The following is a 57,671-nucleotide window of genomic DNA, read 5'->3' on the forward strand; positions in this document are numbered from 1 at the left end:
GTGCCATTGATTGGCACGGGAATTCATTAGGAAGTTCCATCAGCGAACTAGGAATCACATTTGGCGCTGCGTTTGGCTCTGAAGGAATGGGCTCACTATTCAGTGATTCTGCCAAAATCCCTCAAGTAATCATGACGATTTTAGCATTTAGCTTATCAGATGTCTTCGATACGATCGGTACCTTTATCGGGACTGGACGTCGTACAGGGATCTTTTCGAAAAAAGATGAAGAAGCGGTTGAAAATAGTAACGGGTTGAATACGAAAATGGATAAGGCTCTTTTTGCAGATGCCGTAGCCACGTCTGTAGGGGCCATCGTAGGGACCTCAAATACAACGACTTATGTGGAATCAGCAGCTGGCATCGGTGCTGGTGGACGCACGGGCTTGACTTCCGTTGTGGTGGCAGCACTCTTTGCGATCAGCAGTATCTTTTCTCCACTGATCTCAATCGTTCCCGCACAAGCGACAGCACCGGCGTTGATCTTAGTTGGGGTAATGATGATGGCTTCTTTTGCAGACATCAAGTGGACTGATCTAGAAGAAGCAGTTCCCGCTTTCTTTGCATCTATTTTTATGGGCTTGTCTTACAGTATTTCCAACGGGATCGCTGTTGGTTTCATTTTCTATGCATTAGTGAAAGTAGTGAAAGGAAAAGCCAACGAAGTGTCTCCGATCATCTGGGTCGTCAATGCGTTGTTTATCCTAAACTTTGTCATTTTGGCTTTGATCAGTTAAGTTTAATGAAGAAAATCTTTCTGTATTTTAAATGCAGAAAGATTTTTTATTTGATTATTACTCACGATACGGTATAGTATTTGTGAAAGAAGGTTTGTAAATGAAGATTGATTGGAAACGAAATCTACTGATTTCATGGGTAGGTTGTTTTTTTACGGGTGCCAGTTTTAGTCTTGTCATGCCATTCATTCCCTTATATATAGAAGAGTTAGGCGCTCCAGAGAGTCAAATTGAGTTGTTTTCTGGATTAGCAATCTCAGTAACAGCGTTTGCGGCGGCTATCATTGCTCCAGTTTGGGGAAATCTAGCAGATCAAAAAGGTCGTCGTTTAATGATGATTCGCGCGGCTGCGGGGATGACAGTGACGATGGGTTCTTTGGCTTTTGTACCGAATGTCTATTGGTTATTGATCATGCGTTTCTTTACCGGAATTTTATCGGGGTATATTCCAAATGCGACTGCGTTGATCGCTTCGCAGGCGCCTCGAGAAAAAAGCGGTTGGGCGCTTGGGACATTGGCTACAGGAGCCATCGCAGGGAATTTGATTGGTCCTTCCATGGGTGGGGCGTTGGCGCAATGGTTCGGCATGAAAAATGTTTTTATCATTACCGGTGTCGTGCTGCTAATTACGCTCTTGCTCACGATTTTTCTCGTTCAAGAAGATTTTGAGCCGGTTGAAAAGGGCGATCTGCTGTCCATCAAAGAAATTTTTGGTCAAATCAAAAATATGCAGTTGCTTGTTGGCTTGTTTATTACGTCACTGATTTTACAGCTAGGTGTAACCAGCATCAGCCCAATCCTCACATTGTATATTCGTGATTTAAGCGGGGATACGGGCAATATTTTGTTCGTCAGCGGATTGATCGTCTCTGTTGCCGGTGTTTCAGCGATTATCTCCTCGCCGTTTTTAGGCAAAATCGGTGATCGTTATGGCAATCACAAAGTACTATTGGGGGGCTTAGTGCTATCATTTTTCTGTTTCATTCCGATGGGCTTTGTTTCTACTCCGTTTCAATTAGGCGTGTTACGCTTCTTGCTTGGTTTTTCTACCGGTGCCTTGATGCCGTCCATCAATACACTGATCAGCAAGATCACCCCGATGGAAGGGGTCAGCCGCATCTACAGCTACAACCAAATGTTTTCTAACTTTGGGCAAGTGTTAGGTCCGATGGTCGGTTCAACGGTGGCAGCTGGTTTTGGTTATCCCGCTGTCTTTTGGGTAACTAGTGGGTTTGTACTGATCAATATTTTTATCTCAGGATTTAATTTCCGTAAAAGCTTACGTAAAACGGACATCAGTGAATAGTTGAAAAGAAAAAAAAACCAGTTACAATAAAGGTAACTGGTTTTTTTTTAATGGCTTGTCTTTTCAGGCGCTGGTGCGATAATACCAACAAGAATGATCACCACACCTGTGACCAAAGAGATGATTGAAGTTAATTGAAAATCATAAGTTGCTCCAGCAAGTGAGCTGCCTAGATAGCCAACGACTTGACCTAATACAAAAGTCCAAAATAAAGTGACTAGGTAACGCATGACGACACCTCTTTTCTGCGTATCTTCCATTTCGACTTTAGTTTATCACAAAAATATTTATTGTAAAGATTTTCACTTTTTCATTTTGTTTTTCAAATCTATTTACTAGCAGAAAGAAAGAGAATTTTCATTTTTGGAGGGATTTCAATGTATTCACAGCTCACCACCTTAAGCGCCTATTCGTTGCTGCAAAGTACGATCAAAATTCCTCACTATATAGAGCAAGCCAAAAAGATGGGCTATCAGACATTGGGGCTGACCGATCATAATGTTCTCTATGGCGCGGTCGAGTTTTATCAACAATGCCTAGCACAGGGCATCAAGCCGATTTTTGGCGCTTTGTTCGACTGTACCTTCGGAGAGGGATCAATGTCCTTTCCATTGTACGTATTTGCCAAAAACCTCAAGGGCTATCAAACCTTGATGCGTTTATCAAGTGAAAAAATGATCACCGAGCAGTTGAATTTAGCTGCTTGTGATTCTTTGCAGGATCTCTTTGGTTTGCTGCCTGAAGGCGAGGGGTTTCTGCCTTCTCAGCACGATGATCTAGAAGCCAATCAAGAAGCACTGCGAGCAATCAGCCATAAATTTGATTCTGAGAGCTTGTTTTTAGGGATTACTAGCAAAGGGCTAGATCCAGAAACGATCGCTTGGTTTAACGAGCAAAACATTGCCCCATGTGCGTATCAACCAATCGCGGCTTTAGCACAAGAAGAAGCCTTTGCAGTCAAAGTGATGACCCATATAAAAGAGGGCTCGCAAATTGAAGACTTTCGTCAGGCAAAAGAGCAAGCGACTACGCAGCTTTTTTTACAACCGGCAGACCAATTGACTGCGTCATTTGGCGAAGCGTCGCAGGCATTGATGAATAATCAGCGGATTGCAGCTGAATGCGCCGTCGAGCTGCCGCTGCATCAGCGGCTGTTGCCTCATTACCCGCTACCAGCCGAAGAAAGTGCTGCGGACTATTTGCGGAAAATTTGTTTTGAGCGTCTGCCTCAGCGTGTTGCCCACGTTACATCGGCGTACGAACAGCGTTTGGATTATGAGTTGTCCGTTATCCATAAGATGGGCTTTGATGACTATTTCTTGATTATTTGGGACGTCATGGACTTTGCCCACCAACAAGAGATCGTTACCGGCGCTGGACGGGGATCGGCTGCTGGAGCACTGGTGGCATATGTTTTATCGATCACCGACGTAGATCCAATCAAATACGATCTTTTGTTTGAACGATTCTTGAATCCAGAACGTTACACGATGCCTGATATTGATTTAGATATTCCTGACAATCGCAGAGACGAGATTTTACAGTATGTGCGCCAAAAATATGGGCAAGAATATATGGCACAGATTGCCACGTTTGGTACCATGGCGGCCAAAATGGTTTTGCGAGATGTTTCTCGGGTCTTTGGTCTCTCGCAAAGTGAAGCTAATCGCTGGTCAAAAGCCATCCCCAATGCCTTGAAAATGACCTTAGATCTTGCTTATGAACAATCCAATCAGCTGCGAGAGCTGGTTTCGTTCAATGAGCGGAATCAAGTAATGTTTCAAGTCGCCAAAATCTTAGAAGGACTGCCCCGTCACGTATCGACCCATGCCGCCGGTGTGGTGATCAGTGACAAGAATCTGCTTGATTTGGTGCCTTTGCAAGAAGGCAGCGATGGGATTTGGCTGACCCAGTTTACCATGAATGACGTGGAAGCCATTGGCCTATTGAAGATGGATTTTTTAGGTTTGAGAAACTTGTCGATCATTGATAATACCTTGAAAGGTATCAAACGAATCAGCCAACAAATCGTAACCCAAAAAGAGATTCCTCTTGATGATCCAGCAACATTGCGTTTGTTTCAAAAAGGGGAGACGGCAGGGATCTTCCAATTTGAATCAGCGGGAATACGCAATGTCTTGCGCAAGCTAGGGCCAGAAAGTATCGAAGACATTGCTGCAGTCAATGCCTTGTATCGCCCGGGACCGATGCAAAATATTGATACTTTTATCAAGCGGAAAAAAGGACAAGAGCGGGTCTCTTATCCGGATGACAGCTTGATTCCAATCTTGCAAAACACTTACGGAATCATTGTTTATCAAGAACAGATCATGCAAGTAGCTTCCAAAATGGCTGGTTTTAGCCTAGGACAGGCAGATATTTTGCGGCGAGCAATCAGTAAAAAGAAAAAAGACGTGTTGGATGAAGAACGTCGCCATTTTGTGCAAGGTGCGTTGGCCAATCATTATGACGAGAAGACCGCCAATTTGGTCTATGACTATATTGAGCGCTTCGCCAACTATGGGTTTAACCGTTCCCATGCGTTTGCCTATTCCTTTATCGGCTTTCAAATGGCGTACTTGAAAGTGCACTATCCGGCACCTTTTTTTGCTTCGATCTTGCACTCGGTACGCAATACTGCAAGCAAAATGAAAGAATACTTAAATGAAGCCGCACGTTATGGCGTAGAAGTATTGCCACCATCGATCAATACCAGTGGGTTTAGTTTTCAACTGCAAAATGAGAAACAAATCCGCTTTGGGTTCAGCAGTATCAAAGGGATTCGGCGCGACATGATCCAAGACATTTTGACAGAACGAAAAGAGCATGGCAATTTCACGTCCATGGATCAATTTTTACTTCGCTTGAATCAGCGGAACAGCAAGTGGTTAAAGTTGGACTATTTATTGCCGCTTTTGAGCATCGGTGTATTCGATGTGATTGCGCCTAATCGAAAACAAGCATTGATCCAACTAGAAGGGAAAATCCAAAATATTACTTATAGTGGCGGCAGTTTGGATCTCTTAGAAACCATGGCTTTAAAAGAAGAAGCCGTTGCCGATTACAAACTGGAAGAGAAACTGGCTTTGGAAGAAGAATACTTAGGTGTTTATTTGTCTGGCCATCCCGTAGAACAGTTTCAAAAATTGCATCAATTAAAACAAATCACCGATATTGCCGATCTGGTTCCGAATGAACGGGTCCGCATCCTTTTGTATGTCCGCAAGATTCGGGAGATACGTACAAAAAAAGGCGAACAGATGGCATTTGTTGAAGGAACGGATGCTAGCAAAGAAGTTTCAGTAACGATTTTTCCCATCGTTTATCGACAAGTGCGTTCCTTGATCGAAGAAAATGCTGTTCTCTATATTGAAGGAAAGGTCGAGGTAAGTCGTTACAATGGTGAAATCCAACTCATTGCTGATAAAATAGACTTAGCAGAAAACGTTCAAAATAAAATTGCGCCACAAACTTGCTACTTAAAGATTTCTGCTGAAGCCGAAACGTCGCACCTGCAAGCATTGTCGAAGGAAATGAAGCAGCATCAAGGAAATATTCCAGTGGTGATGTTTTATGAAAGTAGTGGCAAAAAAGTGTTATTAGCAGAAGAAAACTGGGTAACGGATGAGCCGAACTTTGTCACACAACTGAAGGCATTATTAGGAAATGGAAATGTAATTTTCAAGTAATTTTCCGAAAACGATAATTCAACTTACACTTTTTTCAACTTTTTCCCACTATTTCAAGACATTTTCATGGAATAATGGTAGAATATGTCTCGTGGTTATTACTTGAAAACTAGCAAACAGGGGCTTCCCTAAACAAAATCTTTTGATGAGGTGAAAGAATAATGAAACGCATTGGAATTCTAACCAGTGGCGGCGATGCACCAGGAATGAACGCAGCGATTCGCGCAGTTGTCAGAAAGGGTATTTTTGACGGACTTGAAGTATACGGAATCAACTATGGCTATGCCGGACTAGTCGCAGGCGACATTCGTCGCTTAGATGTTGCTGATGTTGGTGACAAAATTCAACGTGGTGGAACATTCTTATATTCAGCACGTTATCCAGAATTTGCGACACAAGAAGGGCAATTAAAAGGAATCGAGCAATTAAAGAAATTTGGCATCGAAGGGCTAGTCGTGATTGGTGGAGATGGATCTTATCATGGTGCGATGGCACTTACTCGCCACGGTTTCCCAGCAATCGGGATTCCAGGAACGATCGATAACGACATTCCAGGAACAGATTTCACGATTGGTTTTGATACAGCAATCAATACTGTCTTAGAATCGATTGACCGTATCCGTGATACAGCGACATCACATGTCCGCACATTTGTGATCGAAGTAATGGGACGTGGTGCTGGCGATATCGCTTTATGGTCAGGTGTGGCCGGTGGTGCAGATGAAATCATCATCCCAGAACATGATTTTGACATGCAAGTTGTTGCTGATCGTATCCGTGAAGGACGCGACCGCGGGAAAAAACATTGCTTGATCGTTTTAGCCGAAGGCGTGATGGGCGGAAATGATTTTGCTGACAAACTTTCTGAATACGGCGATTTCCATACCCGTGTATCAATTCTAGGACACGTTGTCCGTGGTGGTTCACCAAGCGCTCGTGACCGTGTGTTAGCAAGTAAATTTGGTTCATATGCCGTTGAATTATTGCAACAAGGCAAAGGCGGTCTATGTATCGGTATCGAAAACAATGAAATGATTGCTTCTGATATTATCGAAACCCTTGAAAACAATCGTCACAAACCAGATCTTAGCTTGTATAACTTGAACAAAGAAATCTCATTCTAAAGAGATTTTTTAGAGCAACGCAACAGTAATTTTGTAAAAAAAGCTTATTAGCTATTTTAAATAAATGAATAGGAGCGTTTAGTAATGAAAAAAACAAAGATCGTAAGTACATTAGGACCAGCAAGTAACAGTGTGGAAATTATTTCTCAACTGATTGAAGCCGGTGCGAATGTCTTCCGCTTTAACTTCTCTCATGGAGATCATGAAGAACAATTAGCGCGTATGACAATGGTTCGTGAAGCCGTGAAGAAAACTGGTAAAGATGTCGGTATCCTTTTAGATACAAAAGGTGCTGAAATCCGTACAACTGTACAAAATACGACAGAAGCTGACTTTGGTCGTGCTGGATACATCCAATTTAACGTTGGCGATGAAACACGCATTTCAATGGATCCAGAACACAAAGGAACAAAAGAAAAAATTGCTGTAACTTATCCTGGTTTATTTGAAGATGTTCATGTGGGCGGACACATCTTGTTTGATGATGGTTTGATCGACATGGAAATCAAAGAAAAAGACGAAGCAACCCGCGAATTAGTGGTTGTTGTTAAAAATGCTGGAATGTTAGGATCACGTAAAGGGGTCAACGCTCCTGGTGTATCAATCAGCTTACCTGGTATTACTGAAAAAGATGCAGAAGATATCCGTTTTGGTCTTGATAACGATATCGACTTCATTGCCGCTTCATTTGTACGTAAAGCGCAAGACGTTTTAGAGATTCGTGAAATTTTAGAAGAAAAAGACATGACTCATGTGCAAATTTTCTCTAAAATCGAATCACAAGAGGGTATCGATAATATCGATGAAATCATCAAAGTTTCTGATGGTATCATGGTTGCCCGTGGTGACATGGGTGTTGAGATCCCTGCTGAAGAAGTACCAATGGTTCAAAAGAGCATCATTAAAAAATGTAACGCTGCTGGTAAATCAGTTATCACAGCAACACAAATGTTAGAGTCAATGCAACAAAACCCACGTCCAACCCGTGCAGAAGCTTCTGACGTTGCCAATGCTGTCTTTGATGGTACCGATGCAACAATGCTTTCTGGTGAATCAGCAAACGGTGACTACCCTGTTGAGGCAGTAGCAACAATGGCACGGATCGACATTGAAGCTGAAAAAGCTTTATCAGAAAACAGCACATTCCAAATCAACCAATTCGATAAAACAGATGTAACAGAAACAATCGGTTTATCTGTTGCTCGTGCGGCGAAAAACCTAGGGGTTAAAACAATCGTTGCAGCGACTGAATCTGGCTACACTGCGAAAATGATCTCTAAATATCGTCCAGATGCTGACATTTTAGCTGTCACATTTGACGAACGCACAAAACGCGGCTTGATGCTTAACTGGGGTGTGTACCCAACCGTTGCTGAAAAACCATCAACAACTGATGAAATGTTTGAATTAGCAGCAAAACAAGCAGTGGATTTAGGCTTTGCTAAAGAAGGCGATCTAATCTTGATCACAGCCGGTGTTCCTGTTGGTGAACGCGGAACAACCAACGTAATGAAGATCCAATTGATCGGATCAAAATTGCTTGAAGCGCAAGGAATTGGTGAAAAATCAGTTGTTGCCAATGCCGTGATCGCTCACAGTGCCGAAGAAGCAATTGCGAAAGCAAAAGATGGCATGATTTTAGTTGTACCAACAACAGATAAAGAATATATGCCAGCAATCGAAAAAGCAGCAGCTTTAGTTGTTGAAGATGGCGGCTTGACTTCTCATGCAGCAGTTGTCGGAATTGCGAAAGATCTACCAGTGATTGTTGGTGCCAAAGACGCAACAACAACCATCAAAGATGGCGAATTGGTTACTCTTGATTCTCGTCGCGGTATCGTTTATCGTGGAGAAACAACAGCGATCTAATGATTTTTAACGATTGATCAAGCAACAGGCAAGTGCACGTTGTGCGCTTCCTGTTGTTTTTTTGAGAGTGTCGAAATCCCTTGAGAAAAGGCATTAAAATGACACGATCAAAAATGAAAAAGGTGTCAAGAAAATTTCATTGACAAAGCCTCAGAAGCCCTGTATAATTGCTTTTGTTGCTTAGGGGTGATAAAAATGAAATGGTCTTTATTGGAATTAAAAAAATACCAAGAGACACCGCTGATGTTTGAAGAAACACTTGACCTAAAAAGTCAACTGATAAAACGCGATGGACAGATCATTGATTTGTCTCCTGTAAAAGTAAAAGGGCTGATGAGTGTTGATAAGCAAGGATACTTGCTGCACTATCAAGTGGAAACGACGATGACATTGCCATCTACTCGTTCTTTGACACCTGTAGCGATTCCTTTTGATTTTTCAGTGGATGAACAATTCATGACACCAGAGCAATTTCAGCGTCGCGATGAAACGATCGTCGAAGAAGAAGTTTTGATCATTGAAGGTCAAACCATCAGTTTAGATGAATCAGTCGCTGATAACCTATTACTTGCGATTCCTTTGCAAGTCCTGACAGAAGAAGAAAAACAAGGTTCAGCAATGCCATCTGGCAACGATTGGGCTGTTTTGTCAGAAGAAGACTTTGCAAATCAAAAAGAAGCGCAAGCTCAACAAGTTGATCCTCGTCTTGCAAAATTATCCGAATTATTCAATGAATCAGATGACGATAACGCGTAGGATTGGAATAAATTGCAGCCTCAAGGTTGCGTTCATTAACAAGGAGGTGTAGCAAAATGGCAGTACCAGCTAGAAAAACTTCGAAAGCGAAGAAAGCAAAACGTCGTACACATTACAAATTGACAATCAACGGTTTGAACGAATGTGCAAACTGTGGTGAAATGAAAAAAAGCCACCATGTCTGCTCAAACTGTGGTCATTACGATGGCAAAGACGTAGCAACAAAAGAAGCATAATTCCTTTTTTTCAGAAAGAGGATTCTAAAACCTTAGGCTAACCATGGAGCCTGAGGTTTTTTTGTTTTTTTGACTAATATGGAACTTTTCAGAAATATTTTTGTCCAGCGAAAGAGAATAGTTCAAAAGCAGGTACATTTGCGCTATAATGAAAAAGATAATTGAATCTTAGGAGGATGAAAGATGACAAAACAACAAATCGGCGTTGTCGGTATGGCTGTTATGGGCAAAAACTTAGCGTTGAACATCGAAAGCCGCGGTTATTCAGTTGCCTTATTTAACCGTACTGGTTCAAAGACAGAAGAAGTAGTAAAAGAACATCCAGATAAAAATTTTAAAGCAACCTATACGATAGAAGAATTTGTTCAATCTATTGAAAAACCACGTCGTATTTTATTAATGGTAAAAGCAGGATTTGCGACAGATGCAACGATCCAAGAATTATTGCCTCATCTAGACAAAGGCGATATTTTGATCGATGGCGGAAATACCTTCTTTAAAGATACGGTTCGTCGTAACGAAGAGTTGGCAAACTCAGGAATCAACTTTATCGGTACAGGTGTATCTGGTGGGGAAGAGGGCGCCTTGAAAGGTCCTTCGATCATGCCAGGAGGACAAAAAGAAGCGTATGAATTGGTTGCGCCAATCTTGGAACAAATTTCTGCAAAAGCCGAAGATGGAACACCTTGTGTGACTTATATTGGACCAAACGGTGCAGGCCATTACGTAAAAATGGTTCATAACGGGATCGAATATGGAGACATGCAGCTGATTGCTGAGTCTTATGACTTGATGCAAAACATATTAGGTCTATCTGTTGATGAAATGGCTGATATTTTTGCTGAATGGAACAAAGGCGAATTAGACAGCTATCTAATTGAGATCACAGCGGATATTTTGACTCGCAAAGACGATCAAGGTACAGGCAAACCAATCGTTGATGTGATTTTAGATGCTGCTGGTAATAAAGGAACTGGGAAATGGACAAGCCAAAGTGCCTTAGACCTAGGCGTACCACTACCAATGATCACTGAATCTGTTTTTGCCCGTTATATCTCGGCTTACAAAGAAGAACGGGTCAATGCCAGCAAAGTCTTACCAAAACCAGAAGCAGTTGCTTATGAAGGAAACAAAGAAGAGTTTATCAATAAGATCCGCGAAGCATTATACTTCAGTAAGATCATGAGCTATGCACAAGGATTCGCGCAATTACGTACAGCATCAAAAGAGTATGATTGGGATCTTCCTTTTGGTGAAATTGCCAAAATTTGGCGTGCAGGCTGTATCATCCGGGCTCAATTTTTACAAAAAATCACGGATGCTTATGACAAGAATGCCGACATTGAAAACTTACTATTAGATGACTACTTCAAAGATATTACGAAACGTTATCAATCTTCTGTACGTGAAGTAGTTGCACTAGCTGTCCAAGCCGGTGTACCTGTGCCGACGTTCTCATCTGCGATCGCGTACTTCGATTCTTATCGTTCTGATCGTTTGCCAGCGAACTTGATCCAAGCACAACGGGATTACTTCGGAGCGCATACGTATGAACGGACAGATAAAGAGGGAATTTTCCATTATTCATGGTATGACGAAGCGTAAGCTTTAAGAGAATCCAAAAGAGAAAGGCCGAAAGTGAGAACTTTCGGTCAATCTCTTTTTTATTTTTTAGATACATGATAAAATAAGACAGATAATGTCTAATTTAAAGGCAGAATAATCAATAAAGGGGCTATCAATAATGAGTAATATTCTAATCATTGAAGATGAAAAGAACTTAGCTCGATTTGTGGAATTAGAATTGAAGCATGAAGGGTATAATACTGAAGTTCATTACAACGGACGGACGGGACTGGATGCGGCGCTGAATAATGAATGGGATGCGATCTTATTGGATCTGATGCTTCCTGAGTTAAATGGGTTAGAAGTTTGCCGCCGCGTGCGTCAATCGAAGAACACCCCGATCATCATGATGACCGCACGAGATTCCGTGATTGATCGAGTATCAGGTTTGGATCATGGTGCTGATGATTATATTGTGAAGCCTTTTGCAATTGAAGAATTGCTGGCACGCTTACGTGCGTTGCTTCGCCGTATCGATATCGAAGGGGACAAAAACGTCGCAAAACAAACTACGATCACTTACCGCGATCTAACGATTGAAAAAGAAAACCGTGTCGTTCGTCGTGGAACAGATGTCATTGAACTAACGAAACGCGAATACGAGCTGTTGTTGACTTTAATGGAAAACGTCAATGTCGTTTTAGCCAGAGATGTTTTATTAAACAAAGTCTGGGGCTATGAGACAGAAGTGGAAACCAACGTTGTCGATGTTTACATCCGCTATTTACGTAATAAAATTGATGTACCAGGGGAGGAAAGCTACATCCAAACCGTTCGTGGTACAGGATATGTGATGCGGTCGTGAACCTTAAAAAAAGAATGAAAAAATTAAAAGAACTGAAGGGGCCTTCTTTAACTGTAAAGTGGGCCTTCGCAAGTTCTTTCTTTATATTTGTCGTATTTACGATCTTTGCGGTGATCACCTATAAGACCTCCGTAAATTTGATTGTCGCTAAAGAAGAAAACAATGTTGAGCGGACGATGTCAGAGGTTGCTTCTCGTTTAGCCAATTCGGATCAAGAACTAACATTGGTCCGAACGTATCGTAATTTAACCAAAAATGATGCGGGAACGACGAGCATTTATGATCGCACTTCAACAATCGATGGCAACTTAATGAAAATCGACTCCTTTATTTCGGAATTAGGCCAAGCACCATTGAGCCTGTTTGTTTATAATTTGAATGAGGACCTTGTGTTTAAAACCCATGAAAATGATTTAGCACTGATCGACACGCAGCGCAAAGCGCCAACTATCGTAACGCTGGATGGTATCACAGGCTTTCTCTCGATCCAACCCATTTATTCAAAAGGCACCAGAGAGCGGATTGGCTATGCACAAACCTTTTATGAGTTGACTTCTTTTTATGAAATACGCAGCAAACTGCTGCTGACTTTGATTATCTTAGAAGTCGTCTCTCTGATTCTCAGCAGTGTACTCGGGTTCTTTTTATCAGCATATTTCCTTCAGCCGTTAAAGGTACTACGGGATACGATGGAAACTGTTCGGAAAAACCCGCAGTCAACCGTGCATATGCCAGAATTAAATACGAATGATGAACTGTCTGATTTAGCAGATATATTTAATGAGATGTTGGATCGCATGCGCCTGTACATTGAGCAGCAAGAGCGATTCGTTGAAGATGTTTCTCATGAGTTACGGACACCCGTAGCAATCATTGAAGGACACATGAATTTGTTGCAACGTTGGGGGAAAGATGATCCAGAGATCTTGGATGAGTCCCTCGCAGCCAGTATGCAAGAGATCAGTCGAATGAAGACGCTAGTACAGGAAATGTTGGATCTCTCAAGAGCGGAACAAGTGGATGTTCATTATGCAAATGAAACAACTAATGCAAAAGAAGTTGTCTATCAAGTGTTCAATAACTTTAAAATACTGTATCCGGATTTTGTCTTTACATTGGATGATGATTTGTATCATGAGTTGAAGCTGAAAATCTATCGCAATCATTTTGAACAGATCATTATTATTGTCTTGGATAACGCAGTAAAGTATTCCACTGATCGAAAAGAAGTTCATCTATCCATTTCATTGGATCGTCAATCTTTTGAAATTGCCATCCAAGATTTCGGGGAAGGCATCTCCAAAGAAGACCTCGATAAGATCTTCAATCGTTTCTATCGGGTAGATAAAGCTCGTGCTAGAACCAAAGGTGGCAATGGTTTGGGGTTATCTATAGCAAAACAACTATTGGAAAGCTATAAAGGAAAAATCACGGCGGAGAGTGTCATTGGCCAAGGAACAATCTTTCGAATTTATATACCGATTCTTCAAACGGAAGATCGGGCGAAAAGAGAACGTTGAGCAAAAAAGCTTAAGTTCTCTTTTTTCATTCTTAAATGATAGATTTAGTGCCGAAACACTGCTTATAAACGAACGTTCGAATCGTTTGGTAATGAATAATTCGCCTATGAAAATAGTTGTCAAAAAGCCTATTTTTTTAGTTGATTTTTCCTTTAAGAATTGCTATATTATTACTTGTCCTTGTTAAGACATTTGTAACAAACACTGATTGATCTTTTTTGAAATTAGTTGTTGACGAAACATTTTACAAGTGTTATTATAACAAAGTCGAAAAAATATCGTCTCTGAAAAAACCTGATAAATCAAAAAAACTTTTCAAAAAAGTGTTTGACATATAACGGTTGAGATGGTAAGATAAAAAAGTCGCTGAGGTTAAGAGAGAAGTTAAATAACAACTTCTTGAAAAAAACTTTTAAAAAAGAGTTGACAATCAAACGTCGCTCTGATATGATATAAAAGTTGCTAACGCAGCACGGTAGACCTTTGAAAACTGAACAAAGCAAGCAAACGAACCAATGTGTAGGACGTTTCAATTTATTGAAACAAATACATGCAAGCAATAGCTAGCAAAGTTAATTTTTATGAGCTTAATGACCGTATGGTCATCCAAACAAATCATTATGAGAGTTTGATCCTGGCTCAGGACGAACGCTGGCGGCGTGCCTAATACATGCAAGTCGAACGCTTTTTCTTTCACCGGAGCTTGCTCCACCGAAAGAAAAAGAGTGGCGAACGGGTGAGTAACACGTGGGTAACCTGCCCATCAGAAGGGGATAACACTTGGAAACAGGTGCTAATACCGTATAACACTATTTTCCGCATGGAAGAAAGTTGAAAGGCGCTTTTGCGTCACTGATGGATGGACCCGCGGTGCATTAGCTAGTTGGTGAGGTAACGGCTCACCAAGGCAACGATGCATAGCCGACCTGAGAGGGTGATCGGCCACACTGGGACTGAGACACGGCCCAGACTCCTACGGGAGGCAGCAGTAGGGAATCTTCGGCAATGGACGAAAGTCTGACCGAGCAACGCCGCGTGAGTGAAGAAGGTTTTCGGATCGTAAAACTCTGTTGTTAGAGAAGAACAAGGATGAGAGTAAAACGTTCATCCCTTGACGGTATCTAACCAGAAAGCCACGGCTAACTACGTGCCAGCAGCCGCGGTAATACGTAGGTGGCAAGCGTTGTCCGGATTTATTGGGCGTAAAGCGAGCGCAGGCGGTTTCTTAAGTCTGATGTGAAAGCCCCCGGCTCAACCGGGGAGGGTCATTGGAAACTGGGAGACTTGAGTGCAGAAGAGGAGAGTGGAATTCCATGTGTAGCGGTGAAATGCGTAGATATATGGAGGAACACCAGTGGCGAAGGCGGCTCTCTGGTCTGTAACTGACGCTGAGGCTCGAAAGCGTGGGGAGCGAACAGGATTAGATACCCTGGTAGTCCACGCCGTAAACGATGAGTGCTAAGTGTTGGAGGGTTTCCGCCCTTCAGTGCTGCAGCAAACGCATTAAGCACTCCGCCTGGGGAGTACGACCGCAAGGTTGAAACTCAAAGGAATTGACGGGGGCCCGCACAAGCGGTGGAGCATGTGGTTTAATTCGAAGCAACGCGAAGAACCTTACCAGGTCTTGACATCCTTTGACCACTCTAGAGATAGAGCTTCCCCTTCGGGGGCAAAGTGACAGGTGGTGCATGGTTGTCGTCAGCTCGTGTCGTGAGATGTTGGGTTAAGTCCCGCAACGAGCGCAACCCTTATTGTTAGTTGCCATCATTTAGTTGGGCACTCTAGCGAGACTGCCGGTGACAAACCGGAGGAAGGTGGGGATGACGTCAAATCATCATGCCCCTTATGACCTGGGCTACACACGTGCTACAATGGGAAGTACAACGAGTTGCGAAGTCGCGAGGCTAAGCTAATCTCTTAAAGCTTCTCTCAGTTCGGATTGTAGGCTGCAACTCGCCTACATGAAGCCGGAATCGCTAGTAATCGCGGATCAGCACGCCGCGGTGAATACGTTCCCGGGCCTTGTACACACCGCCCGTCACACCACGAGAGTTTGTAACACCCGAAGTCGGTGAGGTAACCTTTTTGGAGCCAGCCGCCTAAGGTGGGATAGATGATTGGGGTGAAGTCGTAACAAGGTAGCCGTATCGGAAGGTGCGGCTGGATCACCTCCTTTCTAAGGAATATTTCGGAAGACTACACATCGTTTGCCTTTGTTCAGTTTTGAGAGGTCTACTCTCAAGTAAATACCCGGGGCCTTAGCTCAGCTGGGAGAGCGCCTGCTTTGCACGCAGGAGGTCAGCGGTTCGATCCCGCTAGGCTCCATTAACGACAATGGTCGTTATGCTTTGTTCATTGAAAACTGGATATCGAAGAAAAAATCAAAACAAGTAACACACACCGAGTTGAAATGTTAAAAGAGTTTTTTAATAAGTTCAACGCTTATTTTCTTGAGCAACCTTCTATCGCTAGAAGAAGTACTCAAAACCGACCGTAAGGTCAAAGGTTAAGTGAATAAGGGCGCACGGTGGATGCCTTGGCACTAGGAGCCGATGAAGGACGGGACTAACACCGATATGCTTTGGGGAGCTGTAAGTAAGCTATGATCCAGAGATTTCCGAATGGGGAAACCCAGCATCTTTTATAGGATGTTACGTCTGCGTGAATACATAGCGCAGTCGAGGTAGACGCAGAGAACTGAAACATCTAAGTACCTGCAGGAAGAGAAAGAAAATTCGATTCCCTGAGTAGCGGCGAGCGAAACGGGAAAAGCCCAAACCAACAAGCTTGCTTGTTGGGGTTGTAGGACTCCGATATGGTAGTCTATTCAGATAGTCGAAATACTTGGAAAAGTATGTCAAAGAGGGTAAAAACCCCGTAGGCGAAATTTGGATAACACCTAGGAGGATCCTGAGTACGGCGGAACACGAGGAATTCCGTCGGAATCCGGGAGGACCATCTCCCAAGGCTAAATACTCCCTAGTGACCGATAGTGAACCAGTACCGTGAGGGAAAGGTGAAAAGCACCCCGGAAGGGGAGTGAAATAGATCCTGAAACCGTGTGCCTACAACAAGTTAGAGCCCGTTAATGGGTGATAGCGTGCCTTTTGTAGAATGAACCGGCGAGTTACGATAGCATGCGAGGTTAAGTTGAAGAGACGGAGCCGCAGCGAAAGCGAGTCTGAATAGGGCGAATGAGTATGTTGTCGTAGACCCGAAACCATGTGATCTACCCATGTCCAGGTTGAAGGTGCGGTAAAACGCACTGGAGGACCGAACCCACGTACGTTGAAAAGTGCGGGGATGAGGTGTGGGTAGCGGAGAAATTCCAAACGAACTTGGAGATAGCTGGTTCTCTCCGAAATAGCTTTAGGGCTAGCCTCGGAATTGAGAATGATGGAGGTAGAGCACTGTTTGGACTAGGGGCCCATCTCGGGTTACCGAATTCAGATAAACTCCGAATGCCATTCATTCATATCCGGGAGTCAGACTGTGAGTGATAAGATCCATAGTCGAAAGGGAAACAGCCCAGACCACCAGCTAAGGTCCCCAAATAACTATTAAGTGGAAAAGGATGTGGGGTTGCACAGACAACTAGGATGTTGGCTTAGAAGCAGCCACCATTTAAAGAGTGCGTAATAGCTCACTAGTCGAGTGACCCTGCGCCGAAAATGTACCGGGGCTAAATAGTTTACCGAAGCTGTGGAGTGCACCATAAGGTGCATTGGTAGGAGAGCGTTCTAAGGGCGTTGAAGGCAGATCGTGAGGACTGCTGGAGCGCTTAGAAGTGAGAATGCCGGTATGAGTAGCGAAAGACAGGTGAGAATCCTGTCCACCGAATGACTAAGGTTTCCTGGGAAAGGCTCGTCCGCCCAGGGTTAGTCGGGACCTAAGCCGAGGCCGACAGGCGTAGGCGATGGACAACAGGTTGATATTCCTGTACCCGTTGTTTTTGTTTGAGCAATGGAGGGACGCAGGAGGCTAAGAAGTGCAGACTGATGGATATGTCTGTTCAAGCAGTAAGTCTTGGTAGGAGTCAAATGCTTCTACCTATACGGACAAGCTGTGATGAGGAGGGAAATAATAGTACCGAAGCTTCTGATGTCACACTGCCAAGAAAAGCTTCTAGTGAGAAAACAACGGCCCGTACCGCAAACCGACACAGGTAGTCGAGGAGAGAATCCTAAGGTGAGCGAGAGAACTCTCGTTAAGGAACTCGGCAAAATGCCCCCGTAACTTCGGGAGAAGGGGTGCTGCTCTAACGAGCAGCCGCAGTGAATAGGCCCAAGCGACTGTTTATCAAAAACACAGGTCTCTGCAAAATCGAAAGATGACGTATAGGGGCTGACGCCTGCCCGGTGCTGGAAGGTTAAGAGGAGTGCTTAGCGTAAGCGAAGGTACGAATTGAAGCCCCAGTAAACGGCGGCCGTAACTATAACGGTCCTAAGGTAGCGAAATTCCTTGTCGGGTAAGTTCCGACCCGCACGAAAGGCGTAACGATTTGGGCACTGTCTCAACGAGAGACTCGGTGAAATTTTAGTACCTGTGAAGATGCAGGTTACCCGCGACAGGACGGAAAGACCCCATGGAGCTTTACTGTAGTTTGATATTGAGTGTCTGTACCGCATGTACAGGATAGGTAGGAGCCGTAGAGATCGGGACGCCAGTTTCGATGGAGGCAATGGTGGGATACTACCCTTGCGTTATGGCCACTCTAACCCGCAGCCCTTATCGGGCTGGGAGACAGTGTCAGATGGGCAGTTTGACTGGGGCGGTCGCCTCCTAAAAGGTAACGGAGGCGCCCAAAGGTTCCCTCAGAATGGTTGGAAATCATTCGAAGAGTGTAAAGGCAGAAGGGAGCTTGACTGCGAGAGCTACAACTCGAGCAGGGACGAAAGTCGGGCTTAGTGATCCGGTGGTTCCGCATGGAAGGGCCATCGCTCAACGGATAAAAGCTACCCTGGGGATAACAGGCTTATCTCCCCCAAGAGTCCACATCGACGGGGAGGTTTGGCACCTCGATGTCGGCTCGTCGCATCCTGGGGCTGTAGTCGGTCCCAAGGGTTGGGCTGTTCGCCCATTAAAGCGGCACGCGAGCTGGGTTCAGAACGTCGTGAGACAGTTCGGTCCCTATCCGTCGCGGGCGTTGGAAATTTGAGAGGAGCTGTCCTTAGTACGAGAGGACCGGGATGGACTTACCGCTGGTGTACCAGTTGTCTCGCCAGAGGCATCGCTGGGTAGCTATGTAGGGAAGGGATAAACGCTGAAAGCATCTAAGTGTGAAGCCCACCTCAAGATGAGATTTCCCATTTCTTTAAGAAAGTAAGATCCCTGAGAGATGATCAGGTAGATAGGTCAGAAGTGGAAGGCCAGTGATGGTTGGAGCGGACTGATACTAATCGATCGAGGACTTAACCAAAAAGAAAAAAGCACGTAAACTCGTAGCGTTTTGATTTCTTCGATCCAGTTTTGAGTGAGCAAGACTTACTCAATTGAATAGTGTGGTGGCGATAGCAAGAAGGATACACCTGTAACCATGCCGAACACAGAAGTTAAGCTTCTTAGCGCCGATTGTAGTGAAGGGTTTCCCTTTGTGAGAGTAGGACGTCGCCACGCATTTCAATTTTTCCGGCATAGCTCAGTTGGTAGTAGCGCATGACTGTTAATCATGATGTCGTAGGTTCGAGTCCTACTGCCGGAGTTCTCTAATAAGAGAAAACAAGCAAGAGTAATGAGCTTCTTTTAGGCTGGAGAGTTGTCCGAGTGGCCGAAGGAGCATGATTGGAAATCATGTAGATGGCTATCGCTGTCTCAAGGGTTCGAATCCCTTACTCTCCGTTTTAAACTTGGGTCCGTTGGTCAAGTGGTTAAGACACCGCCCTTTCACGGCGGTAACACGGGTTCGAATCCCGTACGGATCATTACAATTTAATGAACAACCTTCGGGGGTTTAGCTCAGCTGGGAGAGCATCTGCCTTACAAGCAGAGGGTCAGCGGTTCGATCCCGTTAACCCCCATTACGGTTTGGTAGTTCAGTTGGTTAGAATGCCTGCCTGTCACGCAGGAGGTCGCGGGTTCGAGTCCCGTCCAGACCGTTTCATTATTTTTGTAAAACTTATATTTTCTTATATGGCTCGGTAGCTCAGTTGGTAGAGCAATGGATTGAAGCTCCATGTGTCGGCAGTTCGATTCTGTCCCGCGCCACCATGGAGGAGTAGCGAAGTGGCTAAACGCGACGGACTGTAAATCCGTTCCTTAGGGTTCAGTGGTTCGAATCCACTCTCCTCCATTTATAGGGGCATAGTTTAAAGGTAGAACAGCGGTCTCCAAAACCGTTAGTGTGGGTTCAATTCCTGCTGCCCCTGCCATTATATATTTCAATAGTTTCTTATTACGGCGGGTGTGGCGAAGTGGTTAACGCACCGGATTGTGGCTCCGGCATTCGTGGGTTCGATTCCCATCATTCGCCCTTTCATTTTTGGGGTATAGCCAAGCGGTAAGGCAACGGACTTTGACTCCGTCATGCGTTGGTTCGAATCCAGCTACCCCAGTACAATCTTCACTTGATTGTAGATTGTAACAATAGTATAATGGCGGTATAGCCAAGTGGTAAGGCAGAGGTCTGCAAAACCTTCATCACCGGTTCAAATCCGGTTACCGCCTTAGTACTAAATACTAACCTTTCAACATGCCGGCGTGGCGGAATTGGCAGACGCGCTGGACTCAAAATCCAGTGCCCGTTGAGGGCGTGCCGGTTCGACCCCGGCCGCCGGTATCATTGATGTATCAGTCTTTTATAAGATTGATACATTTTTTTTGTTTATAAAAGTCTACAAATACGATTTTGGAGGACAACTCATATAGCAAAGATTTTTTTGTTTTGTTACTATTAAAAGCCTTTCCTAAATCTTGTAAAGTTTTACATGAATAGCTGCAAGGAACAGGAAAGAGGGGGGATCAAATTGAAATGGTATGAGAATAGAATCAAATCAGCGATAGATGGGACAAATCCAATGGTGATCAAAGAATTGTCTGGCAGTTTTGCTGTTTATGGCGATGTCCAATTTCTTCCTGGATATTGTGTATTATTACCTAAAAGAGAGGTGGCTTCTTTAAATGATCTAGATTTAAATGAGCGACAGGTTTTCTTAACTGATATGACTCTTTTAGGAGATGCTATAATACAGGCTTGTTCTCCATTGAGAATCAATTATGAACTATTGGGAAATACCGATAACTTTCTTCATGCACATCTTTTTCCCCGTTATGAATGGGAAACTAACGAAGCAAAAAAAATGCCTGTTTGGTTGTATGACAAATCCCATTGGACTAATCCAGAGTATCACTATTCAGAAAAAAGAGATGGAGAGCTAAGACAAAAGATAGCCTCTTGTTTAGAAAATGCCTATCGTTTGTCTAATGAACCTTTCTAATCTAGTAACCTCAATAAAAGAACCTCCATGAAGCGATCGCTTCATGGAGGTTCTTTCCTTAGATCAATCAACATACTTCAGAACTGCGACTTCTTTTGGTTTCAGAACTACCAACTGTCTGATTTCTTTGGTTAGAAGGTCTTCTCCAGGAGCTTTCAGCTTCACTTTGATTGTCTGCTCGGTATGGTTTAAGAAAAAGACGAGTGTATAGCCAGCACCTTTGCGACAGGTAACGGAGATTTCAGTAGGAGCAGCCAAGAAGTGCTGGGCATGAGTCGTTAATTTGTGATTTTCCAGAATGGTCGCTAAAAATGTAGTTAGTCCTTCAAGAGACAATTCTGTTCCCACGTAATACGCATACCCATCGTCGATTCGGTTCATGGTAATGGCGGGCTTATCGGTCAAATAACCGGATTGGAAGGTTGCCAAAGCTTTCGCACCTTTTAGATGAATGACTTCCTCCCATAGAGAATTGTCGTTCCGATGACCTTGAAAGTCAATCTGATGCTGGGTAGCTGCTTTCATTGGGTAAAACTCTTCTACAATGATCCCTAATGTGTCTCTAAACAAGCCTGGATAGCCCCCAAGATAGACTTGGTCATTTTCATTGACGATCCCACTAAAGAAATTGGTCAAGAAGATACCGCCTTGTTGCACGTAATCATGGATCTTCTTACCGAAGGCTTCGGGTGCTGAATAGAGATTCGGAGCAATCACTAAAGGATAGCCATCTAGGGATTCGGAAGGATGGACAAAGTCTACGCTCAGATTTAACGCCCTTAGCGCGGCATACAGGCTGCGTAACTGATGAATGTACTTTAAGGTTCTTGGTTTGGCATCCAATTCCAGCGCCCACCAATTTTCCCAGTCGAAGACAACCGCGACATCAGCCAAGAAGCGCGTCCCAACGATTTCCGACAGTTGCGAAAATTCGTTGCCTAATTGTGCACATTCACGAAAGATACGGCTTGACTGAGGATCTCCGTGAGGCACCATCGCACTATGAAATTTTTCCGCACCGCCACGAGACTGTCGCCATTGAAAGAACATGATACCATCAGCACCATGAGCGAGCGATTCATAACTCCAAAGACGCAACTGGTTGGGGGTCTTGGCCCCGTTGATTTGTCGCCAATTAACGGCGCTGGTGGCTTGCTCCATGATCAAGAATGGCTTTTTCTTCAAACTGCGGGTTAAATCGTTAGCAAGAAATTGCGGGTAAGGGTTTTTTTCAAAGGGATTCGGGTACGAATTCCAACTGACCACATCTATTTCAGGTGCCCATTTAAATCCATCTACGTATTTGTGTAAGCCCATAAGATTGGTCATATAAGGAATGTCATGGGAATATTTTGCAATCGCCGCCTTTTCAATTTGATAAAGTTCCAGATTCATGTCGGAAAGAAACCGACGGTAGTCTAATTGCTGTGCAGGATTTTTGAAGGTTGGCATTGCCTCTGGTAAGAAAATTTCCTCCCAGCTGCCATAGGATTGACTCCAAAACTTCGTTGACCAAGCATCATTCAATTCAGCGATGGTCAGATATTTCTCTGCTAACCATGTCTGAAATCTTTTCCGACAATGATCGCAATAACACTCGTGGATGTGACACGTATATTCATTATTGATATGCCACATGACCAGCCCTGGATGATTAGCATAACGGTTTGCGACTGCTTCAGACAAATCGGCGGCATATTGACGATAGATAGGGGAAGTCGGACAGTAGTGCTGGCGCGCACCATGAACCAGTCGATTGCCATGAATGGTCACAGGCAGCATCTCAGGGTGTTTTTGAACAAGCCAAGCGGGAGGAGATGCTGTACCATTTGCAAGATCGATCATGATATTGTTTTCATATAAAAGATCCATCAACCAGTCCAGAAAGTCAAAATCATAGGTGGATTCATCTGGCTGCAGATTGACCCAGCCAAAAATATTGATACTTACATAGTTCACACCTGCTTCTTTCATTAAGCGCATATCTTCAAGAATGACTTCTTTAGACCATTGTTCAGGATTGTAGTCGGCACCATAGTAAAGCTGACGTTGCGTTTTCATCAAATCGCTCCTTTATAGACGTTTCTTTAGTATCAAGATACTTGAATCATATCAAATATTCATCTGTTTGATAGCGGTATCATTTGAAAATCATGAAATGATCCAAAAAAACAAAGATAGTTCAATCTGGTTTCGCAACTAGGGCTATAGTCCGCCAGTTCTTTTGCCTTGCTGTTTTTTTAACAAAAATATACAATTGAAAAAGGCGGTAAATTAAAACATCTAAAATTTATCTCTCTAAGTAGTTGTTTTTTTATTAATAGTTTCTTTATAAAAAAATGCATGTTTATAACCAACAGATCAAAAAAACTGTTAAACATTAGCAGAAGATTACTATGAGTCAAAGAAATGAATAATTATGTGTCGAGGAGTCATAAACGAGGAATGACATAAGTTATTCCACAAAAAATGCGAAAAAGGAGAGACACGTCCATGAACCAGCCAATACAGATCTTTTCTGAGATTGCGCCCTTAAAGCGGGTGCTGTTGCATCGTCCAGGAGCAGAATTGGAAAACTTGATGCCGGATTATCTTGATCGCTTGTTGTTCGATGATATTCCTTTTCTAGACCAAGCACAAAAAGAGCATGATTTTTTTGCCGAGACGTTAAGAAACAGAGGGGTGGAAGTCCTTTATTTGGAAGATCTTGCTGCAGAGACATTGTCGACGACCGGTGCCAAAGAAGCTTTTTTAGAAGATTATTTAAATGAGACAACGATACTTGATGAAGAGATTCGCAACGAAGTGCGCAATTTTTTCCTGTCGATCAAAGATAATCGCTCCTTTATCGATCATACGATGGCGGGCTTGAAAAAAAGTGAGGTAGAAATTCCAAGAGCTAGCAAGTTAACGGCGATCGTTGAAACGGAATATCCTTTTTTGATCGATCCAATGCCAAACTTGTATTTCACGAGAGATCCGTTTGCTACGATTGGTCATAGCGTTTCCTTGAATCGAATGTATTCTGCAACGAGAAGACGAGAAACCCTCTACGGAAAACAAATTTTTACGCACCACCCGATGTTTGCCCGCAATGAGACGAACTTTTTGTATCATCGGGACGAAACGACGCGGATGGAAGGCGGCGATCAGCTGATTTTATCTGATAAAATCGTGGCGATCGGTATCTCTCAACGAACCGAGGTTGCTTCTATCGAAAAAATTGCCGAAACGATTTTTGCTACAGAACCGAGTTTTGAACATATCTTGGCATTTAATATTGGTGAAGAACGAAAATTTATGCACTTAGATACGGTCTTTACGATGGTGGATCATGATAAGTTCACGATCCATCCAGAAATCGAGGGAGAACTTTCGCTGTATTCAATCACTAAACACAAGGACGGTGTACGAGTATATGAGGAAAAAGATACGTTGGAAAACATTCTTTGCCGTTATTTAGATTTGCCTGAAGTACACTTGATTCGCTGTGGTGGTGACGACTTAGCGGCAGCAGCCAGAGAACAATGGAATGATGGTTCCAATACATTGGCGATCGCCCCAGGGGAAGTCGTGGTCTATGACCGCAATACCATCACCAACGGGTTGTTAAAAGAGGCAGGCGTCAAGTTGAATGAGATCTCAGGAAGTGAATTGGTTCGCGGACGTGGAGGTCCACGCTGTATGAGTATGCCATTTATTCGTGAGTAGGACGAATCTTTGTTATTTTAATTACGGATTTTTGCTTTGAAATTATGAAAGTTAAGAAATAGAAGAGAGAAAAATAAAAGAAAGATTTGAAACGGCATTCTGTTTCTAATCTTTCTTTTTTGTCATCATTTAACCCCCTATAAATTGAAAAGGATTTCTTTTTGTGAAAATGTGTAATTTTTGTGACTTTTATATGTAAAGACTATAAAAAAACGCTAGGAACCTTGTTCTATCGCTAAATTTATGGTACGGTTATATTAGAAAACGGAAATAGGTGAAGGTATTTGCCACTTATTGATTTTTGACACCCTACGATCAGCGAATGCCATATGCTTGATTTGTAGTGGTTTTTTTTGCGGAAAAAAAGGGAAAGCAGGTGAGAAAATGGCAGTAGATGCAATTCGATTATTACAAGAAGCAGAGCAATTTGCTGAAAATAAAAACCAAGAAGCGGAAGCAGAAAAAAAACAATTGGCACAAGCACGCGAAGAACGGTTGAAGGCGTTTAAAAAAGAGTTGGCAGAAAAAGAAGCCCAACAAAAAGAAGCAATCAATCAAAAAATCGCAGCTGAGTTAACACAGTCAAAAGAACCGCTCATGGCTAAAACGAAAGCAGAAGTGGAAACACTACGAACGATCCCTAATGAGTTAAAGGAAGAAGCATTGGCAATAATAATAAATAAGGTTGTGACATAAATGGCAATTGCAAAAATGCAAAAGTTCAGTCTGTTGACCTTTTACGATCAGAAAGAAGCTGTTTTAGAGCAGCTGCAAGACTTTCAGGGCGTAGAACTGCTTTCTTCGGAGAAATACTACGATTCTGAAGAAACGACGGGTGTTTTGACACCGGTTCGCGAGGAACAGTCTGAAGAAGAAATGGAGAACCAGTTTGGTCAAGTCAACTGGAGCTTAAATTTTTTAGAAGAATATGTACCCAAAAAAGGAATGCTGGCACAACTGCGGCAACCAATCAAAAAATATACCCTTCAAGAATTGGCTGAAACAGCCCACACCTATCCCTGGCAAGAATTATGCCAGACCCTTCGTAAACAAGACAAACGTCTTCGCTTGATCGATCAAGAAAAACGCGATGTATTAGCACAAGAAGCAGAGCTGTCGATTTGGAAGTATTTTAAAGAGCGTCCAGCGGTTTTAAAGGAATTAAAAAAATCAGGTGGCTTGCTAGGTTCGATTCCCACTTCTGAAATGGCTGACTTTACGACGAACAGTGAGAAGCTGCCGCTCGTCTATGTGGAAACTGTTTATCAATCACAAACAACCACTTATTTACTGGTCCTTTTCCACAAAGATGTAAAAGAAAAAGTAACTTCACTTCTTAAAAAAGTAGCCTTTGAGCAATACATCTACCCTTATGAGGGCATCCCAGAAGAAGATCTGCAAACGATGAAAGAAAAATCCCAACGTTTAATTGATGAAGAAAAAGAGATCAAAGCCTCTCTTCGTGCAATGACAAACGAGCAAGAAACTTTGCGGATCGTTGCCGAGTATTTAGATGGAGCAATCACCCGCTTAAAAAGCAATAAGATGCTTTTACGTTCTACTCATGCGGTCTCGCTTTCTGGCTGGGTTCCTGTTGATGGGACGGCCGAATTAGAAAAACGTATCAAAAAAGGAACCACGGATAACTATTACCTCGAATACCAAGAAGTGACGGAAAAAGAGATTGCTGATGTGCCGATTTTATTAGAAAACGCACGTTGGATCAAACCTTTTGAAGGACTTGTTCGGATGTACAGCTTGCCGCAATATGACGAGTTAGATCCGACACCATTTATGGCGCCTTTTTATATGGTGGCATTCGGGATGATGGTTGCCGATTTTGGCTATGGTTTGCTTTTGTTTCTGGCGACGTTTCTTGGGAAAAAGCTGTTCCACCTCAGCAAAGGGCTGGAACAAAACTTGACCCTCTTTCAGTTATGCTCGATCCCTACGATTATTTGGGGCTTGATCTATGGCAACTTCTTCGGATTTGAATTCTCATTCCAACTGTTGTCTGCCCAGGATGATGTCAACCAGATCTTAGTCTTATCCGTGATTTTTGGGTACATCCAGATCATGTTTGGTTTGGCGCTGAAATTCTATATTCTATGGAAGAAAAAAGACCAGAAACTGGCCGCGATGTTCCAAGCCGGTTCATGGATCGTCTTTTTGATCAGTGTGGCTTTTGTTGCCGCAGGAATGCTGCTTTTCCCTGACACACCGTTACAAACGATTGGGATCGTAATGATCGCTGCCAGTCTATTAGCAGTGGCGATCGGAGGCAGTTTAGAAGGTAAAACCTTAGCCGGAAAAATCGGTTCTGGATTGTACGGATTGATGGATGTGACCAATTATGTTGGTGACTTGATCAGTTACACCCGTCTGATGGCGTTAGGGGTTGCCGGCGGAAGTATCGCCTCAGCCTTCAACTTGATCATCAGCTACCTGCCGCCAGCAGCCCGGTTTACGGTTGGTATCTTATTATTTGTGGCATTGCATGGCCTAAATATTTTCTTAAGTTACCTTAGTGCGTATGTTCATGGTATCCGTTTGCAGTATTTAGAGTATTTTGGAAAATTCTTTACGGGGGGCGGACGTGCCTTTGACCCCTTCAAATCAAATGAAAACTATGTAGAGATCATCTCAGAAGAGAAGTTACAGGAGGACAATAATGGAAAATTGGATTAGTTTCTTTTACGAAAATGGTGGAATTGTTTTTGCAGCTTTAGGTGTAGCGACCGCAACGATTTGCGGCGGTATCGGATCAACGATTGGTGTTGGGATGACCAGTGAAGCAGCGTCAGGCTTGATCTCAGAGCAGCCAGAGAAATTCGGACAAGCGTTGATCTTAGAGTTGCTATCTAGTACTCAGGGGTTATACGGGTTCGTAATTTCCTTTATGATCTTTGGTCAGATCAGCGGTTCGCTCTCATTCGATCGCGGATTGTACTTGTTTATTGCTTCGTTGCCAATCGCATTAACAGCGATCGTAGCCGGAAAATGGCAAGGACGTGCCGCAAGTGCTGCGATGCAGATTCTAGCCAAAAAACCAGAACATGTGACCAAAGGGATTATCTTGGTAGCGATGATGGAAACGTATTGTATTTTAGGGTTCGTTATTTCCTTCTTGCTTGTCTTGAATTAAGAGGAGGGAAAAGTGAATGTCTGATATTACACGTTTAACTGACAAAATAACCGCTGATGCGGAAAAGAAATACCAGCTGCAAATCAAAGAAGCGAAAAAAGAAAGTGAAAATCAAGAAAACTTAAAGCGAACGCAATTAGAAAAAGAACTTAGTGAACGGTTAGCTTTTTATGAAAAAGAAAAACGTGCGACGATGTATTTGGAAATCTCAGATGTGCATATTCAATCAAGAAACAAGGTCTTGGCAGCAAAGCAGTCGGTCTTAGATGAGCTGTTTACTGAGGCTTTGACCCGTTTAAATACGATGGATCAAGCAGCATTTTATGCGTTTATCGCTAATGGCTTGGCGAATGCAAGGTTAACTGGTGAGGTTGAGTTGCTTTTAGGTGAGAAGACCCGCCATTTAGTGGATGAGGAGCTCCTCGCTAAATTGCAGGCATCTGCCCCAGATGTTCAGCTGAAACTGGTAAATAAAACGATCCCTCGTAAGGGTGGCTTTTTGTTGCGACAAGAAGCGATCGAGTTGAATTTTACTTTTGATGCGCTACTAGAAGCCAACAAAGAAGAGTTAAGCAATACGTTACTGCAATTGATTTTTGAACAGTAAGCAGGTGCAAACAGATGAATGACATCAAATACAATACCTTAAATACGAGAATTCGGACGTATGAATCGCAATTATTCGATCGCAGCCGCTATGAGCGGATGCTCTCGGCTGCTAGCGCAGAAGAAATCTACGGTATGTTGCAAGAAACGGTTTATGGTGACTTCATCAACGAGGATGATCGTGTACACGACTTTGAACATGTGTTGATGGCGGAGTTGAAACGGGTATACGACACGATGTATCAGCTGACACCGGAAAAAGCGATCGTTGATTTCTTTGCTTTGAAATATGACTATCAAAATCTGAAAGTCTTGGTAAAAGCGGCGTACATGCAAGAAGATTTTTCTGAATATCTTGTCCCAATTGGTACCCAGCCGCTTTCCGTCCTTAAGGATCTGGTCAAGACCAGAAAAAGCAATCTTGTTGCCAAAGAGATGGTTGATTGTGTGGAAGAAGTCTTCTCTTATATTGAGAACTACCATGAGGTCCAATCGATCGACATCATCTTTGATAACCACTATTGGGAACAATTGTGGACGATTGGCAAAGAATACGACGACGATCTGCTGCAAAGCTTGATTCGTCGACAAATCGATATTTTCAACATTTCAACAACGTTGCGCAGTTACGCGATGAAACGCAAGCGCGGCTTTATCAGCGCAGTTTTAGCCGATCATGGAAACCTACCTGCAAAAGAATTGTTAGCTGAGATCACGACTTCCCTTGAGGCATTTGTGGCATATTTGCAAGGGACTCCTTATAAAGAACTGATCAATCACAGCTATGAAGAGTTGGTAGAGAAGAAGACCTTGAATACCTTTGATATACGCAAAGACAATTTTCTAATGGCGAAGCTCAAAGAACATAAAATTGTTCCTTTTGGCCCTTCAGCATTGGCAGGTTACTTGTACGCCAAGGAAATTGAAAGCAAGAACTTGCGTATTCTCCTAATTGGGAAAATCAATAAGGTGCCGGAAGAGATTTTAAGAAGTCGGGTGCGTGATAGTTATGCATAAAAAAATAGCAATGATGGGTGGTAAGAACTCGATCTTGCCTTTCAAAGGGCTAGGGATCGACATCTTTCCAGTCAGCGATTTGGATGAAGCCGCCCAACAACTAGAAGAAATGGCTGAAGCCTATGGGGTAATCTTTTTGACTGAGCGACTGATCGAACAATTAGAACCGATCGTTCGCCGCTATGAAGAAGTACCGACACCAGCGATCATTCCGATTCCAAGTAGTACGGGTAGTTTAGGGATCGGCATGGCACGAATTCAGCAAAATGTGGAAAAAGCGGTAGGAATGAATATATTAGATTCATAACAGACAAGTCAGCCAGCTAGGAGGAATAAATGTGGCATTTGGCACAATTGAAAAAGTATCGGGACCACTGGTCACCGCCTCAGGATTAAGTGGCGCAAAAATCCACGAAATCTGCAAAGTCAGTGACAAGGGCCTTATCGGTGAGATCATTGAGATCAAAAAAGGGCTGGTTTCGATCCAAGTATACGAAGAAACAGCGGGAATCGGACCAGGCGAGCCCGTGGAAACGACAGGCGCACCATTGTCTGTCGAACTAGCACCAGGTTTGTTGACTCAGATGTTTGATGGGATCCAACGACCATTAGATACGTTTATGTCGCAAACAGAAAGTGATTTTTTGGAACGAGGGGTTACCATCGATCCACTGAATCGCCAAAAGAAATGGACCTTTGTCCCTCAAGTACAAGTCGGTGATACCGTACAAGGTGGCGACATTTTAGGTTCAGTACAAGAAACATCGGTGATCGAGCATAAGATCATGGTGCCACCAAACTATGAAGGAACCGTCAAAGAAATCATGGTAGGGAATTTTGCTATTACTGAAGTGATCTGTGTCTTAGAAACCATTGAGGGTGAAAAAAACTTGACGATGGTTCAGAAATGGCCGGTTCGTCAACCACGTCCCGTTACTGCTAAATTAAATCCAGGCGAACCGCTGGTCACTGGTCAGCGCGTCATCGACACCTATTTTCCAGTGGCAAAAGGCGGCTCAGCTGCCGTTCCCGGACCATTTGGTGCCGGAAAAACGGTTGTTCAGCACCAAATTGCTAAATGGTCGGATGTGGATATCGTTGTCTATGTCGGCTGTGGCGAGCGAGGCAATGAAATGCGGGATGTTATGAATGAATTTCCTGAACTGATCGACCCAAATACCGGCAAGTCCATCATGGAACGAACGGTCTTGATCGCCAATACGTCGAATATGCCAGTTGCTGCTCGGGAAGCCTCAATCTATACAGGCATCACGATTGCAGAATATTACCGAGACATGGGCTATAGTGTTGCTATCATGGCAGACTCAACATCACGTTGGGCAGAAGCGCTGCGGGAAATGAGTGGACGATTGCAAGAGATCCCAGGAGATGAAGGCTATCCGGCGTACCTTGGAAGTCGAATTGCGGAATACTATGAGCGAGCAGGGCGTTTCCATTCATTAGGCACACAGCCTCGGGAAGGAAGCATTACCGCAATTGGTGCGGTTTCACCTGCTGGTGGAGACATCTCAGAACCGGTCACCCAAAATACCTTACGAATCGTGAAAGTCTTCTGGGCATTGGATAGTATGCTGGCGCAAAAACGGCATTTTCCTTCCATCAACTGGATGAATTCCTATTCCCTTTACGAAGATCAAATCAATTCTTATTTAGATCAATTATTAGGCGATCGCTGGTCGGAGCTAGTCAATGAATCAATGGCGATTCTCCAAGAAGAAAGCCGTTTAGAAGAAATCGTTCAATTGGTAGGGATGGATTCTCTTTCTCAAAGAGACCGTTTGACAATGATGACAGCCCGTTCTTTGAGACAAGATTACTTGCAGCAAAACGCCTTTGATGATGTTGACACGTATACATCTCGCAATAAGCAGTTCAAAATGTTGGAGAATATTCTTTACTTTAATGAACAAGCCCAACGTGCACTGCAGCTAGGTGCTTACTTAGATGAGATCACAAAAGGAACGGTTGATCTGCGTGAGCGCATCGCCCGCAGCAAATACATTCCTGAAGAAGAATTGACCCGCTTGGATACGATCAAGCATGACATCAAAGAAAAGTTACAACGAATCATTGAAACTGGAGGTGTTCATTGATGTTAAAAGAATATCGTACAGTTTCCGAAATTGCCGGCCCTTTAATGGTGGTCGAAAATGTTCGAGGCGTTAAATTCGACGAACTCGTTGAGGTCCGCATGGACACAGGCGAGATCCGTCAAGGTCAAGTACTGGAAGTCAGTGATGACAATGCTGTTGTCCAAGTATTTGAAGGTACCAGTAATTTGAGTGCTGAAGAAAGCAAAGCAAGGTTTCTAGGAACTGGTTTAACTTTAGGGGTTTCTCTAGATATGATGGGTCGGGTTTTTGACGGTTTAGGAAAACCAAAAGATAATGGCCCGAGAATCTTGCCCGAAAAACGCATCGATGTAAACGGTGAAGCCATCAATCCGATGGCACGGGACTTCCCGGATGAATTTATCCAAACTGGGATCTCAACGATCGATCATTTAAATACATTAGTTCGTGGACAAAAATTACCAATCTTTTCTGCTTCTGGTTTGCCTCATAAAGAGATCGCTGCTCAAATCGCACGACAAGCAACAGTACCCAGCCAAGAAGGCAATTTTGCGATCGTCTTCGCAGCAATTGGGATTCCGTTTGAAGAAGCTGAATTTTTCGTGGATGAATTCCGCAAAACCGGTGCATTAGATCGATCTGTTTTGTTTATGAACCTTGCCAACGATCCAGCAATCGAACGGATCGCTACTCCTAAGATGGCATTGACTGCAGCAGAGTATTTGGCTTTTGAAAAAGGCATGCACGTCTTAGTGATTATGACCGATATGACGAACTATTGCGAAGCATTGCGAGAAATCTCCGCTGCCCGCCGAGAAGTTCCGGGACGTCGCGGCTACCCAGGGTATCTATACACCAACTTAGCTACACTGTATGAACGGGCAGGACGTTTGATGGGCAAAGAAGGATCGGTTACACAGATTCCGATCTTAACGATGCCAGATGGCGATAAAACCCACCCGATTCCTGATTTGACTGGCTATATCACAGAAGGACAAATCATTTTGTCGCGGGACCTTTACAAACGCAATATCAATCCGCCAGTGGATATTTTGCCAAGTCTTTCTCGGTTGAAGGACAAAGGAACGGGAGAAGGTAAGACCCGTGCAGATCATGCGGCAACGATGAATCAAATTTATGCCGCCTATTCCGATGGGAAAGCTGCCAAAGAGTTATCGATCGTTTTAGGAGAGTCTGCCTTGTCTGATCTTGATAAAAAGTACGCGCGTTTTGCAGATCTTTTCGAAAAAGAGTATGTCAACCAGGGATTTGAAACCAACCGGACGATTGAAGAAACGTTAGATTTAGGCTGGAAGCTATTAGCTACCTTGCCAAAACAAGAGTTGAGCCGTATCAAAGAAGAATTTATCGACGCCTATTACCCAACGGACGAGGATGTGAGTTCTTAATGGCGATCTTAAATGTCAATCCAACTCGGATGGAACTAAGTCGTTTGAAAAAACGGCTGACGACGGCAACCCGTGGTCACAAATTATTGAAAGACAAGCAAGATGAGCTGGTGCGCCAATTCATTCAGCTAGTAAAGAAAAACCAGAAGCTTCGTAAAAAAATGGAAACTGCGCTGCAAGCAGGGATGGAAGAGTATGTGCTGGCTTCTAGTAGTATTCCCGATGTCGTTTTGCAAGAAGCATTTATGATCCCTTTAAATAAAGTGACCCTAGATGTACAAAGTCGGACCATCATGAATATGGATGTGCCAGTGTTAAATCCTGTTTACGAAGAAGAGAGCTCCGATGATGACTTTTCCTACGGTTTTGTAAGTACCACCAGTGAGCTGGATCTCTCGTTGTCTCATCTTGATCAGATGCTGCCAGTGATGCTTCAGTTGGCCGAAATCGAGAAAACCTGTCAACTGATGGCCAATGAGATCGAGCGGACGAGGCGAAGAGTCAATGCGTTAGAGTATATGACGATTCCCAAGCTGACGGAAACCATTCAATACATCGAAAGCAATCTGGCAGAAGACGAACGAGCAACATTGACCCGCTTGATGAAGGTCACAGATATCATTGCGGAAAATGAAGCAAAGTAAGGATTTTGCCAATCATTTGGAAGAATCAAAAAAGGCACGTAGAAGGGGGTTCCTTTCTACGTGTCTTTTTGCTTGTTAAGAGCGTAAGAGCAGTTGGTCATCTTTTAATTCAGCACCGCTATTTTGATGGAACATTTCCATCAATTCAGGGACGGTTAAATGTTGCTTTTGCTCACCGGCAATATCCACGACGATCTTGCCTTGATGAAGCATGATCAGGCGATTGCCATAGCGAATGGCATCTTCCATATCATGAGTAACCATGAAGGCCGTCAACTGCTGTGAACGAATCAATTGATCGGTCAATGCCATGACAGTCAACGAGGTTTTTGGATCTAGGGCAGCGGTATGTTCATCTAATAAAATCAATTTAGGTTGTTGCAACGTTGCCATCAAGAGGGTAATCGCTTGACGCTGTCCGCCTGATAACAAACCGATCTCGGCAGAAAGACGATTTTCTAAGCCTAAGTTTAGACTGGCTAATTTTTCTTGGAAAAACGCGCGATTTTTTGCTTTGACGCCTGTCGCAAACCCTCGGACTTGGCCCCGTTTGTAAGCAAGTGCTAAGTTTTCTTCAACAGTCAAACGAACCGCTGTCCCCATACGTGGATCTTGAAAGACTCGGCTAATATCCTTTGAGCGTTTCGTAACGGATAAACGGGTGATGTCTTTCCCATCTAAGGTGATTTTTCCTTGTTCTGTTGGGATCGTTCCTGCAATACTGTTTAAAAGGGTCGATTTTCCGGCACCATTGCCACCGATGATCGTGATAAAATCTCCGGCATTCATCGTCAGGTCAATGCCTCGCAAGACATGGTTCTCATTGATCGTCCCTTTTTCAAAGGTTTGGTGTAGATTTTCGATTGTTAAGACTGAAGTCATTAGGATTGGCCTCCTTTGGTTTTTGGCAGCATCTTTTTAAGTCCTAGTTTTGAACGAAGCTGCGGTAACGAGAGGCAGATGACTAAGACGATTGCGGATGCCAGTTTGATATCATTGGCTTCGACATTGAACTCGAAAACGACGGCCAGGATAAAGCGATAAACGATCGCTCCAATCACGATGGTGATCAACCGCAAAAGCAAAGATTTATTGGCAAATAAAACTTCTGCAATAATGATCGATGCTAAGCCAATCACGATCGTACCGATTCCGGAGTTTAGGTCAGCAAAACCGTTGTTTTGGGCTAAAAGAGCACCTGAAAGGGCGATACAGCCGTTAGAGATCATGTAACCGATGATCTTCATATTATCGGTGTTGATGCCGTTGGCTTCACTCATAGCTAAATTATCGCCTGTTGCGCGCAATGCTAAGCCGATCTCTGTACGGAAAAAGAGGAACAAGCACAAAATGACGATAGCTGCGAAGAGAAAGCCCGCAAGAATCACGGCATTGTTTTTGGTCAGACCCATTGCTTGAAATTGGGTGAAGACCGTGTCTTGTCCTAACAAGGCAATGTTGGGAGCACCCATCACACGATTTGTGATGGAATAAAGCCCAGTCATCGTGATGATCCCGGCCAACAAGGCTGGGATCTTTAGTTTTGTATGCAGTAGTCCGGATACCAAGCCGGCTAACATGCCACCGCCAAAGCCCATCAAACTGGCTAGTATGGGGGAGACGCCATTCGTAATACTGATTGCAGCGATCCCTGCACCTAATGGAAAACTTCCTTCTGCAGTTAAATCAGCGATATCCAGAATACGGAAGGTCAAAAATACTCCGATTGCCAGCAATGCCCAAAGGATCCCTTGAGAGGTGGCAGATTGTAGTAATAGTAAGAACGTGTCGACTAAATTCATATGATTTCCTCAAATCTAAAATAGTATGGTTATTCTGGGGCAGTGATGCTGGCAGGATCAATCCCTAAAGCTGCAGCCATTTCTTCATTGACGACTAACTCTAAATTCTCCGCTGTTTCAACGGGTGTGGTAGCTGGTTCTGCATCGCCATCTAAAATTTTTGCTGCTAGTTTTCCTGTTTGAATGCCTAGTGATTTATAGTCAATACCATAAGTTGCTAGAGCTCCATCATCGACTTGTTCCACGGAACCTGCGACGATCGGTGTTTTGGTTTCTTTCGCCACTTCACCGACGATTGCAGCAGCAGAGGCAAAGGTATTATCTGTTGGAATATAAATGCCATCGACATCTTTTGCCAGGCTAGTGGTCACTTGCTGCACATCATTGGTGGTATTGGCGGTCAATACTTTAACGTCGACTCCAGCAGCTTTTAAGGCTTCTTCTGCCAAGTCTGCTTGAATTTTCGAGTTAGCTTCACCTGCATTATACATAATGCCGATCGTCTTGGCGTCAGGGACGATGCTTAACAGCAAATTGATCTGCTGCTCAATGGGTACCATGTCTGACGTACCGGTGATGTTGCGACCGGGTTCTTCATTTGAGTCGGCTAATTTTGCCCCAACTAAGTCAGTAACTGCGGTAACCACGATTGGGGTATCAGTGGTTTCATTTGCTAACGAAACAGCAGCAGGCGTAGCGATGCCCAATAAAAGATCAGGGTTGGCATTCACTAGGCGTTCGCTCATACTTTTTAAGTTGTCTTGACTGTTTTGCGCATTTTGGTATTCGATCATCAGGTTTTCACCTTCTGTGTAGCCCGCTTCTGCTAAGCCTTCTTTAAATCCTTCGTAGGCGGCATTCAAGGAGCCATGTTCCACGAGTTGCAAGACACCGACTGTTTTTGATCCGTCGTTTCCCTCAGAAGCATTGTTTGATTCCCCACAAGCTGCCAGTGCCAGTAGTGAAGCCGTTAATAATCCAGTTGTGATCCATTTTTTCATTTTCATTGTAACTCCTCCTATAAACGTTTCTTTTTTAATTGGGGTTTACCTGAACAAAAAAATCCATTCAGACAATCGTCTAAATGGATTCGATCCTATACCAAGCGTAAACGTATATTGGCAACCATTTAGAAGATTTTCTACATGGCTGCAAGTTCAAGTTAAAATGCTTTAGCCATCATAGATACAAACAAAACTCGTTTTGCGGTTTGCATCCATAATGTGTTATGAATACAAACTATCTAAAGTAGCTAAAGTAAAAGATATTCAGTTGTGGGGACACGGTCGTTTTTAACATAAAAAAGTTCCTCCATACTTGAATTGTTTTTAGTATAGACAAAAAAAAGCGGACTGTCAAATGTTTTTCCTGAATTATCTGAAAATTTTTGAATAACAATCAGAAAAAGTCTGAAAAAGATGCTTTGTTTCAACAAATTAAAAAGAAAGAAAAAAACTTTGTTTCATCAAGCTTTCTTGCTTGAAAATAAACAAAGTTTTTCTAAACATCACTCGTTTTCTTCTTTATAATAACGAATGGTATTTTTGATTTCACGAATACTGTAAAGCAGATCATCCTCAAAGGATTGATCTTGATCAATATCGATGGTCTCATTGAACATTGCTTCGTATTCAGCGATCGTTAGTTTTTGACGGGCATCAAGTAACGTTTGGTGAGCAGCTTGTGCTAACTGTTTTTCATAACCGGGTACCAATACGCCGCTGAAAAATTCAGCAACCGCTCCTGAGCCGTAACTAAACAGTCCTATCCGATCATTGGCTTGCAAGCTGGAGGAATTTTCTAATAAAGAGATCAAGCCTAGGTACAATGAACCCGTATACAAGTTGCCGGTCCGACGACTGTAAACGATCGATTCTTCATAGCGAGCCATCAGGCGTTCTTGTTGCGTTTCTTCTTCTTCGGCAAAAACAGCCAATAAGGCTTTTTTTCCCATTTTTGTATAAGGAATATGGAAACTCAATGCAGCGTAATCTTTTGCTGTGCGTTGCGTTTTTTCGCAATGGGCTTGCCAAACTTGTTTAAAGGAATCGATATAGACGGCATTTGACAAGTGGCCATCTACCATTGGATATTGATGACCAACGGGACGCCAAAAATCATAAATGTCTTGCGTCAACATCAAATTATCGTTATCCAACTGCAAAATCGCTGGATCTGCAGAGATCAGCATAGCAACTGCACCTACGCCTTGAGTGGGCTCTCCACCGGAAGCTAAGCCATACCGGGCGATGTCTGAAGCCACCACCAAAACTTTGCTTTTTGGATTGGCTTGTACGTGGGCTTTAGCAAACTGTAAGCCTGCTGTTGCGCCATAACACGCTTCTTTGATTTCAAAGGAGCGGGCAAATGGTTGAATACCCAATAGGCGATGCAAAACCACTGCCGAAGCCTTTGATTCATCGATGCCGGATTCTGTGCCGACGATCACCATATCAATTGCTTGTAAATCTTCTTTTGTGAGGATATCTTTTGCCGCATGCATGGCAAAGGTGACGATATCTTGCGTTTTTTTATTGACCGCCATTTGATCTTGACCGATCCCGATCGTAAATTTATTTGGGTCGACCTCTCGGGCGTGAGCTAGATCAACCATATCTATAAAATAGGGGGGGACATAAAAATTTATTTTATCAATACCAACGTTCATTCTGTCGCTCCTTTATGTTCTACGTACTTAGTAGGCTACACGTTCTAAGGTATCATATTTTTTGAAAAAAATGAAAAAGAATTGATTAGAATTTAAACTTTATTAAAGAAAGTAGAAAAGGGCACAGCAAGCTGATGTGGGGTATTCTTTTTTGGAGGATTTAATGATATATTTCAAGAGGAGGTGACGTACGTGGAAGAAGTTGTCATTATCGACGCACTAAGAACGCCAATTGGCAAATACCATGGGTCATTAAAAGAATATTCAGCAGTAGAGTTAGGAACAATTGCTGCGAAAGCCTTGTTGGCAAGAAACCAACAAGCAAAAGAACATATCGCACAAGTGATTATCGGAAATGTCCTGCAAGCAGGCAGTGGGCAAAATCCAAGTCGCCAAGTTTCCCTGCAAAGTGGGCTTTCTTCAGATATTCCAGCCTCAACGATCAACGAAGTTTGCGGTTCGGGAATGAAAGCGATTCTAATGGGCATGGAGCAAATTCAGTTAAACAAGGCATCAGTCGTCTTGACTGGTGGGATCGAAAGTATGACGAATGCGCCGCTATTCAGTTATTATAACAAGGCGGATGATCAGTATTCAAATCCAGTATCAACAATGATGCATGATGGCTTAACAGACGCTTTTAGTAGCAAACCGATGGGCTTAACGGCTGAGACTGTTGCAGAAAGATATGGCATCACTCGACAAGAACAAGATGAATTTGCCTACCACTCCCAAATGAAGGCTGCCAAAGCACAAGCGGAAAAGAAATTTGAGCAAGAGATCGTACCCGTGACCGAAAAGTCTGCTACCGTTTCCCAGGATGAAGGCATTCGCGCCGCTACGACAGTCGAAAAATTAGCTGAACTAAAAACGGTTTTCAAAAAGGACGGTACGGTGACTGCTGGGAATGCCTCAACCATCAATGATGGGGCTGCCATGGTCTTGATCGCCTCAAAAAGCTATTGTGAGGAGCATCAGATTCCTTATCTGGCAGTGATCAAAGAGATCGTTGAAGTTGGCTTTGCCCCAGAGATCATGGGAATCTCACCAATCAAAGCAATCGATACTTTGCTGACAAAGCAAGCACTGTCGATTGAAGACATCGGTATTTTTGAAATCAATGAAGCCTTTGCAGCTTCCTCGATCGTAGTAGAACGTGAACTTGGTTTGGATCCCAAGAAAGTCAACCGTTACGGTGGGGGCATTTCCCTTGGCCATGCGATTGGAGCAACCGGTGCTCGGATCGCAACGACCGTCGCTTATCAGCTAAAAGACACACAAGAACGTTATGGGATCGCCTCTTTATGTGTCGGTGGCGGGTTAGGGCTAGCGATGCTGTTAGAAAACCCTTCGGCGGCAGCAAGTCAAACCGATTTTCATGAAGAGTCGGCATCAGAAAAAACAGAAAAAAAAAAGTTTTACGCCCTTACGCCTAACGAACGACTAACCTTTCTTGAAGCACAAGGGGCGATCACAGCAGCCGAATCCTTGGTTTTTCAAGAAATGGCATTAGACAAGGAAATTTCCAATCACTTGATCGAAAACCAGATCAGTGAAGTGGAGATTCCCTTAGGTGTGGGGTTGAATCTGCAAGTGAATGGCAAGAGATACAATGTCCCGTTAGCCACAGAAGAACCTTCTGTGATTGCAGCGATGAGCAATGGAGCAAAAATGGCTGGGCCCATTACAACGACCAGTCAAGAACGTTTGCTTCGAGGCCAGATCGTCTTTATGACTGTTCAGGACCCGGATGCCATTTTGGCAAAAGTCAACACAGAGCAAGCGGCGATTTTTGCAGTGGCGAACGCGGCGTATCCCTCGATCGTAAAACGCGGTGGGGGCTTACGACGAGTGATTAGTCGGAACTTCTCGCCAACAGAATCTGAATTAGCAACAGCCTATGTCTCAATCGATTTGTTGGTTGATGTCAAAGATGCCATGGGCGCCAACATCATCAATTCGATTTTAGAAGGAGTGGCCGACCTCTTTCGGAAGTGGTTCCCAGAAGAAGAAATTCTCTTTAGTATTTTAAGTAATCTTGCCACGGAATCGTTAGTAACAGCCACTTGCTCCGTGCCTTTTGACAAACTGAGCAAGATCGGAAAGGGTAGACAGGTTGCCGAAAAAATCGTTCATGCAGCTGATTTTGCCAAGATTGATCCATATCGTGCCGCCACCCATAACAAAGGGATCATGAATGGCGTTGAAGCGCTGATTTTGGCTACCGGAAATGACACTCGCGCCGTTTCGGCAGCTTGTCATGGCTATGCTGCCCGTAATGGTCGCATGCAAGGGCTGACTTCTTGGAAAATAGTAGAAGACCGTTTGATTGGTAGTATCACACTTCCGTTGGCGATCGCCACAGTCGGGGGTGCCACAAAAGTATTGCCAAAAGCCCAAGCGGCGTTGGCTTTGACCGGTGTTGAAACGGCGAGTGAGTTAGCTTCGCTGGCGGCAAGTGTCGGGTTGGCTCAGAATCTGGCAGCTTTGCGGGCATTGGTTTCAGAAGGAATTCAGCAAGGCCATATGAGCATGCAAGCCCGTTCATTAGCTATTTCAGTTGGGGCAAAAGGAACTGAGATCGATCAGCTGGCAGCTAAGCTGCGAGCGGCGAGTCAAATGAACCAAGAGCAAGCCCGTAAATTTTTAACAGAAATACGTAACTAAAAAAGGTTCTCTAGGGAAATTCCTAGAGAACCTTTTGTTTATCGTTTAGAAATCGCCGTGTGGGCATACGCCTCGATCAATGGAATGACTTCTAGTTTTACTTTGTATTTGCGTTCTAGAGCGGTTTCGATGGTAAAAGTATCACTTTCTGTTTCAGAAATTGTTGCTAGAACACGATCTTCTTTCGGGGAAGCTTCGATCACGGTCGTTTCTCCTGAAGATTGTTTTGCAGAAAATTTAGGGAATGCTGCGATTTTTTCGGCAAATGCTGAAAAAGTCATGGATTCGTCAGAATCATCAGCCGTTGATTTTTCCACTTCTTTAGTTTTAGTTGATGCAGGTATAGTTGGTGCCGTTTCTTCCTTCACTTCTGCTGGTTCTTTCGCAGGAGCGGAGGTAGGTGCCGCACTTTCTTGCGGATTGGTCGGTAACCAGTAAGCAGCGATCTCATCGACTAAGTTGTCGCTGAAACGATCAAGTAAGCCAGCTTCTAAGCGTTGAATTCGTTTCACGACGATTTTGAAGTTCTCATCTAAAGGAACAGCGATTTTTTGTTCTTTGGGTGTTTCCTTCAACAATTCAATCAATAATTCCTCTTGATTTTTAGGATTGATATAAACAGTTGTCGGAAGGTCGAACTTATCTGCTGTTTTGCGCTCGATCGCTGTAAACAACTGTTGTCGAGCTGTTTCATAAGACGGGCGGAATTGTTGTTTCAATTTTGCTAATTGTTTCTTTTTCATAATCTTCTCCTCTCGATCACTATCGATTATAAGGAAAATTTGCAGAAAAGAACAGTCATTCTCATGAAAAAATACAAAAAAAATTATATATTTCCTGAAAAAACGCCAGCGCTGCTAAAGAAGCGGCGTTGGCGTTTCTACTAGATCATTGATTTGATGGTACTTAGGCATTAGGATCAAAAGCTCCTTGTCTCCAGTGGCGACTAAGTAGTTTTCCCAAAGAAAAAAGCGTACTTCCCCAGTGAGTTTCTCAGCCAGCATCTGCTGATAGTCGCTAGACGACCATTGACGCGCCGGAAAATGTTGGACTTTGTCTGGCCATACAAGAAAAACAAAATCAGCATGTAAGGCTTTTTGAACAGCAGGGGAGAGGTGAATCAAATCAGTTGTCTTCATAGGCTTCTCCTTATAGAGAGTAAAATTAAAGCCCTGTCGTATCTGGATTGGTCGCTTTCCCAACGACGCCATCTAATTGATCGATCGTATTCATGTCTTCTTCAGATAGCTCAAAATCAAAGACATGGATGTTTTCTTCGATCCGACTTGGTGTGACTGATTTTGGTAATGGCAAGAAACCATGTTGTAAAGACCAGCGTAATGCAACTTGAGCGATTGATTTTTGATGCTTTTCAGCTAATGCTTTCATTTCTGGTACATCAAATATCTTCCCGGTACCTAATGGGCTGTATGCTTCAAGCAATACATCGTGTTCTTGGCAATAAGTCACCACTTCTTCTTGTAACTCGCCAGGTGCAAGGAAAATCTGATTGACCATTGGGAAGATGGTCGCTGTTTTTTTCAATTCTTCAAAATGATGAGGCAAGAAGTTGCTGACCCCGATCGCTTTGATTTTGCCTGCTTGATACAATTCTTCAAAAGCGCGCCATGTTTCTGCATTCGCTGTTTGCCAGTTGTCACGAAAGGCTACTGGGTTTGGCCAATGGATTAAGAAAAGATCGATATAGTCTGTTTGTAGTTTCTCTAAGGACTCTTCAAAAGAAGACATCACAAGATCATAGGAATGGTTCGCATTCCACAATTTTGTAGTCAAAAAGAGTTCTTCGCGGGGAATGCCGCTTTCTTTGATCGCTTGACCAACACTGGCTTCATTTTTATAGCCTTGGGCTGTATCAATATGGCGGTAACCTACTTCCAGTGCTTTTTTGACTGATGCTACGGCAACGTCGCCGTCTGGTGTTTGCCATGTGCCAAAACCTAACTCAGGGATGGTTACATTGTTTGATAACGTATAGCTGTTCATGTTCATTCCTCCGTTTTCTGTGATACCTTTAGTTTAGCAGACGAGGACGGATTTTCCAATGAATGCATCTTTCAAAAAGGAAGTGGCCAATAAGAAAAATGACGTTTGGCTCTTGTCAGTTCGCCTATTTTTTTTGTACACTAGACAAATGGATAAGGAGCGTAACTAATGGATATTTATTTGAAACATGCGATATTACACATTATTGACCGTCAAACTGGTGATCCGGTTTTTTCTCAAGTTGAACTCGATTTGACCACGGAATACATCCGCGATTATTTGACGAAAAAAATACAGAAACTTGCAACACCGCAAACCAAAACAGGGCGTTTACTCGAAACATCAATGATCGCTCAACTGGTCAAACAAGCACCCGAAGACTTTGTCGCAGCCAGTGAAGCGATCGTGCAACGATGGTATGAAGCGTACAAGGAAAGTGAAGATGCACCAAGTGCGGATGCCTTTGTGGTCTTGTATGAATTTGATACAAGAATGCAGTTGGCATTTTTGAAGGTCAACTATCAAGACGGCTATACGCATTTTATTGATAATGGGGAAGCTGGAATCGAAAACAATTTGATTTTGCATCGTGCCTTACTAGCAGGTAAAACTCAAAAGGCCGATGAAGGGATCACAATTGATGTGGAGAGCTTAGACTTTGAACTGATTGAAAAGAAATATAGCTTTTCAGGTGAAAAATATGCCTACTTTTCAACGAAAGTCATTGATGCCGAACCGATTCCCTCGTTAGAAGAAAACGTCAAAGTCATCAAAAAAGTAGCGGAAAAAATTGGTCAGAAATTTGAAACACCTACCTATAACGTTGTTGCCGATTTAAAAGAAGCGGTTTACGACACGATCGAAGAGTCAGGACACATTGATGTCAGTGAAGTGGCGCAAAAAGTCTTTAAAGACAATATTACCGCTCAGCTTTCTTTTCAAGAAGAAGTGGCTGAAAAAGGATTTGTCAATCAGGCACCAATGATGCGGGATGTCCGTGAGATCTCAGAGAAAAAATTCGGGAAACAAAAACTAAAATTATCTAACGGGATCGAATTGATCGTTCCTTTGGATGTTTACCGAGATCCAAATTTGATCGAATTTATCAATAATCCAGACGGAACGATTTCCGTAACGATCAAAAATGTAGAAGAAGTAATTAATCGGATGTAGGACAAAGGTCTTATGTGTGGATGATGCGGAGCTAACAACATAGAACGAGCACAAAAAAGCAGAGATTCCTCTTTAAGTAATGAGGAGTCTCTGCTTTTTTTCTGGATATCTTTGATCAATATCAGCAATTATTGATCGGTCAGCTTCTCAAGGGCGGCTTTGGGAACGTCTTCTTCAGAAACTTCTTCCCAGCTCAGAACACCTTTATTAGGATTGACCAATAATTTCAAATAGGCACCTTCTCTTAAAGGCGCGGAACGGTGCTCATTCATTTTGACCGTTTTGACTTCTCCAGAGGAACTGTAAGCGTCTTGTGTGTAACGGTAGACATCTTCGGCAACTCCGTTATCACTAATTTCCGTGTCGTGCTCGCCGGCATCCCTGATGACTGTATAGTAGTCACTTCCACCATAGTAATAATGATAAGTAGCAAAACAGCCACCAAGGAAAATTGCTGCAAAAACCAGCGTTGCAATGATTTTTTTCACATTTCTCACCTCATCTTCTATTATTCATAAAAATTGTCCTACGTCCAATAGATCGAAAAAAGCAAAGAAATTCTTAGGGATTAGCAGACGAGACATCTCACTTGACTTTGACTAATTTTGACCTATAATGAGAGTAGATTTAAACTTACAAAAAATAAGTTGATACTTATGAATTTGGAAGCGTAAATCGCAAAATATGATTCGAGTCAAAGAACGACTCAACTTTCTCTAGGAGGGAAACAATATGGCAAAACAACATTATGATCGTAGCAAACCCCATGTTAATATCGGAACGATAGGACACGTCGACCATGGGAAAACAACCTTGACTGCTGCTATTACCACAGTTCTTGGGAAAAAAGGACTTGCCAATCCGCAAGATTACGCAAGTATCGACGCGGCTCCTGAGGAACGCGAACGTGGTATCACCATCAATACTGCCCATGTAGAATACGAAACAGAAAAACGGCACTATGCCCATATCGATGCACCAGGACACGCGGATTACGTGAAAAATATGATTACAGGGGCTGCCCAAATGGACGGCGCAATCTTGGTCGTATCAGCGACAGATGGCCCAATGCCGCAAACCCGGGAACATATTTTGCTTTCTCGTCAAGTGGGTGTGAAACATTTGATTGTCTTTTTAAATAAAACTGACCTTGTCGATGATGATGAGTTGATCGATTTAGTTGAAATGGAAGTCAGAGAATTGCTGACTGAATATGATTTTCCAGGTGATGACATTCCTGTGATCAAAGGCTCTGCCTTAAAAGCCTTGGAAGGTGACCCAGAGGCTGAAGCAGCGATCTTAACGCTGATGGATACGGTAGATGAATATATCCCAACACCTGAACGAGACACTGATAAACCATTATTATTGCCGATCGAAGATGTCTTTTCAATTACTGGACGGGGAACCGTTGCTTCTGGTCGGATCGATCGCGGAACAGTAAAAGTCGGTGATGAAGTAGAAATCGTCGGAATCAAACCTGAAACACAAAAAGCAGTCGTGACAGGAGTAGAAATGTTCCGTAAGACGATGGACTTTGGGGAAGCTGGTGATAACGTAGGGGTATTATTACGGGGAATCACCCGGGATGAAATTGAACGGGGCCAAGTGTTAGCAAAACCAGGTTCCATCACACCACATACGAAATTCCAAGCAGAAGTCTATGTGTTGACAAAGGAAGAAGGCGGTCGCCATACCCCATTCTTTAATAACTATCGCCCACAATTTTACTTCCGTACAACGGACGTAACTGGGAATATCGTTTTACCAGAAGGAACGGAAATGGTTATGCCTGGTGACAACGTAACGATCGATGTGGAATTGATCCATCCAATCGCTGTGGAAAATGGAACGACTTTCTCCATTCGTGAAGGTGGACGAACAGTTGGTTCTGGTATCGTGACCACGATCGAAAAATAAAAATCAGTGAAACAGTGCTTCCATTATCTGAAGGAGCACTGTTTCCTTTTTCATGTCAGACCAGCAACAATCCCTCCATCAGCTTAGGATTGCTTGTTTTTTTCTAAATAATCTTGTGATTTTATTAAGGATTTTTTAGGAGAGAAAAAATTCTAGTCAGCCTGTTCATTTCATAGTACGATAGATTCTGACTTAGAAAAGATGGGATGTATTTGATGAGAAAAATTCGACGTTTCCTAGGATTTGTACTGAAGCTTGCGCTCTTGCTGCTGCTGATTGGAGCAGGGGTTTGGGGCTATCGAAACTACACGGCATTGAAAGCTGTCTATGCGTATGAAGCGGAAATCGCACAGCAGACACAAGCCCACGACATCTCTGAATATCAGTCTTTAGCAATGAGTATCATGCTGACGGAGTCAAAAGGACAAGGCAATGATCCGATGCAAAGTTCTGAAAGTGTATATGGAAAACAAAACCAATTTGATACGCCAGAACAAAGCATCGAACAAGGGGTTTCTTATTTAGCCGAGTTGATCGAAAAAGCAGAGCAAATGAACTGTGATCTTTGGACCGCAGTCCAGGCTTATAATTTTGGTACAGATTATATTGATTATGTCGCTGAACGGGGTGGCGTGAACACCTTAGAATTAGCAGAAACATATTCCAGAGAGGTTTTATCCCCGTTATTAGGCAATGATACAGAACAAACCTATCGTTATTGGGGCATCCAATCGGTCTTTTATAATGGCGGTCATTTGTATCACAATGGCGGCAACATGTTCTATGCGGATCTAATAAAATTGAACCGATGGAAAATCGATGTTACGGCAGGGTTCTTTTCCTGATCGTCACAAAATAACTGAAGTAAAAAAGCTTGAAATACAAATAGAATATGGTAAAATCATTATGAGTGATTCCGTCTAATTATTCTTCGCACTGATACCTATTAGTGCGTTTTTTTACCTAATAAACGATGAATACTTACCAAATGGAGGTGAGTGGATGGCACGAATTCCTCAAACGATCATTGACGATATTCGCGAACGCAGCAATATTGTTGATATCGTGGGACAGTATGTCCAGTTAAAGAAATCTGGAAAGAATTATTTTGGTTTGTGTCCCTTCCATAATGAGAAATCACCTTCTTTTTCCGTTGCAGAAGACAAACAAATTTTTCATTGTTTTGGTTGCGGTCGTGGGGGCAATGTTTACGGTTTTTTGCAAGAGCTTGAAGGCATCAGTTTTCCTGAAGCAGTCGTCAAAGTAGCAGAAATGAACGATATTCCTCTTGATCCGCAATACCAGCAATCAGAAGGCATCAATGAAGCGACCTCACAAACGAGTCAATTGATTGCGCTGCATGAAAAAGCCGCCGAGGTCTATCATCACATGTTGGTGAATACGGCTGCTGGCCAAGAAGCGCTTGATTATTTATTGGATCGCGGATTGACGATGGCATTGATCGAAGAATTCAATATTGGTTTTGCGCCGAATGAACGCTCGTTTTTGGAGAAAGTCTTTTTGAATGAACAAGCCAAAGCTGAATTTTTTCCTGATACAGGGCTCTTTGTTCAACGAAACGATGGCTCATTGGCAGACCGCTTTTACCAACGAATCATGTTTCCGATCCGTAATCCTCAAGGAAAAACAATTGGTTTTTCTGGTCGTTGGCTAGCAAGCGAAAAAGTTGGTGATCAAGACCAGCCGAAATATTTAAATAGTCCAGAAACGATCCTTTTCAACAAGCGCGAGGTTCTGTTCAACTTTGACAAAGCACGCCGTGCGATGCGCAAAGATGGCCAAGTGTATTTATTTGAAGGATTTATGGACGTGATTGCCGCTTGGCAGGCAGGAATCGAAAATGGGATCGCCTCAATGGGGACCAGTTTGACCAATCAGCAGATCGCCCATATCGAGCGAGTGGCACAAGAAGTGATTCTTTGTTACGATGGAGATAGTGCAGGGGTTGAAGCGACAAACCGCGGGATCGAGCTTCTGCAAAACAATAGCCGTTTGAAATTATCTGTGGTGCGAGTGCCGGAACGGATGGACCCAGATGAGTATTTGCGCAAATATGGGACAGAAGCTTTTTATAAACTAGCTGTCCACGGCAAAGAAACCGTTTTTGCCTTCAAGATGGATTATCATCGGATGAATCGCAATTTAGCCAATGAGAAGGAGCAACTGGACTATGTCCAAGTTGTTTTAAATGAATTGCAGCGTGTGGATTCTTTGTTGGAGCAAGACCGCTATTTGACTCAGTTGTCTACAGAGTTCAATTTGAGTCGTGAGACCTTGCAGCAGCAGCTTAAGCAAAACTGGCAAGAGCAACGGACGATGCAAGATGTAGCGCCACCGCCGCCAACAGACACCCCTGTGGTCTTTACGCCGCCTACACGGCAGCAGCCCAAAACACAGGTGGAAAAAGCGCAAGAATTATTATTGTACCGTTTGTTTCATGACAGTACGTTAAACCATCGCTTCCGAGCGAGTGGTATATCCTTTATCCATGATCGTTATCAACAACTGTATCTGCTGTTTGATGCGTATATGGAAACAGAAGAACACTTTGTTTTAGCAAAGTTCTTAGATTTTTTAAAAGAAGATTCAATGAAAAAAATGGTGATCGATATTGCAGATCTTAAAGCTTCTGAGGAAGGGACTGAACAAGAATTTCAGGACATTCTGCAGGTCTTTCAAAAGTCGGGCATTGCTGAAGAAATCAATCAAAAACGAATCCAGCAGCAAGAAGCAAGACAAATAGGAAACCAGCAATTAGAACTTGAACTTGCAATCGAAATCATTGATTTGACCAAACGGTTGAAACAAGCTAAATAGCGAACTGAAAGGGGCTTTCTTTCATGGCAGAAGAAACAAAAAAAACGTATGACAAAGCAGTTGCCGAATACATCCGAGAAAACAAAACAAAGGGGCAAGTTGTTTACGATGACATTACCAATCGTTTAGCAACGCCTTATACTTTGGATGCTGATGCAATGGACAAACTAATTCAAAAACTGGAGGATTCCGGCATCAGTGTCGTGGATGAAAATGGAGAGCCTTCAGTCCATAGTTTAAAGAGTAATGAAAAACGACAAGAAACCCAACCTCAAGAAGATTTGTCTGCACCGACTGGTGTGAAAATCAATGACCCTGTGCGGATGTACTTGAAAGAGATCGGTCGGGTACCGCTTTTGACCGCAGAAGAAGAAGTGGCTCTCGCTCTGAAAATCGAAGAAGGCGACCAAGAAGCGAAACAGCGTTTGGCAGAAGCCAACTTACGTTTGGTAGTCAGCATCGCCAAACGTTATGTGGGTCGGGGAATGCAATTTCTTGATTTGATCCAAGAAGGAAACATGGGCTTGATGAAAGCCGTTGAGAAATTTGATTATCGCAAAGGGTTTAAATTCTCGACCTATGCGACCTGGTGGATCCGTCAAGCGATCACTCGTGCCATCGCTGACCAAGCTCGAACCATTCGGATCCCAGTGCATATGGTGGAAACCATCAACAAATTGATTCGTATCCAACGGCAATTATTGCAAGACTTAGGACGCGAACCGACACCAGAAGAAATCGGCGCAGAAATGGATTTGCCAACGGAAAAAGTTCGTGAAATCTTGAAGATCGCTCAAGAGCCCGTTTCATTAGAAACACCAATCGGTGAAGAAGATGATTCTCATCTAGGTGATTTTATTGAGGACCAAGATGCTACAAGTCCGGCAGAGCATGCGGCTTATGAGCTTTTGAAAGAGCAATTAGAAGATGTATTGGATACGTTAACTGACCGTGAAGAAAATGTGCTACGCTTGCGTTTCGGAATCGATGATGGCCGTACTCGGACCTTAGAAGAAGTCGGCAAAGTCTTTGGGGTAACCAGAGAACGGATTCGTCAGATTGAAGCAAAAGCGTTACGGAAACTACGCCACCCATCTCGTTCAAAACAATTGAAAGATTTCTTAGAATAATTAAGGTTTATTGACTTTCCAAAGGTCCCCTTTGGAAAGTCTTTTTTGTTCAGGTTTTGTCATCTCTCCATAGGATAAGTAAAGAACTTAATAAAAACGTAACCAAGCAAGTGTTGGCTAATTGCCTAGAATGTGATAAATTTAATTTTGTGCATCTGCACAATTGAGTAATAAAAAAGAAATGCGAAAAAAGACCCATTATTTGTCGGTCTTTGAAATAGGAAGCAGTGGGCGCGTCAAGCGTTTGATCTGGTAGGGTACTGCTTCATAGAAGGAAATGCAAAAAACAAAAGGAGTCAGTTTGAATCAATGAAGAAGACATGTCCTGAATGTGGATTTCAAGCAATAGAAGAAACACCCGTTTGTCCCAATTGCGGGTTTCAATGGAACCAAGCAAAGGAGAATGAACAGGAACCATCATCTGACTCTTCCGTTACGCCAGAAGAGCTACAAAACAAAAACGATGATATTCGCTGGTCTGACTTTAAAAATGTTCCGATTGGAAAAATGGAGGAGCACTTAGGCGATCGGCCATCCTCGAATGAAGAAACGATCGACCTTGCACAGCAAGAGGCTTTTTCTGATGAGCAAAAAAAACCACTTGAATCAGAGTCTAAACAAGAACCAAAAACAGTGGAAAACTCTGAGTCTACAGAAGAACACACAATTTCAGCCAGTGAAGAAGTTAATGAGACCGATGCACTGAGTACGGATGAACAGCATGACTCTGAGATTTTGGCCGCTTATATCCGACAGCACAAACTTGATGAAGAAGCAAAGGCAGCAGCTGCTCTAGAAGCAGAAGAAACCGCCATTGATCTTTCCTCTGCTGAAGAGGAAAGTCAGATGCAAGCCAGCGAGGAACCTCTGCCGTCAAGCGAGGAGGAAGTGGTGACGGAGCCAGTTATTGAAGAAGCTGAGAAGCAGCCAGAACCAGTCATCGATCCAATTCCTGAACCAATCACCGCAGCGGATGAAACGCCACAAAAGGCGACTGCTGAAGAAGAAACATCTTCTTCCAGTGAAAGCAAGAAGAGCCCTCGCAAAGCACTCTATATTACAGCGGCTTGTTTGTTAGTGGCAGCGGGTGGTGGTTGGGCTTATTACTATCAACAGCAGCAACAAGAAACTGCCCGACAAACGCAACAGGCGCAAGAGAACCGTACGTTAGATCAGATCGAAAATGAGTTGAATGATTTTTATACAAATGATGAGCGAGTGTTCATTAAAAGCGACAAAACAGCAGAACAGCTGACGGCTGTGACGAATCAGTTGGCAGATTTTCAAGACCACGAACGATACGATATCTTGTCACAAGAAGCAGAGACAATTGCTGACAAATTAGCAGCTTTGACAGAGATCAATAGCTATTTCAGCAGTCCTGCAGTTGTGGAGGATCAGTTGGAAGAAGTCTCGTTGAAAGAAGCGACTGCTGTCACAATGGCGAAGCGTGAGAATGGGGATGCCTTTGATGAGTTGATCAATCAAGCCATCGACATGGGACAAAAAGAGTTCAGCGCGATCGAGGAAGTTCAAAATGCAGTGAAGAGCATGGTGGCTTTAAGTGGTGACGGTGAAGCACCGGCGAGTGTCACTCGTGAGAACTACAATGCCTTGATGAAAAAAATCCAAGCTTTGCCAATCGATTCACTGGTTGAAAGTCTTACGACGGAACTACGTAAAGTCGATACTGCCTTGACGAAGCGTGAAACAGCTACCCAACAAGCAGCGGCGCAACAACAAGCTGCCCAAGAAGCAGCACAAGCGGCGGCTTCCGAGAACAACGCTTCCGCTTCGAGCAGCGGATCTACAAGCGCTGCGACGCCCGCGCAAAGTACTTCTGAAGAAGAGTATGTGCTTTCGCCGGATACACCAACAAATACCAACAATCAGCCAATTATTCCAGCCCGCCAAAGTGATTTGAATGATGTAAACAATAGCGCCTGGGTGTGGGCAGATGGTGTCCAAGAAAAAATCATCGCCACAGCGATTGCTCGCGGTTATGTGGTAGAAGGCGGCTATACTTTTGAACGTGTACGAATCGTCAATGGTGAAGGCTATTACAATTTTTATGCGACAAATGCCCAAGGCAGCTTGCTTAAAGGAACGGATGATTCAGCGTTCCCGCTATACTTATTTACGGTAAACGCCAAAACTGGCTATTTCAGAGGCAATGGGAACGATCACACCGTTCGCTAAGTCTCCTGAGACACTAGAAAATTTTCAGAGTTATTACATGCACATGTGAAAAATACTTGTTTCCCCTCCTTGTTTTCGATATGATGAGAGATAATCGTTCAAACAAGGAGGGGTTTTTGTGCAGAAAATTGAGAGATATGATCGGTTTGAAGACGGGGTCATTGCTTGTGTACCAACGATTCTTGGGTACCTGGGCATTGGTTTTGCAATGGGGGTTGTGGGAAAAGGCGTTGGGTTGTCTATTCTAGAAATTATTTTAATGTCTATTATTGTTTATGCTGGCAGTGCTCAATTTATCATTTGCGCCTTACTAGCGATTCAAGCACCTTTCATGACAATCGTCGCAACAGTTTTTTTAGTGAATTTACGACACTTTTTAATGAGTTTGTCAGTAGCTTCCTATTTTAAAAAGACACCGTTGCTTTCTGCCATTGGTATCGGGACACTTTTGACTGATGAGTCCTATGGCGTTTTGACGACGGCATTGCAACAAGACAAACCAGTCACAGCAAAATGGACCCACGGGTTGAACGTAATGGCTTATTTGAGTTGGATTTTTGCGACGTTTTTGGGTGGTTTATTGGGTTCCTTTATTCCAGATCCAGAAGCGTTAGGCTTAGATTTTGCCTTAGTAGCTATGTTTGTTGGTCTTTTTTTATTTCAAGTAGAGCGACCGCTTAAGAAGAAAACCCAGCAAACGCTCTTGATACTAGGGACAGTTGTGGGGACCTTGATTTTATTTATGCGTTTTTCGACCGCAGAGATTGCGGTAATTGCGGCGACACTGGCAGGATGTTTGGTTGGGACGGTGACACACCATGACTAATTTTGTTATACTGATGCTAGTATGTGGATTGGTTACTTGGCTTCCGCGGATCGTTCCTTTTTTATTTTCGAAAAAGCTCATATTTCCGGAACCTTTCACCATCTTTTTGAGTTACTTACCGTTGTGTATTTTGGCGGCATTATTGGTGCAAAATTTGCTGATCTTTCGAGAAGGCCAATTCCCCATTTTGAAAGTTAAAGAAACCATTGCCTGTATCCCGGCATTATTGGTGGGGTATTATACCAAAGATTTGATGAAAATCGTTATCACAGGCGTTATTGCTATGGCGCTGTTGCGTTTCTTTTTATAGGAACGAGCAGTTTTAAAGAAAAAGGAGAGAATAGATGAAAGACTTATTAGCATCCGTATTCAGCGGATTGATCATTGATGAAAACGAACAGAATTATTTTGTTCAAAAAGGCGGGGTTACCTTCCGACTAGCCAAGGAAGAAGGCGAACATCATTTAGGTGAAGCCGTCGAAGGGTTTGGCTATCAAAATCAAAAGCAAGAAAATGTGCTCACTACGAATATTCCGAAAAGCCGCAAAGGGCATTATGCCTTTGGTACAGTCACAGGAAGCCGTCGCGACTTAGGCGTTTTCGTCGATATCGGTTTGAAAGACAAAGATATGGTGGTTTCATTAGATGAATTGCCAACAATGCGGGAACTTTGGCCCAAAAAAGGCGACCGTTTGATGGTCAGCTTGCAGGTCGATGACAAAGAGCGTATTTGGGCTTCATTAGCAGATGAGAAAATTTTTAAGGCATTGAGCAAAAATGGTACGGAGCAAATGAAGAATCAAGATGTTACAGGTAGCGTGTACCGTTTGAAGTTAGCGGGTACTTACTTGCTGACGGATGATTTTTATATTGGCTTCGTCCATCCATCAGAACGGTATCAAGAGCCGCGCCTTGGGGAAGTGGTCAAAGGGAGAGTGATTGGGATTCGTCCAGACGGTGTCTTGAACCTTTCATTGAAACCAAGAGCCCACGAGGCGATCTCAAATGATGCCGCCATGGTTCTAACCTTTTTAGAACGAGCGCCTGAGAACAAAATTCCTTTCACGGACAAATCAGCCCCAGAAGAGATTTTGCAAACATTTGGTATTAGTAAAGGCCAATTTAAACGGGCATTAGGAACCTTGATGAAACAGCGTTTGATTGAGCAAAAAGACGGCTTTACGATTCTTATCAAAAAACCTAATTGAGAATACTTGTTTCTTTTATCGTTCTAATTTATAATGATTACAATGTTTGTCTTGAGTGATTTTCACTCAGATTAGAATCGTTATAAATTAACGGCATACGGAGGCAACTATGAACACAACAGCAGCGTTAAAAAAGACCAAGAAACAATTGCACGAGTCGGGGTTTAAATTAACTCCTCAGCGAGAAGCGACGTTGTTGGTCTTATTAGAAAATGAGAAAGACCATTTATCCGCAGAAGAGATTTTCTTTTTTGTGCGAAAAAAAAATTCTGAGATTGGCTTGGCAACCGTCTATCGAACATTGGAGATCTTAACGGATCTGAAAATTGTCGATAAAGTCAGCTTTAATGACGGTGTCGCTCGCTATGATCTACGTAAAGAAGGTGCCAAACACTTTCATCATCACTTGTTGTGTTTGGAATGCGGCAATATTGAAGAAGTCGAAGAGGATCTGCTGGGCAGTGTCGAAGAGATCGTTGAACAAAAGTACCATTTTTTAGTAAAGGATCATCGGTTGACCTTTCATGGTGTCTGTCAAAAGTGCCAAAGCAAAGCCGAGTGATTGTACTTTGGCGATCTTAAATAAACGTTTGTTATCACCCGAATGATAGTCAGATGGTTTCCAATAGGAAGAGTGCTCTTTTTTCCGATTTGAAAGAAACCGAAAAATCTGCTATGATTCGGGTGTTTCCTTGGGCAAAAGATACGGGTAGATGCCTCTTTTTTATTGGCAAGCTACTATCTTAACGAGCCAGAATTTGATATGATAAAAAAGCTGAAAGTAGAGGAAGCCCATGAACGAACAAATCATTGATTATCTTCATTATTTGACCATTGAGCGCGGGCTATCCCAAAATACCCGTGCCAGCTACCAGCGAGATCTGCAACAGTATCTTGCGTTTTTACAAAAAAAACAAGTCACTCAGTGGCAGCAGATCGACCGAGTGATCGTTTTGTCTTTTTTGCAAAGTCTGCAAGAAGCGGGAAAATCCTCGGCAACCGTGATTCGGATGGTTTCCAGTTTGCGAAGGTTCCACCAATTTTTGCGTCAAGAACGGTTTACCGATCATGATCCAATGCAGCATATTGATTCACCAAAAAAACAGCAGAAGCTGCCTGATACCTTGAGTTTACAAGAAGTGGAGCGGTTGATCGAAACACCGGATACGCGAGCAGTTTTGGGCATCCGTGACCGAGCGATTTTGGAAGTGATGTATGCGACGGGCTTGCGCGTCAGTGAGTTGATCGGGTTAAAATTAAACGATCTGCATTTAAGTATGGGATTGTTGCAAACAACCGGAAAAGGCGACAAAGAACGGATCGTTCCATTAGGGGACTTAGCTATTCAATGGATCGAAACCTATCTCAGCGATGCGCGTCCGTATTTGACGAGAAAAACGCCGGATGAAAGCCATCTGTTTGTAAACAACCATGGTACGCAACTATCTCGTCAAGGGATCTGGAAAAATTTAAAAGCCTTGGTTCGACAAGCTGGGATCACCAAGAATGTGACTCCCCATACGCTGCGCCATAGTTTTGCGACCCATCTATTAGAAAACGGGGCAGATCTACGAACGGTTCAAGAGTTGCTAGGGCACGCAGACATCTCGACCACTCAGATTTACACGCATATAACGAAGAAACGGATGACGGAAGTGTACAAGCAGCACTTTCCGCGCGCCTAGAAATCGAGGATGGAATGGAAGAAATCAAAATAAAATTAGCTGTCTTTGAAGGACCGTTGGATTTGCTGCTTCATTTGATCAAAAAACTGGAGATCGATGTTTATGATATTCCAGTTGCTACCATCACCGAACAATACATGCAGTACATCCATGCCATGAAAATTTTAGAATTAGAAGTCGCTGGAGAGTATTTAGTCATGGCGGCGACTTTGATGGCGATCAAAAGCCAGATGCTGTTGCCTAAACAAGAGTTGATTGCTGAAGTCGAAGAGTACGAAGAAGATCCGCGGGATATGCTGGTGGCACAACTGCTAGAATACCGAAAATTTAAGTACGCAGCCGAACAGCTTTCAGAAAAAGCGGAAGAGCGCAGTTTGTATTACACGAAAGATCCGATGGATGTCGATGAATACAAAGAGGAAGAAGATCAATTAAGAGCCAATCAATTCAACACGATCGATCTCTTTTTGGCTTTTCAAAAAATGATCGAGAAAAAGAAAAATCGCCAAGTACTAGAAACCAAGATTTCTCCTGATGAAAGCACCATCGATGAAAAGATGGCGGCGATTCAGTTGGAGATGCAACATGTGAGTGCTAAAAAAGGCCGCAGCTTTGATTCGTTTTTTACTTCTTACAATAAAACAGAAGTTGTGGTAACCTTTATGGCACTGTTAGAATTAATGAAAAAAGGAACGATTCGAGTAGAGCAATCAGACAATTATGCGTCGATTCTGCTCTATCCAACAGGTAAAGAAGATGAGTAAATATAGTGAATTAGAAGCGATCTTATTCGTCGTCGGTGATGAGGGGATCGGACTTGAAGAACTGAGTTATTTAGTCAAAAGTAATACTGCCAGTGTCTATCAGCATTTGCAGGAACTAAATCAGCAATATGAAGAAAATGAACATACCGCGTTGCATATTCTAGAAGTTGGCAATCATTTTATTTTAACCACTAAAAAGCAATTTGCCCCTTTATTGAAGAAATACGCCGAATCACCGATGGGGAGTTCATTGTCGCAAGCCGCTTTGGAAACTTTGTCGATCATTGCTTATAAGCAACCGATCACTCGGATGGAAGTAGAAGAGATTCGCGGCGTTCAATCCAGCGGTTCGGTCCAAAAACTGGTGGCAAAGCGGCTGATTGAAGAAAAGGGACGCGTGGACGGACCAGGACGAGCGATCCTATACGGTACGACGGAATACTTTATGGATTATTTTGGCTTAAAAAGTTTGGCTGAATTGCCTGACATCCAATCAATGGAAGATGAACTTGAAGAAGATGCACCGTTTGATCTTTTTTACGACCGCTACAAACAAGCAGAAACAGAAGGAGAATGAAGATGGAACGTTTGCAAAAAGTGATTGCCCATGCCGGCATCACCTCAAGAAGAAAAGCTGAAGGATTGATAACCGAAGGCCGTGTGCGAGTCAATGGACAAGTAATCAAAGAATTAGGGGTCCAAGTCGGTTCAAAAGACGTCGTTGAAGTGGACGGCGTTCCGATCGAACAAGAACAACATGTCTATTATCTGTTCTATAAACCTCGTGGCGTGATCTCAGCTGTAACAGATAATAAAAAACGCAAAGTCGTTTTGGATTATTTTGCTGAAGTCCCTGAACGGGTGTATCCAGTCGGCCGCTTGGACTATGATACCTCCGGTTTGCTGCTACTGACAAATGATGGGGAATTATCACAGACACTGATGCATCCAAAACACGAAGTCGAAAAAGTGTATGTTGCCAAGGTCAAAGGCATTGCGGATAAAAAGCAACTGCTCCCATTGACCAAAGGAATTCGGATCGAAGGGCGTAAGACCGCGCC

At 43.2% G+C, this 57,671-nt stretch carries 46 protein-coding genes, 13 tRNA genes and 3 rRNA genes (2 of these 62 only partly in view); 52 read left to right on the forward strand and 10 right to left on the reverse strand.

The genetic code is table 11. The annotated features are described in order from the left end of the window. Together IGJ74_RS06110 and IGJ74_RS06115 are read left to right on the forward strand one after the other, a co-directional pair. Window positions 1–737, forward strand: partial view of an NCS2 family permease gene (locus tag IGJ74_RS06110; protein WP_005237180.1) — the 3' portion only. 703 nt of this gene lie to the left of the window's left edge; only the last 737 of its 1,440 coding nucleotides appear in the window; its start codon lies off the left edge, out of view; it ends in the stop codon at window positions 735–737. 100 nt (window positions 738–837) lie between these two features. Continuing rightward, on the forward strand, window positions 838–2,043 hold the full coding sequence (locus IGJ74_RS06115; protein ID WP_016619879.1) for a multidrug efflux MFS transporter: 1,206 nt from the start codon (window positions 838–840) through the stop codon (window positions 2,041–2,043). Window positions 2,044–2,090: 47 nt separating this feature from the next. Here IGJ74_RS06115 and IGJ74_RS06120 read toward each other — a convergent pair whose 3' ends face one another. Next, entirely contained in the window at window positions 2,091–2,273 is a 183-nt protein-coding gene (locus IGJ74_RS06120) for a YjzD family protein (RefSeq protein WP_008377814.1), read from the reverse strand. Window positions 2,274–2,420: 147 nt separating this feature from the next. On the opposite strand from IGJ74_RS06120, the gene dnaE reads away from it, so the two are divergent. The 25 genes from dnaE to IGJ74_RS06245 all read left to right on the forward strand — a co-directional run bounded on the left by dnaE (window position 2,421) and on the right by IGJ74_RS06245 (window position 21,101). Then, the gene (dnaE, locus tag IGJ74_RS06125) at window positions 2,421–5,732 is read left to right on the forward strand and encodes a DNA polymerase III subunit alpha (RefSeq protein ID WP_218193519.1); all 3,312 of its coding nucleotides are present in this window, start codon (window positions 2,421–2,423) and stop codon (window positions 5,730–5,732) included. A 161-nt stretch (window positions 5,733–5,893) separates the two neighbouring features. Beyond that, the gene (pfkA, locus tag IGJ74_RS06130; protein WP_005237177.1) at window positions 5,894–6,856 is read left to right on the forward strand and encodes a 6-phosphofructokinase; all 963 of its coding nucleotides are present in this window, start codon (window positions 5,894–5,896) and stop codon (window positions 6,854–6,856) included. A gap of 84 nt (window positions 6,857–6,940) precedes the next feature. After that, a complete protein-coding gene (pyk, locus tag IGJ74_RS06135; protein ID WP_008377816.1) occupies window positions 6,941–8,725 on the forward strand; it encodes a pyruvate kinase in 1,785 nt (594 codons plus the stop codon). Window positions 8,726–8,920: 195 nt separating this feature from the next. Beyond that, entirely contained in the window at window positions 8,921–9,481 is a 561-nt protein-coding gene (locus IGJ74_RS06140) for a YceD family protein (RefSeq protein ID WP_010749661.1), read from the forward strand. Window positions 9,482–9,537: 56 nt separating this feature from the next. After that, window positions 9,538–9,717 (forward strand): 50S ribosomal protein L32, encoded by a 180-nt coding sequence (rpmF, locus tag IGJ74_RS06145; RefSeq protein ID WP_005229191.1) that lies wholly within the window; start codon window positions 9,538–9,540, stop codon window positions 9,715–9,717. Window positions 9,718–9,900: 183 nt separating this feature from the next. Beyond that, window positions 9,901–11,322, forward strand: a complete 1,422-nt coding sequence (gene gndA / locus IGJ74_RS06150) for an NADP-dependent phosphogluconate dehydrogenase (RefSeq protein WP_430608738.1) — start codon at window positions 9,901–9,903, stop codon at window positions 11,320–11,322. A gap of 139 nt (window positions 11,323–11,461) precedes the next feature. Then, on the forward strand, window positions 11,462–12,148 hold the full coding sequence (locus tag IGJ74_RS06155; RefSeq protein ID WP_005229193.1) for a response regulator transcription factor: 687 nt from the start codon (window positions 11,462–11,464) through the stop codon (window positions 12,146–12,148). Between the two features lie 14 nt (window positions 12,149–12,162). Beyond that, entirely contained in the window at window positions 12,163–13,668 is a 1,506-nt protein-coding gene (locus IGJ74_RS06160; protein WP_061054488.1) for a HAMP domain-containing sensor histidine kinase, read from the forward strand. A 616-nt stretch (window positions 13,669–14,284) separates the two neighbouring features. After that, window positions 14,285–15,844: ribosomal RNA gene (locus IGJ74_RS06165) — 16S ribosomal RNA — on the forward strand. A 76-nt stretch (window positions 15,845–15,920) separates the two neighbouring features. Continuing rightward, window positions 15,921–15,993 (forward strand) — tRNA-Ala (locus IGJ74_RS06170). A gap of 179 nt (window positions 15,994–16,172) precedes the next feature. Then, a 23S ribosomal RNA gene (locus IGJ74_RS06175) occupies window positions 16,173–19,087 on the forward strand. A gap of 81 nt (window positions 19,088–19,168) precedes the next feature. Beyond that, window positions 19,169–19,284: ribosomal RNA gene (gene rrf, locus IGJ74_RS06180) — 5S ribosomal RNA — on the forward strand. The 16S, 23S and 5S rRNA genes sit together here with 13 tRNA genes alongside, the layout of an rRNA operon. Before the next feature lie 11 nt (window positions 19,285–19,295). Continuing rightward, a tRNA-Asn gene (locus IGJ74_RS06185) sits at window positions 19,296–19,369 on the forward strand. 48 nt (window positions 19,370–19,417) lie between these two features. Beyond that, window positions 19,418–19,506: transfer RNA gene (locus IGJ74_RS06190), tRNA-Ser, on the forward strand. An 11-nt stretch (window positions 19,507–19,517) separates the two neighbouring features. Further along, window positions 19,518–19,589: transfer RNA gene (locus IGJ74_RS06195), tRNA-Glu, on the forward strand. Between the two features lie 23 nt (window positions 19,590–19,612). Continuing rightward, window positions 19,613–19,685: transfer RNA gene (locus tag IGJ74_RS06200), tRNA-Val, on the forward strand. 4 nt (window positions 19,686–19,689) lie between these two features. Further along, window positions 19,690–19,763 (forward strand) — tRNA-Asp (locus IGJ74_RS06205). A gap of 36 nt (window positions 19,764–19,799) precedes the next feature. Further along, a tRNA-Phe gene (locus IGJ74_RS06210) sits at window positions 19,800–19,875 on the forward strand. Window position 19,876: 1 nt separating this feature from the next. Next, window positions 19,877–19,957: transfer RNA gene (locus IGJ74_RS06215), tRNA-Tyr, on the forward strand. 5 nt (window positions 19,958–19,962) lie between these two features. Continuing rightward, window positions 19,963–20,036, forward strand: a tRNA-Trp gene (locus IGJ74_RS06220). Between the two features lie 28 nt (window positions 20,037–20,064). Beyond that, a tRNA-His gene (locus tag IGJ74_RS06225) sits at window positions 20,065–20,137 on the forward strand. A gap of 10 nt (window positions 20,138–20,147) precedes the next feature. Further along, window positions 20,148–20,219 (forward strand) — tRNA-Gln (locus IGJ74_RS06230). Window positions 20,220–20,260: 41 nt separating this feature from the next. Beyond that, a tRNA-Cys gene (locus IGJ74_RS06235) sits at window positions 20,261–20,331 on the forward strand. A gap of 27 nt (window positions 20,332–20,358) precedes the next feature. Beyond that, window positions 20,359–20,443 (forward strand) — tRNA-Leu (locus IGJ74_RS06240). Window positions 20,444–20,630: 187 nt separating this feature from the next. Then, window positions 20,631–21,101, forward strand: a complete 471-nt coding sequence (locus IGJ74_RS06245; RefSeq protein ID WP_218193258.1) for a hypothetical protein — start codon at window positions 20,631–20,633, stop codon at window positions 21,099–21,101. Between the two features lie 63 nt (window positions 21,102–21,164). Here IGJ74_RS06245 and IGJ74_RS06250 read toward each other — a convergent pair whose 3' ends face one another. After that, on the reverse strand, window positions 21,165–23,162 hold the full coding sequence (locus IGJ74_RS06250) for a beta-galactosidase (RefSeq protein WP_218193257.1): 1,998 nt from the start codon (window positions 23,160–23,162) through the stop codon (window positions 21,165–21,167). Between the two features lie 432 nt (window positions 23,163–23,594). Between IGJ74_RS06250 and arcA the strand changes: the two genes are divergently transcribed. The 10 genes from arcA to IGJ74_RS06300 all read left to right on the forward strand — a co-directional run bounded on the left by arcA (window position 23,595) and on the right by IGJ74_RS06300 (window position 33,726). Next, window positions 23,595–24,812 carry an arginine deiminase gene (gene arcA, locus IGJ74_RS06255; RefSeq protein WP_005237164.1) on the forward strand — a complete coding sequence of 406 codons (1,218 nt, stop codon included), beginning with the start codon at window positions 23,595–23,597 and terminating at the stop codon, window positions 24,810–24,812. A gap of 384 nt (window positions 24,813–25,196) precedes the next feature. Continuing rightward, window positions 25,197–25,508, forward strand: a complete 312-nt coding sequence (locus IGJ74_RS06260) for a hypothetical protein (RefSeq protein ID WP_218193256.1) — start codon at window positions 25,197–25,199, stop codon at window positions 25,506–25,508. Then, window positions 25,509–27,500, forward strand: coding sequence for a V-type ATP synthase subunit I (locus IGJ74_RS06265; RefSeq protein ID WP_218193255.1), 1,992 nt, complete (start codon window positions 25,509–25,511; stop codon window positions 27,498–27,500). Continuing rightward, complete coding sequence (locus IGJ74_RS06270) at window positions 27,484–27,957, forward strand: V-type ATP synthase subunit K (RefSeq protein ID WP_005237160.1); 474 nt, start codon at window positions 27,484–27,486, stop codon at window positions 27,955–27,957. The genes IGJ74_RS06265 and IGJ74_RS06270 overlap by 17 nt, the downstream gene beginning before the upstream one ends. Window positions 27,958–27,973: 16 nt before the next feature. Next, on the forward strand, window positions 27,974–28,564 hold the full coding sequence (locus IGJ74_RS06275; RefSeq protein ID WP_016621387.1) for a V-type ATP synthase subunit E: 591 nt from the start codon (window positions 27,974–27,976) through the stop codon (window positions 28,562–28,564). A 14-nt stretch (window positions 28,565–28,578) separates the two neighbouring features. Then, entirely contained in the window at window positions 28,579–29,580 is a 1,002-nt protein-coding gene (locus tag IGJ74_RS06280) for a V-type ATP synthase subunit C (RefSeq protein ID WP_005237156.1), read from the forward strand. Then, on the forward strand, window positions 29,573–29,887 hold the full coding sequence (locus IGJ74_RS06285; protein WP_005229240.1) for a V-type ATP synthase subunit F: 315 nt from the start codon (window positions 29,573–29,575) through the stop codon (window positions 29,885–29,887). Before IGJ74_RS06280 ends, IGJ74_RS06285 begins: the two co-directional genes overlap by 8 nt. A gap of 31 nt (window positions 29,888–29,918) precedes the next feature. Then, window positions 29,919–31,694 (forward strand): V-type ATP synthase subunit A, encoded by a 1,776-nt coding sequence (locus IGJ74_RS06290; protein ID WP_008380990.1) that lies wholly within the window; start codon window positions 29,919–29,921, stop codon window positions 31,692–31,694. Continuing rightward, window positions 31,694–33,082, forward strand: a complete 1,389-nt coding sequence (locus IGJ74_RS06295) for a V-type ATP synthase subunit B (RefSeq protein ID WP_005237151.1) — start codon at window positions 31,694–31,696, stop codon at window positions 33,080–33,082. Before IGJ74_RS06290 ends, IGJ74_RS06295 begins: the two co-directional genes overlap by 1 nt. Beyond that, window positions 33,082–33,726: a V-type ATP synthase subunit D gene (locus tag IGJ74_RS06300; RefSeq protein ID WP_016613064.1), complete on the forward strand. Its 645-nt coding sequence runs from the start codon at window positions 33,082–33,084 to the stop codon at window positions 33,724–33,726. Before IGJ74_RS06295 ends, IGJ74_RS06300 begins: the two co-directional genes overlap by 1 nt. A 75-nt stretch (window positions 33,727–33,801) precedes the next feature. Here the strand turns inward: IGJ74_RS06300 and IGJ74_RS06305 are convergent, their stop codons facing one another. From IGJ74_RS06305 to IGJ74_RS06320, 4 genes are all read right to left on the reverse strand, one after another. Continuing rightward, window positions 33,802–34,608 (reverse strand): ABC transporter ATP-binding protein, encoded by an 807-nt coding sequence (locus IGJ74_RS06305; RefSeq protein ID WP_005237149.1) that lies wholly within the window; start codon window positions 34,606–34,608, stop codon window positions 33,802–33,804. Further along, window positions 34,608–35,528, reverse strand: coding sequence for an ABC transporter permease (locus IGJ74_RS06310; RefSeq protein WP_005237148.1), 921 nt, complete (start codon window positions 35,526–35,528; stop codon window positions 34,608–34,610). Before IGJ74_RS06310 ends, IGJ74_RS06305 begins: the two co-directional genes overlap by 1 nt. 29 nt (window positions 35,529–35,557) lie before the next feature. Next, window positions 35,558–36,535, reverse strand: coding sequence for an ABC transporter substrate-binding protein (locus tag IGJ74_RS06315; RefSeq protein WP_086332194.1), 978 nt, complete (start codon window positions 36,533–36,535; stop codon window positions 35,558–35,560). A 500-nt stretch (window positions 36,536–37,035) separates the two neighbouring features. After that, window positions 37,036–38,196: a hydroxymethylglutaryl-CoA synthase gene (locus IGJ74_RS06320; protein ID WP_016613067.1), complete on the reverse strand. Its 1,161-nt coding sequence runs from the start codon at window positions 38,194–38,196 to the stop codon at window positions 37,036–37,038. A 192-nt stretch (window positions 38,197–38,388) separates the two neighbouring features. Between IGJ74_RS06320 and IGJ74_RS06325 the strand changes: the two genes are divergently transcribed. Next, a complete protein-coding gene (locus IGJ74_RS06325) occupies window positions 38,389–40,863 on the forward strand; it encodes a hydroxymethylglutaryl-CoA reductase, degradative (RefSeq protein ID WP_218193254.1) in 2,475 nt (824 codons plus the stop codon). A gap of 38 nt (window positions 40,864–40,901) precedes the next feature. Here IGJ74_RS06325 and IGJ74_RS06330 read toward each other — a convergent pair whose 3' ends face one another. The 3 genes from IGJ74_RS06330 to IGJ74_RS06340 all read right to left on the reverse strand — a co-directional run bounded on the left by IGJ74_RS06330 (window position 40,902) and on the right by IGJ74_RS06340 (window position 42,873). Further along, entirely contained in the window at window positions 40,902–41,606 is a 705-nt protein-coding gene (locus IGJ74_RS06330) for a hypothetical protein (RefSeq protein ID WP_005237132.1), read from the reverse strand. A gap of 114 nt (window positions 41,607–41,720) precedes the next feature. Further along, a complete protein-coding gene (locus IGJ74_RS06335) occupies window positions 41,721–42,002 on the reverse strand; it encodes a hypothetical protein (protein WP_016613070.1) in 282 nt (93 codons plus the stop codon). Window positions 42,003–42,027: 25 nt separating this feature from the next. Beyond that, window positions 42,028–42,873: an aldo/keto reductase gene (locus tag IGJ74_RS06340; RefSeq protein WP_430608739.1), complete on the reverse strand. Its 846-nt coding sequence runs from the start codon at window positions 42,871–42,873 to the stop codon at window positions 42,028–42,030. 162 nt (window positions 42,874–43,035) lie between these two features. Here IGJ74_RS06340 and IGJ74_RS06345 point away from each other — a divergent pair, with 162 nt between their 5' ends. Continuing rightward, window positions 43,036–44,040, forward strand: coding sequence for a nucleoid-associated protein (locus IGJ74_RS06345; RefSeq protein WP_005237126.1), 1,005 nt, complete (start codon window positions 43,036–43,038; stop codon window positions 44,038–44,040). A 128-nt stretch (window positions 44,041–44,168) separates the two neighbouring features. Here the strand turns inward: IGJ74_RS06345 and IGJ74_RS06350 are convergent, their stop codons facing one another. Continuing rightward, the gene (locus tag IGJ74_RS06350) at window positions 44,169–44,528 is read right to left on the reverse strand and encodes a YxeA family protein (protein ID WP_008381011.1); all 360 of its coding nucleotides are present in this window, start codon (window positions 44,526–44,528) and stop codon (window positions 44,169–44,171) included. Window positions 44,529–44,772: 244 nt separating this feature from the next. On the opposite strand from IGJ74_RS06350, the gene tuf reads away from it, so the two are divergent. The 13 genes from tuf to IGJ74_RS06415 all read left to right on the forward strand — a co-directional run. After that, window positions 44,773–45,960 (forward strand): elongation factor Tu, encoded by a 1,188-nt coding sequence (gene tuf / locus IGJ74_RS06355; RefSeq protein ID WP_005237121.1) that lies wholly within the window; start codon window positions 44,773–44,775, stop codon window positions 45,958–45,960. Between the two features lie 215 nt (window positions 45,961–46,175). After that, on the forward strand, window positions 46,176–46,805 hold the full coding sequence (locus IGJ74_RS06360) for a lysozyme family protein (protein ID WP_016613074.1): 630 nt from the start codon (window positions 46,176–46,178) through the stop codon (window positions 46,803–46,805). Between the two features lie 157 nt (window positions 46,806–46,962). Continuing rightward, entirely contained in the window at window positions 46,963–48,798 is a 1,836-nt protein-coding gene (dnaG, locus tag IGJ74_RS06365; protein WP_218193253.1) for a DNA primase, read from the forward strand. 23 nt (window positions 48,799–48,821) lie between these two features. Beyond that, window positions 48,822–49,928 carry an RNA polymerase sigma factor RpoD gene (gene rpoD, locus IGJ74_RS06370; protein ID WP_005229298.1) on the forward strand — a complete coding sequence of 369 codons (1,107 nt, stop codon included), beginning with the start codon at window positions 48,822–48,824 and terminating at the stop codon, window positions 49,926–49,928. A gap of 309 nt (window positions 49,929–50,237) precedes the next feature. Next, on the forward strand, window positions 50,238–52,127 hold the full coding sequence (locus IGJ74_RS06375; protein ID WP_218193252.1) for a cell division site-positioning protein MapZ family protein: 1,890 nt from the start codon (window positions 50,238–50,240) through the stop codon (window positions 52,125–52,127). Window positions 52,128–52,245: 118 nt separating this feature from the next. After that, window positions 52,246–52,953, forward strand: a complete 708-nt coding sequence (locus IGJ74_RS06380; protein ID WP_008381022.1) for an AzlC family ABC transporter permease — start codon at window positions 52,246–52,248, stop codon at window positions 52,951–52,953. After that, window positions 52,946–53,263 (forward strand): AzlD domain-containing protein, encoded by a 318-nt coding sequence (locus tag IGJ74_RS06385; protein ID WP_008381024.1) that lies wholly within the window; start codon window positions 52,946–52,948, stop codon window positions 53,261–53,263. Before IGJ74_RS06380 ends, IGJ74_RS06385 begins: the two co-directional genes overlap by 8 nt. 34 nt (window positions 53,264–53,297) lie before the next feature. Beyond that, entirely contained in the window at window positions 53,298–54,161 is an 864-nt protein-coding gene (locus IGJ74_RS06390) for a S1-like domain-containing RNA-binding protein (protein WP_218193251.1), read from the forward strand. Window positions 54,162–54,270: 109 nt separating this feature from the next. Continuing rightward, window positions 54,271–54,723, forward strand: a complete 453-nt coding sequence (locus tag IGJ74_RS06395) for a Fur family transcriptional regulator (RefSeq protein ID WP_005237105.1) — start codon at window positions 54,271–54,273, stop codon at window positions 54,721–54,723. 232 nt (window positions 54,724–54,955) lie between these two features. Next, window positions 54,956–55,846: a site-specific tyrosine recombinase XerD gene (xerD, locus tag IGJ74_RS06400; RefSeq protein WP_005237104.1), complete on the forward strand. Its 891-nt coding sequence runs from the start codon at window positions 54,956–54,958 to the stop codon at window positions 55,844–55,846. Between the two features lie 14 nt (window positions 55,847–55,860). Next, the gene (locus IGJ74_RS06405) at window positions 55,861–56,610 is read left to right on the forward strand and encodes a segregation/condensation protein A (RefSeq protein WP_008381030.1); all 750 of its coding nucleotides are present in this window, start codon (window positions 55,861–55,863) and stop codon (window positions 56,608–56,610) included. Continuing rightward, window positions 56,603–57,187 (forward strand): SMC-Scp complex subunit ScpB, encoded by a 585-nt coding sequence (gene scpB, locus IGJ74_RS06410; protein WP_005229316.1) that lies wholly within the window; start codon window positions 56,603–56,605, stop codon window positions 57,185–57,187. The genes IGJ74_RS06405 and scpB overlap by 8 nt, the downstream gene beginning before the upstream one ends. 2 nt (window positions 57,188–57,189) lie before the next feature. Further along, window positions 57,190–57,671, forward strand: partial view of a pseudouridine synthase gene (locus IGJ74_RS06415; protein WP_218193250.1) — the 5' portion only. Its footprint extends 235 nt past the window's final position; only the first 482 of its 717 coding nucleotides appear in the window; its start codon is at window positions 57,190–57,192; its stop codon lies off the right edge, out of view.

Source organism: Enterococcus sp. AZ009, from assembly GCF_050548785.1.
GTDB lineage: Bacteria > Bacillota > Bacilli > Lactobacillales > Enterococcaceae > Enterococcus_D > Enterococcus_D entomosocium.

Coding starts and splice junctions, on each gene's coding strand:
- dnaG (WP_218193253.1), top strand. CDS start 46,963: ATGGCACGAATTCCTCAAACGATCATTGACGATATTCGCGAACGCAGC.
- dnaE (WP_218193519.1), top strand. CDS start 2,421: ATGTATTCACAGCTCACCACCTTAAGCGCCTATTCGTTGCTGCAAAGT.
- IGJ74_RS06260 (WP_218193256.1), top strand. CDS start 25,197: ATGGCAGTAGATGCAATTCGATTATTACAAGAAGCAGAGCAATTTGCT.
- IGJ74_RS06315 (WP_086332194.1), bottom strand. CDS start 36,535: ATGAAAATGAAAAAATGGATCACAACTGGATTATTAACGGCTTCACTA.
- pyk (WP_008377816.1), top strand. CDS start 6,941: ATGAAAAAAACAAAGATCGTAAGTACATTAGGACCAGCAAGTAACAGT.
- IGJ74_RS06115 (WP_016619879.1), top strand. CDS start 838: ATGAAGATTGATTGGAAACGAAATCTACTGATTTCATGGGTAGGTTGT.
- arcA (WP_005237164.1), top strand. CDS start 23,595: ATGAACCAGCCAATACAGATCTTTTCTGAGATTGCGCCCTTAAAGCGG.
- IGJ74_RS06390 (WP_218193251.1), top strand. CDS start 53,298: ATGAAAGACTTATTAGCATCCGTATTCAGCGGATTGATCATTGATGAA.
- IGJ74_RS06265 (WP_218193255.1), top strand. CDS start 25,509: ATGGCAATTGCAAAAATGCAAAAGTTCAGTCTGTTGACCTTTTACGAT.
- rpmF (WP_005229191.1), top strand. CDS start 9,538: ATGGCAGTACCAGCTAGAAAAACTTCGAAAGCGAAGAAAGCAAAACGT.
- IGJ74_RS06320 (WP_016613067.1), bottom strand. CDS start 38,196: ATGAACGTTGGTATTGATAAAATAAATTTTTATGTCCCCCCCTATTTT.
- IGJ74_RS06280 (WP_005237156.1), top strand. CDS start 28,579: ATGAATGACATCAAATACAATACCTTAAATACGAGAATTCGGACGTAT.
- IGJ74_RS06345 (WP_005237126.1), top strand. CDS start 43,036: ATGGATATTTATTTGAAACATGCGATATTACACATTATTGACCGTCAA.
- IGJ74_RS06160 (WP_061054488.1), top strand. CDS start 12,163: ATGAAAAAATTAAAAGAACTGAAGGGGCCTTCTTTAACTGTAAAGTGG.
- IGJ74_RS06285 (WP_005229240.1), top strand. CDS start 29,573: ATGCATAAAAAAATAGCAATGATGGGTGGTAAGAACTCGATCTTGCCT.
- IGJ74_RS06140 (WP_010749661.1), top strand. CDS start 8,921: ATGAAATGGTCTTTATTGGAATTAAAAAAATACCAAGAGACACCGCTG.
- gndA (WP_430608738.1), top strand. CDS start 9,901: ATGACAAAACAACAAATCGGCGTTGTCGGTATGGCTGTTATGGGCAAA.
- IGJ74_RS06250 (WP_218193257.1), bottom strand. CDS start 23,162: ATGAAAACGCAACGTCAGCTTTACTATGGTGCCGACTACAATCCTGAA.
- IGJ74_RS06335 (WP_016613070.1), bottom strand. CDS start 42,002: ATGAAGACAACTGATTTGATTCACCTCTCCCCTGCTGTTCAAAAAGCC.
- IGJ74_RS06295 (WP_005237151.1), top strand. CDS start 31,694: ATGTTAAAAGAATATCGTACAGTTTCCGAAATTGCCGGCCCTTTAATG.
- xerD (WP_005237104.1), top strand. CDS start 54,956: ATGAACGAACAAATCATTGATTATCTTCATTATTTGACCATTGAGCGC.
- pfkA (WP_005237177.1), top strand. CDS start 5,894: ATGAAACGCATTGGAATTCTAACCAGTGGCGGCGATGCACCAGGAATG.
- IGJ74_RS06155 (WP_005229193.1), top strand. CDS start 11,462: ATGAGTAATATTCTAATCATTGAAGATGAAAAGAACTTAGCTCGATTT.
- IGJ74_RS06310 (WP_005237148.1), bottom strand. CDS start 35,528: ATGAATTTAGTCGACACGTTCTTACTATTACTACAATCTGCCACCTCT.
- IGJ74_RS06395 (WP_005237105.1), top strand. CDS start 54,271: ATGAACACAACAGCAGCGTTAAAAAAGACCAAGAAACAATTGCACGAG.
- IGJ74_RS06385 (WP_008381024.1), top strand. CDS start 52,946: ATGACTAATTTTGTTATACTGATGCTAGTATGTGGATTGGTTACTTGG.
- IGJ74_RS06330 (WP_005237132.1), bottom strand. CDS start 41,606: ATGAAAAAGAAACAATTAGCAAAATTGAAACAACAATTCCGCCCGTCT.
- scpB (WP_005229316.1), top strand. CDS start 56,603: ATGAGTAAATATAGTGAATTAGAAGCGATCTTATTCGTCGTCGGTGAT.
- IGJ74_RS06300 (WP_016613064.1), top strand. CDS start 33,082: ATGGCGATCTTAAATGTCAATCCAACTCGGATGGAACTAAGTCGTTTG.
- IGJ74_RS06305 (WP_005237149.1), bottom strand. CDS start 34,608: ATGACTTCAGTCTTAACAATCGAAAATCTACACCAAACCTTTGAAAAA.
- rpoD (WP_005229298.1), top strand. CDS start 48,822: ATGGCAGAAGAAACAAAAAAAACGTATGACAAAGCAGTTGCCGAATAC.
- IGJ74_RS06270 (WP_005237160.1), top strand. CDS start 27,484: ATGGAAAATTGGATTAGTTTCTTTTACGAAAATGGTGGAATTGTTTTT.
- IGJ74_RS06340 (WP_430608739.1), bottom strand. CDS start 42,873: ATGAACATGAACAGCTATACGTTATCAAACAATGTAACCATCCCTGAG.
- IGJ74_RS06275 (WP_016621387.1), top strand. CDS start 27,974: ATGTCTGATATTACACGTTTAACTGACAAAATAACCGCTGATGCGGAA.
- IGJ74_RS06360 (WP_016613074.1), top strand. CDS start 46,176: ATGAGAAAAATTCGACGTTTCCTAGGATTTGTACTGAAGCTTGCGCTC.
- IGJ74_RS06405 (WP_008381030.1), top strand. CDS start 55,861: ATGGAAGAAATCAAAATAAAATTAGCTGTCTTTGAAGGACCGTTGGAT.
- IGJ74_RS06120 (WP_008377814.1), bottom strand. CDS start 2,273: ATGCGTTACCTAGTCACTTTATTTTGGACTTTTGTATTAGGTCAAGTC.
- tuf (WP_005237121.1), top strand. CDS start 44,773: ATGGCAAAACAACATTATGATCGTAGCAAACCCCATGTTAATATCGGA.
- IGJ74_RS06375 (WP_218193252.1), top strand. CDS start 50,238: ATGAAGAAGACATGTCCTGAATGTGGATTTCAAGCAATAGAAGAAACA.